This window comes from Stenotrophomonas geniculata ATCC 19374 = JCM 13324 (assembly GCF_001431625.1).
Classification (GTDB): domain Bacteria; phylum Pseudomonadota; class Gammaproteobacteria; order Xanthomonadales; family Xanthomonadaceae; genus Stenotrophomonas; species Stenotrophomonas geniculata.
Genome location: NZ_LLXT01000149.1, coordinates 57,672 through 114,506 on the forward strand (window position 1 = coordinate 57,672; position 56,835 = coordinate 114,506).

Consider the following 56,835-nt stretch of genomic DNA (forward strand, 5'->3'; position numbering starts at 1 on the left):
TGCTGGACAGCCGCGCCGTGCGCCCCGGCAATGCCTTCGTCGCCATCGCCGGTTTCGGCGCGCATGGCCTGGGCTTTGTCGAGCAGGCCCGCGCGGCGGGCGCCGGCGCCATCCTGTTCGAACCGCCGGCCCCTGCCGAGTTGCCGGCCCCGGCCGATGCGATCGCGGTGCCGGGCCTGCGTGCGCGCATGGGGGCGATGGCCGACCAGTTCCATGGCGCACCGTCGCGGGCGATGGCGATGGTGGGCGTGACCGGCACCAACGGCAAGACCTCCACCGTGCAGCTGCTGGCCCAGGCCTGGCACCTGCTCGGCACGCCCAGTGGCAGTATCGGCACGCTGGGCGCCGGACTTTATGGTGCGGTTGAACCGACCGGTTTCACTACGCCGCTGGTGCTGCAGATGCACGCGCTGCTGGCGCAGCTGCGCGACGCCGGTGCGCGCGCGGTGGCGATGGAAGTCAGCTCGCACGCGCTGGACCAGGGCCGCGTCGATGCCGTGCATTACGACGTGGCGGTGTTCACCAACCTCACCCGCGATCATCTGGATTACCACGGCGACATGGCCAGCTACGGCGCGGCCAAGGCGCGGCTGTTCCATCGTCCGGGCCTGAAGGCTGCGGTGATCAATCTTGACGACGCCTTCGGCCGCCAGCTGTTTGCCGGCCTGCCGGCGGGCGTGCAGCCGATCGGACTGAGCTCGCGTGGTGCCAGCGATGCCAGCGTGCGCGCTGAAGCGCTGCAGCTGGATGGCCGAGGCATTGCGTTCGAACTGGTCATCGACGGCCAACGTGCCGCGGTGCAGTCGCCGCTGCTGGGCCGGTTCAACGTGGACAACCTGCTGGCCGTGGCCGGAACCCTGCATGCACAGGGCCAGCCGCTGCCACGCATCGCTGAAGTGCTGTCGGCGCTGCAGCCGATCCGCGGCCGCATGAACCGCCTCGGCGGCGAAGACGGCCTGCCGACCGTGGTGGTCGATTACGCACATACCCCGGACGCGCTGGAACAGGCATTGGACAGCCTGCACGGCCACCTGCACGGCGCGCTGTTCTGCGTTTTTGGCTGCGGTGGCGAGCGCGATACCGGCAAGCGTCCTCAGATGGCCGCGATCGCCGAGCGCCTGGCCAACCAGGTCATCGTCACCGACGACAACCCGCGTGGCGAGGATGGCGACGTGATCGTGGCCGATATCCTGGCGGGCTTCCAGAATGCCGATGCCGTGACCGTGCAGCGCAGCCGCGCGCGTGCGATCGGCCTGGCGGTGAAGCGCGCCGGTGCCGGCGACATCATCCTGATTGCCGGCAAGGGCCACGAGCCATACCAGGAAGTAAATGGCGTACGCCATGACTTCGACGACACCGAAGTGGCCGCCGCTGCGTTGGCTGCCAAGGCCGGTGTTCTGAGCTCGCAGGCCGGGGAGGGCATCGCATGAAGCGCACCCTGCTTTCGCTGATCGCACACTGGGCCGGCGGCGAGATCCACGGCGACGACGTGGCCATCGATGCGGTCAGCCATGACACCCGCAGCCTCGGTCCGGGCAGCCTGTATGTGGCGCTGCGCGGCGAGCGTTTTGACGGCCATGATTTCGCCGCCGACGCACAGGCGCGCGGTGCCAGTGCGCTGCTGGTCGAGCGCCTGCTGCCGATCGAGCTGCCGCAGGTGCTGGTGGCCGACAGTGAACTGGCGCTGGCGAAGATCGCCACCGGCATGCAGCGTGACCGCGGCACCGAGGTGTTCGCGATCACCGGCAGCAACGGCAAGACCAGCGTGAAGAGCCTGCTGCTGTCGATCCTGCAGCAGGTGGCACAGCATGCGCACAAGGTGGTCTACGCCAACCCGGGCAACCGCAACAACGAGATCGGCCTGCCGCTGGCGGTGATCGATGCGCCGGAAGATGCCGACTACGCCGTCTACGAGATGGGCGCTGGCAAGCCGGGTGACATCGCCTACCTGACCGATATCGCCCGCCCGCGCTATGCGCTGGTCAACAACATCGCCCCGGCCCATCTGGAACGCATGGGCAGCCTGCTCGGCGTGGCAGTGACCAAGGGCGCGATCTATGCCGCATTGCCGGCCGATGGTGTGGCGGTGATCAACGCCGACGATGCCTACGGCCGCTGGTTCGAACAGCATTTCGTCGGCACTCCGCCGCGCTGCCGCGTGCTGCGCTATGGCCTGGAACATACCGCCGACGTGACCGCGCGCGACATCCGCGCCGGTGCGCAGGGCAGCCAGTTCACCCTGGTTTCGCCGGCCGGTGAAGCCCGCGTGGTGCTCGGCCTGCCGGGGCGCCACAACGTCAGCAATGCACTGGCCGCGGCCAGCCTGGCGCTGGCCGCCGGTGTCGATCTCGCGCTGATTGCCGCCGGCCTGGCCGAGGCACAGCCGGTGCCGGGTCGGCAGATCGCCCATCAGCTGCGCAACGGCGCGGTGCTGGTGGATGACAGCTACAACGCCAATCCCGGCTCGCTGGCTGCGGCCATCGATGCCCTGGCCGCAGCCCCGGAAGAGGGCTGGCTGGTGCTGGGCGACATGCGCGAGCTGGGGCCGGACGCTGAAGCACTGCACGCGCAGGCGGGGCTCCGCGCGCGCGCTGCTGGCCTCAAGCGCCTGTATGCGCTGGGCCCGCTCAGCGCCGCTGCCGCCACCGCCTTCGGCGAAGGCGGCCGTCATTTCGCCACCCATGACGCGCTGTCGCAGGCGCTGAAGGACGAGCTGCACGCCGGCGTGCGCTGCCTGGTCAAGGGTTCCCGTGGCAGCGCCATGGACACGATTGTCAAAGCGCTGCTGGCGCAAGGAGAGGAATCCCCGCATGTTGTATGAACTGGCTCGATGGTTGCAGCAGTTGGAGAGCCTGTTCGGGCTGTTCAACTACCAGACGTTCCGCGCCATCCTTGCCGCGCTGACGGCCCTGTTCCTGTCGCTGTGGCTCGGCCCGGCGATGATCCGCAAGCTTGCCCAGTTCAAGGGCGGCCAGCCGATCCGCAAGGACGGTCCGCAGACCCATTTCTCCAAGGCCGGCACACCGACCATGGGCGGTTCGCTGATCCTGCTCACCATCACACTGTCGGTGCTGATGTGGGCTGACCTGCGCAACCGCTACGTGTGGCTGGTGCTGGCGGTGATGCTGTGCTTCGGCGCCATCGGCTGGTATGACGACTGGATCAAGATCGTCCGCCGCGACCCGAACGGCCTGAAGTCGCGCTGGAAGTACCTGCTGCAGTCGATCTTCGGCCTGGCCGCGGGCCTGTTCCTGTTCTACACGGCCGACGTGCCGGCGGCGCTGACCTTCTACATCCCGATGTTCAAGTCGATCGCGCTGCCGCTGGCCGGCATCGGCTTCGTGGCCATCGCCTACTTCTGGATCGTCGGTTTCTCCAACGCGGTGAACCTGACCGACGGCCTGGACGGCCTGGCGATCATGCCGACCGTGCTGGTGGCCTGCGCGCTGGGTGTGTTCGCCTACGCCTCGGGCAACGTGGTGTTCGCCAACTACCTGCAGATCCCGCAGATCCCGGGCGCCGGCGAGCTGGTCATCATCTGCGCGGCCATCGCCGGTGCGGGCCTCGGCTTCCTGTGGTTCAACACCTATCCGGCCATGGTGTTCATGGGCGACATCGGTGCACTGGCGCTGGGTGCGGTGCTGGGCACGATCGCGGTGATCACCCGCCAGGAACTGGTGCTGGTGATCATGGGCGGCGTGTTCGTCATCGAAACGCTGTCGGTGATGATCCAGGTCGCCTCGTTCAAGCTGACCGGCAAGCGCGTGTTCCGCATGGCGCCGATCCATCACCACTTCGAACTGAAGGGCTGGCCGGAGCCGCGCGTGATCGTGCGCTTCTGGATCATCTCCGTCGTGCTCGTGCTGATCGGCCTGGCCACGTTGAAGGTGCGCTGAGATGAACGACCTGTCCCGCCAGGCAACACGCCTTGAAGCCATCGAAGGCAGCTACGACAAGTGGCTGCTGGGCGCGATCATCGCGCTCACCGGCATTGGCGTGGTGATGGTGGCGTCCAGTTCGATCGCGCTGATGAGCAGCCCGTTCTACTACCTCAACCGCCACCTGATCTTCCTGGCGGTGGGCATCGTGCTGGCGGTCGTGGCCGCCCGCACTGAACTGAAGTCCATCGAGCAGTACAACCAGATGCTGCTGCTGGGCTGCTTCGTGCTGCTGCTGGCGGTGTTCGCACCGGGCCTGGGCAGCACGGTCAACGGCGCACGCCGCTGGATCAACCTGGGCATCTCCAAGTTCCAGACGGTGGAAGCGGTGAAGGTGCTCTACATCGTCTGGCTGTCCAGCTACCTGGTGCGCTTCCGCGACGAGGTCAACGCGACCTGGCCGGCGATGCTCAAGCCGTTGGGCGTGGCCGGTGCGCTGGTGCTGTTGCTGCTGCTGCAGCCGGACTTCGGTTCGTCCACCCTGCTGCTGGCGATCACCGCCGGCATGCTGGTGCTGGGCGGGGTGAACATGCCGCGCATGTCGATGCCGGTGATCATCGGCCTGGTCGGCATGAGCGCGCTGGCGATCATCGAGCCGTACCGCATGCGCCGCATCACCTCCTTCCTGGACCCGTGGGCCGACCAGCAGGGCGACGGCTACCAGCTGTCCAACGCGCTGATGGCGGTGGGCCGTGGCGAGTGGACCGGCGTCGGCCTGGGCAACTCGGTGCAGAAGCTGTACTACCTGCCTGAAGCGCACACCGACTTCATCTTCTCGGTCACCGCCGAGGAATTCGGCTTCCTGGGCACCTGCGTGATCGTGGCCCTGTACGCGCTGCTGGTCGGCCGTACCTTCTGGCTGGGCATGCGCTGCGTGGAAATGAAGCGCCACTTCTCCGGCTATATCGCCTTCGGCATCGGCCTGTGGATCAGCATGCAGACCTTCGTCTCGATCGGCGTGAACCTGGGCATCCTGCCGACCAAGGGCCTGACCCTGCCGCTGATCTCCTCCGGCGGTTCGTCGGTGCTGATGACCTGCGTGGCGATGGGCCTGCTGCTGCGCGTGTCCTATGAGCTCAAGCGCGCCGAGCGCCGCCAGGCGGTGCGCATCGGCGGCGCCGAAGACGCCGCTGCCGAGCCGATGGACGGGCCCGCCGCGCCGGTGGCCGCCAGCGTGCCGATGAGCGCCGAGCCGGTGGCTGCCGCTGCGCCGAACGCTGCGCGTGGCACCAGCCGCCTGCAGTCGCGCATCGAACCGACCTTCGGGAGGCTGTCATGAGCAGTGCTTCCAACGCCCGCCCGGTGATGATCCTGGCCGGTGGCACCGGCGGTCACATCTTCCCCGGCCTGGCCGTGGCCCGCGTGCTGCGCCAGCGCGGCGTGCCGGTCACCTGGATGGGTGCCGACGGTGCGATGGAAACGCGCCTGGTGCCACAGCACGACATTCCAATCGACACGCTGGCCATCACCGGCCTGCGCGGCAAGGGCAAGCTGGCCCTGCTGGGCGCGCCGTGGCGGCTGATGCGCGCGCTGCGCGCGGCCGGCATGATCATCCGCAAGCGCCAGCCGCGTGCGGTGGTCGCCTTCGGTGGCTTTGCCTCTGGCCCCGGTGGCATGGCCACCCGCCTGCACGGCCTGCCGCTGCTGGTGCACGAACAGAATCGCGCGCCCGGCATGACCAACCGCATCCTGTCGCACTATGCGCGCCGGTTGCTGACCGGCTTCCCCGGCACCTTCGCCGCGCGCGAGGAGTTCGTCGGCAACCCGGTGCGTGCGGAAATCGCCGCCATCGCGCCGCCGGAACAGCGCTTCGCCGACCGCCACGGCCCGCTGCGCGTGCTGGTGGTGGGAGGCAGCCAGGGGGCGCGTGCGCTCAACACCGGCGTGCCGCAGGCGATTGCCGCGCTGGGCACGGGTGTGCCGGTGCAGGTGCGCCACCAGAGTGGCGAGAAGCTGCATGCCGAAGCGGTCGAGGCGTATGCCAAGGCCGGCGTGCAGGCTGAAATCACCCCGTTCATCGCGGACATGGCCGAAGCCTTCGCCTGGGCCGACCTGGTCGTGTGCCGTGCCGGCGCGTCCACGCTGGCCGAGCTGTGCGCGGTCGGTGTCGGCAGCGTGCTGGTGCCATTCCCCGCTGCCGTCGACGATCACCAGACCCGCAATGCGGAGTTCCTGGTCGAGCGCGGCGCGGCGGTTTTGCTGAAGCAGGACGGAACGCTGGCCGACGGCATTGCCGCACTGCTGCGCGATCTGTCCGAAAATCCCGCCCGCCGCATGCAGATGGCGCAAGCCGCGCGTGCCCTGGCCAAGGTCGATGCCGCCGAGCGCATCGCCGATATCATTCTTGAGGAAGCTGTATGAAGAAGGCATGCCACCGCGCCTGCCCTGCGCGAGGCCGCGCATGATCCGTCGCCTGCACGACACCAACGACCTGGTGCGCGCATTCCCGCGCGTGCATTTCGTCGGCATCGGCGGCACCGGCATGAGCGGTATCGCCGAAGTGATGCTGACGCTGGGCTATGAAGTGTCCGGTTCGGACAACGCCGACAACGTGGCGACCCGCCGCCTGGCCAGCCTGGGTGCGCGCATCATGCGCGGCCACTCCGCGGCCAACGTGCTGGGCACCGACTGCGTGGTGGTCTCCAGCGCCATCCGCGAAGACAACCCGGAACTGATGGAAGCACGCAGCCAGCGCATTCCGATCATGCCGCGCGCAGCGATGCTGGCCGAGCTGATGCGCTTCCGCCGCGGCATCGCCGTGGCCGGCACCCATGGCAAGACCACCACCACCAGCCTCACCGCTGCGGTGCTGAGCGAAGGTGGCCTGGACCCGACGTTCGTGATCGGTGGCCAGCTGCTGGCCGCCGGTGCCAACGCCAAGCTGGGCAGTGGGCAGTGGCTGGTGGCCGAGGCCGACGAAAGCGATGGCAGCTTCCTGCGCCTGAACCCTCTGATGTCGATCATCACCAACATCGATGCGGATCATCTGGAGAACTACGGCAACGATTTTGCCCGAGTGCAGGCGGCGTTCGCCGAGTTCCTGCAGCGCCTGCCGTTCTACGGCCTGGCGGTGCTGTGCATCGATGACCCGGAAGTGGCTGCACTGGCCGCCAAGACCCCGCGCCACGTGATGAGCTACGGCATGAGCCCGCAGGCCGACGTGCGCGCCGAGAACGTGGTGCAGGAAGGTTCGCGCATGCGCTTCACCCTGCGCCTGCCGCAGGGCACCAGCCAGGAAGTGGTGCTGGCGCTGCCGGGCAAGCACAACGTGCTGAACGCGCTGGCCGCGGCTGCAGTGGGCTGGCAGCTGGGCGTGGCGCCGGATGCGATCGCACGTGCACTGGAAAGCTTCGCCGGCGTTGGTCGTCGCTTCAACGACCTGGGCGAGGTGACCACCGCCAGCGGTGCCAAGGTCCGCATCATTGACGACTACGGTCATCACCCGAGCGAACTGGAAGCCGTGTTCGCCGCCGCCCGCGGTGGCTGGGCCGACAAGCGCCTGGTGGTGGCCTTCCAGCCGCACCGCTACAGCCGTACCCGCGACCAGTTCGACAAGTTTGCGGCCGTGCTGTCCAGCGTCGATGCGCTGGTGCTGAGCGAGGTCTACCCGGCCGGTGAGGAACCGATTGCCGGTGCCGATTCGCACGCGCTGGCCCGCGCCATCCGCGCGCGCGGCCGCAGCGAGCCGGTGGTGGTGGGCAAGGCTGGCGAACTGGCCAGCGTGCTGCCGGACGTGCTGCAGGACGGTGACCTGCTGCTGATGATGGGGGCCGGCGACATCGGCGCCGTGGCCACCCTCATCGCGGTGGAAGGCTTCAAGGGGGAGGGCGAGGCGTGAGCACGCTGACCTTCCCGCCGCTGCGCGTGACCGACCCGGCCCGCTTCGGCCGCGTCGCCGTGCTGCTCGGTGGCACCTCCAGCGAACGCGAGGTATCGCTGGATTCCGGCCGCAACGTGCTCGAAGCCCTGCAGTCACGCGGCGTCGATGCGTTTGCCGTGGACGGCATCCCGGCGCTGGCCAAGGCGCTGGCCGCGGGTGGCATCGATCGCGTGTTCAACATCCTGCATGGCCACAACGGTGGTGGTGAGGACGGCATCGTGCAGGGCTTGATGGACGCCTTCGGCGTGCCGTACACCGGCTCGGACGTGTTGGGTTCGGCGCTGAGCATGGACAAGATCCGCACCAAGCAGGTGTGGCTGTCGCTGGGCCTGCCGACGCCGCAGTACAGGAAGGTCGACGCGTCGAACGTACATGCGCTGGCGGCCGAACTGGGCCTGCCGGTGGTGGTGAAGCCGGCCAACGAAGGTTCCAGCGTGGGCATCAGCCGGGTGACCGATGATGCGGGCCTGGATGAGGCCGTGGCGCTGGCCGCGCGCTACGACGGCCAGCTGCTGATGGAGCAGATGGTGGTGGGCGACGAACTGACCGTGGCCATCCTGGGGGATGTCGCGCTGCCGTCGATCCGCATCGTGCCCAAGGGCCAGTGGTACGACTACAACGCCAAGTACATCGCCGAAGACACCCAGTATCTGTGCCCGGGCCTGGACGGTGACGACGAAGAAGAAATCCGGCGCATCGCGCTGGCCGCATTCCGTGCCGCCGGTTGCCGTGGCTGGGGCCGCGTGGATGTCATGCGTGATCGCAGCAGCGGCCGCTTCTTCCTGCTGGAAGTGAACACCGCGCCGGGCATGACCAGCCATTCGCTGGTGCCCAAGGCCGCGGGCCAGGCCGGCATCAGCTTCGAAGAGCTGGTGTGGCGCGTGCTGGAACAGACCCTGGAGGCCTCGCACGCATGAACGCGGTGCTGCGCATCTTCGTCTGGCTGTTGGCGCTGTCGGTGGTTGCACTGCCGGTGGTGGCCGTGGTCAATGGCTGGGTCGGCGCCGAGCGCTGGCCGCTGGCGAAGCTGCGCGTGCATGGTGAGTTCAAGCGGGTGCCGGCCGAACAGCTGCAGCAGGTGCTGCTGCCATACGCGCGCGCCGGCTTCTTCGCGGTCAAGCTGCAGGACGCGCAGGACGCGCTGGAACAGCTGCCGTGGGTGGAAAGCGCGCAGGTGCGCAAGCAGTGGCCGGACGTGCTGGAAGTGACCCTGGTCGAGCACAAGCCGTTCGCGCGCTGGGGCAGCGACCGCCTGGTTTCCGAGCAGGGCAAGTTGTTCCCCACGCCGAAGAAGCTGGCCGACCTGGCGCTGCCCGAACTGGATGGCCCGGACAGCCAGACAGAAGAAGTGATGAAGCTGTACAGCGACTCGCGTGCATTGTTCGCACCGGCCGGCGTCGACGTGCGCCGGGTGACGATGGATGCACGCGGCAGCTGGTCGCTGGTGCTGAGCAACGGCACCGAAGTGGTGGTGGGCCGTGACGACGCGCGCTCGCGCATGCAGCGCTTCGTCAAGGTGCTGCCGCAGCTGAACCGTCAGGACGCGCCGATCGAGCGCGCCGACCTCCGTTACACCAATGGTTTCACGCTGAGCTGGGGTACCCCGGCCACGCCGGCGAAAACGCCGGCGACCCCAGCCAGCAGGACGCAGGAAAGGACATGAATCGCAAGGGTGACAAATCGCTGATCGTTGGCCTGGACATCGGCACCTCCAAGGTGGTGGCGCTGGTGGGCGAGTATTCGCCGGGCAACCCGATCGAAGTGATCGGCATCGGCTCGCACGAGTCGCGCGGTTTGAAGCGCGGCGTGGTGGTGGACATCGAATCGACCGTGCAGTCGATCCAGCGCGCGGTGGAAGAAGCCGAGCTGATGGCCGGCTGCGAGATCCGCTCGGTGTACGCCTCGATCTCCGGCAACCACGTGCAGTGCAAGAATTCGCCGGGCATCGTGCCGATCCGTGACGGGGAAGTGACCTGGGGCGACCTGGATCGCGTGCTCGACGCGGCCAAGGCGGTGGCGATTCCGGCCGACCAGAAGATCCTGCACGCGATCCCGCGCGAGTACGTGCTGGACGACTCGCAGGAAGGCATCCGCAACCCGGTCGGCATGACCGGCGTGCGCCTGGAGGTGCACGCGCACCTGGTGGTGTGCGCGCAGTCGGCCGCGGCCAACATCAGCAAGTGCGTGCAGCGCTGCGGCCTGCAGGTGGATGACCTGGTGCTGTCCTCGCTGGCCTCCAGCGTGGCGGTGCTGACTGCTGACGAGCGCGAGCTGGGCGTGGTGCTGGTCGACATGGGCGCCGGCACCACCGACATCGCGGTGTTCGTGCAGGGCGCGATCTGCCACACCGCCTCGCTGCCGATCGCCGGCGACCACGTCACCAACGACATCGCGCACATGCTGCGCACGCCGACCCCGGAAGCCGAGCAGATCAAGGTGCGTTACGCCTGCGCCCTGGCCCAGCTGGCCACCGCCGAGGAGAGCATCCAGGTGCCGTCGGTGGGTGACCGCCCGCCGCGTCGCATGCCGCGCCACTCGCTGGCGCAGGCGGTGCAGGGTCGCTACGAGGAAATCTTCGAGATGGTGCAGGCCGAACTGCGCCGCTCCGGCTTCGAGGAACTGGTACGCGCCGGCATGGTGCTGACCGGTGGTGCGTCGAAGATGGAAGGCGTGGTCGAGCTGGCCGAGGAAATGCTGCAGATGCCGGTGCGCGTGGGCATCCCGCAGCACGTCACCGGGCTGGGCGAAGTGGTGGGCAACCCGGTGCACGCCACCGGCGTGGGCCTGCTGCTGATGGGCAGCCAGATCGAGCATCCGCGCCGGCCTTCGCTGCCGACCGGGCGCGCTGGAAGCATGTTCAAGAAACTCAAGACCTGGTTCCGCGGCGAGTTCTGACGCGGAATCCGCAAACCTGGGCATCGCCCAGGCGCAACACCCGCAGTACCCGCATCACAAGGCAACACCGGCAACACACAACCCACACAGCCGCAACGTCGGCATGCAGCAGGACGGCAGGACGCCCGAATGCCCATGCCAGCCAAAGCGGATACAACGAGGACACGGACATGGCGCATTTTGAACTGATCGAAAAGATGGCACCCAATGCGGTGATCAAGGTGGTTGGCGTGGGCGGCGGCGGCGGCAATGCCGTGGCGCACATGGTCAACTCGGCGGTGGATGGCGTGGAATTCATCACCGCCAACACCGACTCGCAGGCCATCAAGAATTGTGGTGCCAAGCTGCAGCTGCAGCTGGGTACCAACGTGACCAAGGGCCTGGGCGCAGGCGCGAATCCGGAAGTCGGCCGCCAGGCCGCGCTGGAAGACCGTGAGCGCATCATGGACGCGCTGCAGGGTGCGGACATGGTCTTCATCACCGCCGGCATGGGCGGTGGCACCGGCACCGGCGCGGCTCCGGTAGTGGCGCAGCTGGCCAAGGAAATGGGCATCCTGACCGTGGCCGTGGTCACCAAGCCGTTCCCGTTCGAAGGCCGTCGCCGCATGCAGGTGGCGCTGAAGGGCATCGAGGAACTGAGCCAGCACTGCGACTCGCTGATCACCATCCCGAACGAGAAGCTGATCACCGTGCTGGGCCGCAACGCGACCATGATCCAGGCCTTCCGTGCCGCCAACGACGTGCTGCAGGGCGCCGTGCAGGGCATCGCCGACCTGATCGTGCGTCCGGGCCTGATCAACGTCGACTTCGCCGACGTGCGCACCGTCATGTCCGAAATGGGCCTGGCGATGATGGGTACCGGCACCGCGCGTGGTGATGACCGCGCCCAGGCCGCCGCCGAAGCCGCGATCCAGAACCCGCTGCTGGACGATGTGAACCTGGCCGGTGCCAACGGCATCCTGGTCAACATCACCGCCGGTGCGGACTTCACCATGGCCGAGTTCGACGAGATCGGCCGCACCATCGATGGCTTCGCTTCCGAAGACGCCACCGTGGTGGTCGGTACCGTGCTGGATCCGGACATGCAGGACGAAGTGCGCGTGACCGTGGTCGCTACCGGCCTGAACCGCGTGTCGGCCAGCAAGACCCAGCGTCCGGGCGAGCGTGCGCCGATCAAGCTGGTCCGCAATGCCACCACCGGCCAGCCGGAATTCGGTGACTTCGACAACGGCGGCGACGCTGTGTCCAAGGCCGTCGGTGGCATGGGCCTGGGCCTGCGTCGTGCCAGCAGCGATACCGCAGCGGCTTCGGCCCCGTCGGCCCCGGCGGCTTCGGCACCGGCTGCGGCGGAACTGCCGAACGACTACCTGGACATCCCGGCGTTCCTGCGCCGCCAGGCGGACTAAGCGGGGCGGCCCGGGGTTGTCCTCCCCGGGTTGCGCCACCATGTCCTGAAAATGCGGGCGCCGGGCCAGGATGGGCCCGGCCGCCCTGCTTCATGTGCGTCCCATTGGCGCGCCGGTGCGTCCTGCCTGCTTTCAGCCGGGGTAGGGGACCTTGCGTGTTAATCTAATGTGTCACTTCCGGTCCATCCCCCATGATCCAGCAACGCACCCTCAAGAACACGATCCGCGCCACCGGCGTTGGCCTGCACAGCGGTGACAAGGTCTACATGACCCTGCGCCCGGCACCGGTCAACCATGGCATCGTGTTCCGCCGCGTGGACCTGGACCCGGTGGTGGAAGTGCCGGCCAAGGCCGAGCTGGTCACCGAAGTGACCCTGTGCACCGGCCTGACCTGCAACGACGCCAAGATCCAGACCGTCGAACACCTGATGTCGGCGCTGGCCGGCCTGGGTGTGGACAACATCATCGTCGAACTGTCCTCGGCCGAGCTGCCGATCATGGACGGTTCGGCCGGCCCCTTCGTGTTCCTGCTGCAGTCGGCGGGCATCGTGGAACAGGATGCGCCCAAGCGCTTCATCCGCGTGCTGAAGACCGTGGAAGTGACCGAGGGCGACAAGGTGGCCCGCTTCAGCCCGTACGAGGGCTACAAGCTGGGCTTCACCATCCAGTTCGACCACCCGATGATCCCGGCCAAGCAGTCGCGCCAGGAAATCGAGTTCTCGACGCTGGCCTACACCAAGGAAATCTCCCGCGCGCGCACCTTCGGCTTCATGCGCGACCTGGAATACATGCGCGAGCGCAACCTGGGCCTGGGCGGTTCGATGGACAACGCCATCGTGCTGGACGAGTTCCGCGTGCTCAACGAAGACGGCCTGCGCTACGCCGACGAATTCGTGCGCCACAAGATCCTCGACGCGATCGGCGACCTTTATCTGGCCGGTGGCCAGGTGCTGGGTGCCTACGAGGGCTTCAAGTCGGGTCACGCGCTCAACAACAAGCTGGTGCGCGCGCTGATGGCCGATGCCACCGCCTGGGAATGGGTCAGCTTCGACTCGCCGGCCACGCCGGATCCGGTCGAATATGCCACTCCGGCCTACGCCTGATTTCTGCAGGTTGTTGAATTGAAAGACAAAAACGCCGCCTTCCAGGGCGGCGTTGTCGTTTCAGCTATCTTCGTCGCATTCAGCATGCTTGACGCGCATCAAGGCCGGTTCGAGGTCACGGTTTTGTGAACCTGTTGGATCGGAAGCCTGAATTTAACGTAGTTTTAACAACAATCTAACGACAGGCCCCCGGATGGCAGCTAGGATGCGACCCGGCCCCCGAAATGTTTCACGCCGTGGTGACACGTGCGACGGGGAGCGGAGCCGGATGCTCCGTTGTCGTCAGGACCGCTTCTTCGGCTTCGAAGGAACGTCCTGCAGGCAAGCCAAGGCGTCGCGTAGCCCTTTGTGCGTGGCGGCTGAAACTGCGTGGGGTCCATTCCGGTTGTCGAGCGCTGGGGAGCGCGTGGGAGTGGGAGACGCAGTCTTGATGGTCACCTTGGTGGCCTTCAGCCCGATGGAACGGGCCGCGTCGAGCAACTGGGCTTCGGCAAGCCGCAACTTGGCATGCCAGACCGGGGACTCGACGAGAAAAACGAGGTGTTCCCCGTCCACATTGGCCAGCCGGCAACGGCTGCGCAGAGGTGGCGGCAACTGGGGGCGCAACTGACGGTCCAGCGCGTCGAGCCACAAGGCACGCCGCAGCGGGTTCCCGCTTTTGTCCGCCATCACCGCATCCAGCGCCGGCTTCGGCACTGACGCGGGGCGAACGCTGGATTTCGGCTCAGACATGAAAACTCACTGATGGCATTCAAAAAGATCGTAATCAAAACGCGTGAAGGACAGGCCAAATCGTCGCCCATCGCGCGTTTGCGGTTCTATTTCGAGGACCGCCCCCGCGCCCTGCTGGGCAGCGTGCTCGGGGTAGGCTGCATTATCGGCCTTGCCGGTGGCATTGGCGCCAGCGCGCTGAATGACTCCCGCCTGCAGGCCAAGGTCGAGCGCCAGGATGCGGAGCTGGCCAAGGTCAAGCGCGATGCGCAGACCCAGGTCAACGCGCTGGCGGCCCGCCTCGGCGAGCTGCAGGCCCAGGCCACCCGCCTCAACGCCCTCGGCGAACGGCTGACCCAGATGGGCAAGCTGGAAGACGGCGAGTTCGACTTCAACGAGACCCCCGGCCTCGGTGACGGTGACGCCGGCGGCCCGACCAGCGATATCCCGGTCAAGGACGTCAACGCCGACTTACAGGTGCTGGAGCAGCGCTTCGCTGCTTCAGGCCGGCAGTTGTCGGTGATGGAATCGCTGATGTTCGACCACCAGCTGCAGCAGAACGCCGTGCCCTCGCGCATGCCGATCCGCAACAGCTATGTGACCTCCGGTTTCGGCACCCGTGCCGACCCGTTCGGCCGCGGTGCCGCTACCCACAAGGGCATGGACTTCCACGCCAAGGTCGGTGACCCGGTGATGGCCGTGGCCGAAGGCGTGGTCAGCTTCGCCGGCGTCAAGGGCGGCTACGGCAACGTGGTCGACGTCGACCACGGTAACGGCTACGTCACCCGCTACGCGCACAATTCGCGCCTGGTGGTGAAGGTTGGCGACCTGGTCCGTGCCGGGCAGGAAGTGGCCAAGGCCGGTTCCACCGGTCGTTCGACCGGCGCCCACGTGCACTTCGAGGTGTGGGAGAACGGCAACGTGGTCAACCCGCGCAAGTTCCTTGGCGACGGCGGCAATACGCCGGTCGGCCGCATCAGCCGCGGTTGAACCCAACGCCGGGCATGGCCCGGCGCTACCGGCACGCCGTCGGATCCCGGCGGTAGCGCGGGGCCATGCCCCGCGAGCGCGAAGCGCGGCCGCCAGGACCCCGGTCCCGGCCGCCTGGACGACCGCAAAGGGTTGAAACCCCTCACGGCCGTCCCAAGCTACAATGGGTGTTGCCATCGACAGGGCGCCAGGCGCCCTGTTTCGTTTGCGGCGGACGGATCCCAAGGGGGAGGCCGGGCGTCGTGTCCATCCAACCCGGTTCCTTCAATGATCAACAGCCTGCTTACCCGCGTATTTGGCAGTCGTAACGAACGACAGCTGCGCCAGCTCAACCGCATCGTCGCCAAGATCAATGCGCTGGAACCGGAGATCGAGAAGCTTTCCGACGAGCAGCTTCAGGCCAAGACGCCGGAGTTCAAGCAGCGCATTGCCAATGGTGAAGCCCTGGACAAGGTGCTGCCGGAAGCGTTCGCGGTCTGCCGCGAGGCCGGTCGCCGCGTGCTGGGCATGCGCCACTACGACGTGCAGCTGATCGGCGGCATGGTGCTTCACCTGGGCAAGATCGCAGAAATGCGCACCGGTGAAGGCAAGACCCTGGTGGCGACCCTGCCGGTGTACCTCAACGCGCTGGAAGGCAAGGGCGTGCACGTGGTCACCGTGAACGACTACCTGGCGCGCCGTGACGCCGCGCAGATGGGCAAGCTGTACAACTGGCTGGGCCTGAGCGTGGGCGTGGTCTACCCGGGCATGCCGCACAGCGACAAGCGCGAAGCCTACGCCTCGGACATCACCTACGGCACCAACAACGAATTCGGTTTCGACTACCTGCGCGACAACATGGCGCTGTCCAAGGCCGACCGCTACCAGCGCGGCCTGCACTACGCCATCGTCGACGAAGTCGACTCCATCCTGATCGACGAAGCGCGTACCCCGCTGATCATCTCCGGCCCGGCCGATGATTCCCCGGAGCTGTACATCCGCGTCAACCGCGTCGTGCCGAACCTGGTCAAGCAGGAAGTGGAAGACGGCGAAGGCGACTTCTGGGTCGACGAGAAGGGCAAGCAGGTGCACCTGTCCGAAGCGGGCATGGAGCACGCCGAGCAGCTGCTGGTCGAGGCCGGCATCCTCGACGGCGAGACCGAAGGCCTGTACGCGCCGCAGAACCTGACCGTGGTCCACCACCTCAACGCCGCACTGCGCGCGCACGCGATCTACCAGCGTGACGTGGACTACATCGTGCGCGATGGCGAAGTGGTCATCGTCGATGAGTTCACCGGCCGCACCCTGTCCGGCCGTCGCTGGTCCGATGGCCTGCACCAGGCGGTGGAAGCGAAGGAAGGCGTGCCGGTCCAGCGCGAGAACCAGACGCTGGCGAGCATCACCTTCCAGAACCTGTTCCGCATGTACAAGAAGCTGTCCGGCATGACCGGTACGGCCGATACCGAAGCCTTCGAGTTCCAGAGCATCTACGGCCTGGAAGTGGTGGTGATTCCGACCAACCGCCCGACCATCCGCAAGGACAGCCCGGACCAGGTGTTCCTCAACCGCAAGGGCAAGTTCAATGCGGTGCTGGCCGACATCGAAGAGTGCGCCAAGCGCGGCCAGCCGGTGCTGGTGGGTACCACCTCGATCGAAACCTCGGAAATGCTGTCCGAGCACCTGCGCAAGGCGGGCGTGAAGCACGAAGTGCTAAACGCCAAGCAGCATGACCGCGAAGCGACCATCGTCGCCAATGCCGGCCGTCCGGCGGCCGTGACCATTGCCACCAACATGGCCGGCCGTGGTACCGACATCGTGCTGGGCGGTTCGCTGGAAGCGGAAATCCACGAGCTGGGCGAAGGTGCCACCGAGGAGCAGAAGGCCGCGGTCAAGGCCGAATGGCAGAAGCGCCACGAGGCCGTCAAGGCTGCCGGCGGCCTGCACATCGTCGGTACCGAACGCCATGAATCGCGCCGTATCGACAACCAGCTGCGTGGCCGTTCGGGCCGCCAGGGTGACCCGGGTTCGTCCCGCTTCTACCTGTCGCTGGAAGACAACCTGATGCGCATCTTCGCCTCCGACTGGGTGCAGAAGGCCATGCGCATGATGGGCATGAAGGAAGATGACGTCATCGAGGACCGACTGGTCAGCCGCCAGATCGAGAAGGCGCAGCGCAAGGTCGAGGCCCACAACTTCGACATCCGCAAGAACCTGCTGGACTTCGACGACGTCAACAACGACCAGCGCAAGGTGATCTACGCCCAGCGCGACGAGCTGCTGGACGCCGAGTCGGTGAAGGACAACGTCGACGGCATCCGCGACGACGTGATCTTCGACGTGGTGGCCCGCTTCGTGCCGCCGAACTCGATCGACGAGCAGTGGGACCTGCGTGGCCTGGAAGCGACCCTGGAGTCGGACTTCGGCCTGCAGATGTCGCTGACCGACCTGGTCAAGTCGCACGAAGAGCTGGACGCCGAAGCCATCGCTGCCAAGGTGCAGGAACGCGTCAACCAGCACTTCGCCGAGAAGGAAGCCGGCGTGGGCGAAGAGACCATGCGCGCGCTGGAGAAGCACGTGATGCTGACCGTGCTGGACCAGAGCTGGAAGGAGCACCTGGCCCGCATGGATTACCTGCGCCAGGGCATCTACCTGCGTGGTTACGCGCAGAAGCAGCCGAAGCAGGAGTACAAGAAGGAAGCCTTCGAACTGTTCTCGGACATGCTGGAGAACGTCAAGCGCGAAGTGGTGACCCTGCTGTCGCGCGTGCGCATCCGCAGCGACGAGGAAGTGCAGGCGCTGGAAGCGGCCGAACGCCAGCAGGCCGAAGCCCGCCTGAGCCAGTCGCAGTTCCAGCACCAGGACGTGGGCGGCTACAGCGCCGACGAGGAAGCTGCGCAGGTGCAGGCTGCCCAGCAGGGCAACGCACAGGTGCAGCGCGACGAGCCGAAGATCGGCCGCAACGATCCATGCCCGTGCGGCAGTGGCAAGAAGTACAAGCACTGCCACGGCCAGCTGAGCTGACCCCGAAGAGCCCCGCAAAAGCGGGGTTCTTCTTTTAGGGCGGCTGTTTCGCAGGGCTGATCCGGCCGGATCCGAGATTGCACGGGCCGCCCTGTTCTGGGCATGCTTCCTCCATGCCTTCCCCCACCCGATCGATCCACGTTGTGGCCGCCGTCATCACCGACGCCCGTGGCCGCGTGCTGCTCAACCGCCGTACCGAGAACCGCGACATGGCTGGCCTGTGGGAATTCCCCGGCGGCAAGCGCGAATCCGGCGAGACCTCCGAGCAGGCCCTGGTGCGCGAGCTGCGCGAGGAACTGGGCATCGAGGCCGATGTCGGCGAGTGGCTGATGGACGTGCCGCAGCGCTATCCGGACAAGCACCTGACCCTGGAAGTGCGCCACGTGCGCAGCTGGAAGGGAACCCCCCGCGGCCGTGAAGGGCAGGCGATCACCTGGGTGGCGCCGGACAAGCTGGGCCGCTATTCAATGCCGCCGGCAGACCTGCCGGTGGTGGCCGCCCTGCGCCAGCCCGACAGCTACCTGATCACCCCGGCGCCGGCCGATGATGAGGGCGGCATGCAGCATTGGCACGAACAGCTGCAGCGCGCGGTGGCCGCGGGCCAGCAGCGCATCCAGCTGCGCTTGCCGACGGCGCATCCGCAGCGCCAGGCGATGGTCGAGCAGGCCCTGCGCGCGCATCGTCGCAGCGGCGTGCAGTGGCTGCTCAACCGCGATATCGAGCTGGCACGCGCACTGGGCGTGGGCGTGCATCTGGGCAGCGAACAGCTGCTGGGGCTGTCGCAGCGTCCGCTGCCCGAAGGCCAGCTGGTGGCCGCGTCCTGCCATGACCTGCAGCAGCTGCAGGCCGCACAGCAGTTGGGCTGCGACTTCGCCGTGCTGGGTCCGGTGCAGGCCACGGCCAGCCATCCCGATGCCGTGCCGCTGGGCTGGGATGCCTTCGCCGAGCTGCGTGCGCAGGTGTCACTGCCGATCTACGCGCTGGGTGGCATGGGCAGTGGCCACATCAGTGAGGCGCGTCGCCATGGTGGGCAGGGCATCGCCGCCATTCGCGCGCTGTGGCCGGCGTGATGTCAGGGTCGGATCATCGCAACGCGCGGCTCTGACCCTCCCGATCACAACGTGATCCAGAAACACCCGTACTGCCGCCGCAACCCCAGCACCGTCGAAGCGCGCGACACGCTGCCGGGCAAGGTCTGTTCCAGGCGCAGGCCGATCGGATGCCGCGCCACGGAGGCCACAGAGTCGGATCCCTGCGCAGCCGGGTTCTGGACCTCATCCTGCGATTGCGGCAGCGCCTGCGAGGGATACACCGGCACCACGTCCACCAATGGCCGCCGCGCCAACGATTCCAGCTGGCCGAGGATGCGCTGCGCACCCGCATCAGAGACCGCGCCCCACAGGTACAGCGAGGACAGCCGGTTCACATCGTTGCTGAGGATGCCAGTACGCAGCGCATCCACCAGTTCGCTCAGTCGCCGCGGGCAGCGTGCCCCCAGGGTGTCGCGCTGCAGGGTGTTGCCGGCGGGCGCAGGCGGCGGCAGCCGCGACTGCGCACCCAGGCTGTCGCAGGGACGGTCGGTATACACGCTCTGGCCCTGGGCATCGGTACAGCGGTTCAGGCGCGTGGACTGCGCCTGGGCGACGCTCGACAGCACGCACAGCGGCAGCAGCAACAGCAGGAAGGAAAGCCGGATCATTCCTGCAGGGTAGCGCCGATCACGCTTGCGCGTCGTGCTCTCAGCCCTGCAGCAGCTTCAGCACCGAGGTGGTCGGCTTGGCCAGGTTCAGGGTGTAGAAGTGCAGGCCGGGTGCGCCGCCCTCGATCAGGCGCTGGCACAGCCGGGCCACCACTTCAGTGCCGAATGCACGCACTGACTCCGCGTCATCGCCATAGGCCTGCATCTTGCGGCTGATCCAACGCGGAATCTCCGCACCACATTGTTCGGAGAAGCGACGCAGCTGGCTGAAGTTGGCAATCGGCATGATGCCGGGGGTGATCGGTACCTGCACGCCCAGCCGCCGTACTTCGTCGACGAAATGGAAGTACGCGTCCGGGTTGAAGAAGTACTGGGTGATCGCCGCATCGGCACCGGCATCGATCTTGGCCTTGAAGTGCTTCAGGTCGGCCAGTGCGTCGGAGGCCTGCGGATGCGTTTCTGGGTACGCGCCTACTTCGATATGGAACGCATCGCCGTGCTCGGCGCGGATGAAGTCGATCAGTTCGGCGGCATAGCGCATGTCGCCGGGAAAGCCCATGCCCGACGGCAGGTCGCCGCGCAGCGCGACCAGGCGGCGACAGCCGATGGCGCGGTACAGCTTGAGCAGCTCGCGGATTTCCTGGCGGGTGCCACCCACGCACGACAGGTGCGGCGCGGCATCGAAACCGTGGTGCTGGTTGAGATGGCGCACGGTTTCGGAGGTGTAGCTCAGGGTCGAGCCACCAGCGCCGAAGGTACACGACACGTACTCGGGACCGTAGTCCTTCAGCTTGGCCGCGGCGCGGTCCAGCTGGCTGCGCTGTTCGTCGGTCTTGGGCGGATAGAACTCGAAGCTGATGGCAGTCATGGCACGGGCGGTGGCGGCGGGTGCGGGCCAGTATATCGCTTCATCAAGATGGATGTTTGACAGCTGCGTGAGGGCAGGCCATCCGTGGCACGCGACCGTTCGCCCAGGTGTCCGGCCGTTGCTCCGAAATCGTAACCGGGGGCACTGGCCCGGCGGCACGCTGTTCCCATCCCGGCACCACCCACCCGACGAAGGAGCAGACGATGAAGATCTTCCTGGCACTGTGGTACGCAATGAAGGCCTTGGCCCGGCTGGCGATGATCGGCATGGCGATGGCCGTGCTTGGCTCCGGTCCGGCCCATGCGGTGGCCGCCACAGGCACCGGCAAGGTGCAGGTCGAGGTGGTCGGCAAGGGCCGTCCGCTGCTGATGATCCCCGGTCTCAACAGCAGCGCCGAGGTCTGGCGCGAGACCTGCCTGGCGCTGAAGGACGTGCAGTGCCATCTGGTGCAGCTGCCCGGCTTTGCCGGCGCCGCAGCCGCCGATCCGCGCCCGGCCGACTTCCTGCCGGCCATGCGCGGGCAGCTGCTGGCCTACCTGCATGACCGGCACCTGGGCCCGGTGGTGGTGATCGGACACAGCCTGGGTGGCCTGCTGGGCCTGCAGATGGCGCAGGCCCAGCCGGCGGCGGTCAGCGCCCTGGTGGTGGTCGATGCACTGCCGTTCCTGCCAGCCGCGCGTGACCCTAAGGCCACCGCAGACAGCGTGCGGCCGATGGCCGACCAGCTGCGCAAGGGCATGCTCGCTGCCGACGCCGCGCAATGGCAGGCGCAGTTGAAGGCGGGCCTGCCGGGCATGACCCGTGATCCGCAGCGCCAGGCCGAGCTGGGTCGCTGGGGCGAAGGCAGTGACCGCCAGACCACCGCCGATGCCATGCATGCGGTGATGACCATCGACCTGCGCGACAGCATTGCCTCGATCAGCGCACCGACGTTGGTGCTGGGCAGCTGGGCCGGCTACCAGCCGATGGGCGGCACCGAGGACAGCACGCGCGCGGTGTTCCAGGCGCAGTACGCGAAGCTTCAGGGCGTGCAGATTGCGATGAGCGCACAGGGGTTCCACTTCCTGATGTGGGATGATCCGCGCTGGCTGCAGGAGCAGGTGCAGCGTTTCCTCGCCGCGCACCCCTGACCCTTGTCCTCGTCGAGAGCCCGCATGGACGCCACCACCTCATCCCGCCGCTTCTGGACGCTCAATGCACTGGCATGGGCGGGTTATGCGATGTACGGGCTGTGGGCGGGGATGCGGATCGGCGGCGGCGTGGTGTTCAGCGGCATCGTGTTGATCACCGTCAGCGTGGCCGCCTGCCTGTGGCTGTGCAGCGGCATGCTGCGCGCGGTGGCGCTGCGCCAGCGCTGGTGGGAGGGGAGCCTGGGCGGCCTGGTGTTGAAACTGGCCGCCGGTGTGGTGGCCGGTGCCAGCGTCGCACAGGCGATGACGGCGGCGCTGCTGCTGCCGGCGCTGGCACTGGGCTGGGTGCAGCTGCCCGGTGGCCACGCGGATTACCGATGGTCTTCGCTGCTGGTGTACTGGATGAACACCGCGCTGTTCCTGCTGATGTGGACCGGCCTGTGGGCCGGCCTGCACGGTCTGCGCCGGGCGCGCCACAGTGAACTGGCCCGGCTGCGAGCCGAAGCCGAACGCAGCGCACTGGAGCGCGATGCACTGCGCGCACGGCTCAACCCGCACTTCATGTTCAATGCGCTGAACAACCTGCGCGCGCTGATCCTGGAAGACCCCGAGCGCGCCCGCGACATGGTCACGCGCCTGTCGCGCACGCTGCGCCGGGCGCTGGCGCACAACCGCAGTGAGCAGGTCACGCTGGCCGAAGAACTGGCGGTGGTGGACGACTATCTGGCGATCGAGGCCATCCACTTCGAGCAGCGCCTGCAGGTAGCTCGGCGCATCGATGCTGACGCCCTGCAGGCGCAGTTGCCGGCGATGGCGCTGCAGCTGCTGGTGGAGAATGCGATCAAGCACGGCATTGCCAGCCGCCCCGGTGGTGGCGAGGTACAGATCCAGGCCACGCTGGACGGCGATGTATTGCGACTGCAGGTGGACAACCCGCCGGGCAGCGCCGGCGAGCCTGCCCATGGGCATGGCGTCGGCCTTGCCTACCTGCATGCGCAGCTCGGTACGCAGGGGCGTTTCACGCTGCAACCGGTCGGCGACCGCATGCAGGCCCTGCTGGAGATTCCACAATGAGTGCTACGCTGCGTGTGTTGATCGTTGATGATGCGCGGCTGGCGCGGCAGGAGCTGCGTACGCTGTTGTCGGCGCTGCCATGGGTGCAGTGCGTGGGTGAGGCCGACGATGTGCCTGCCGCGCGCGAGGCGATCGCCACGCTGGCGCCGGACCTGGTGCTGCTGGACGTGCAGATGCCTTCCGGCAGTGGTTTCGATGTGCTGGACGGCCTGGAGACGGTGCCTGCAGTGGTGTTCGTCACCGCCTACGACACCTACGCCGTGCGCGCGTTCCAGGCCAATGCGCTGGATTATCTGGTGAAGCCTGTCGAGGCGCCACGCTTGCTGGAGGCGCTGGAGCGGGCGCGCCAGCGCGAGGTGGTGGCGGGCGAAACGCGGGAGCCGCGCAGCACACTGGGCGCGCAGGACCAGGTGTTCGTGTGCGAGGGAGAACGCTGCTGGTTCGTGGCGGTCTCCGAGGTCCGCCGGCTGGTGGTGGATGGCAATTACACGCGGCTGTGGTTCCGCGACCAGAACGCCTTGCTGACCCGCAGCCTGAGCGCGTTGGAAGCACGCCTGCCGCAGGATCTGTTCTTCCGTGCCAACCGCAATACCCTGGTCAACCTGCGCCGCATCCGTGGCGTAACGCCCAGCATTGCCGATGGTTACGAGCTGACGCTGGATGATGGCAGTGAGGTGGACGTGTCGCGGCGGCAGGCACGTGAACTGCGCGAGCGGATGGCGTTGTAGCTGCCGCTACAGCTCGGCACTGACCGGGCTGGTGATGAAGCCCCACAGCAGGCGTGCCATTACGGCGGGTGAGCGTGCCTGCCTACGCGCATAGGCCAGCAGTGAATCCAACCGCGGGCGGTCATAGAGGTGGCCGGCCAGCAGCACCGCATGCACGCGACGGGTGTTTGCGGTGTCCTGCAGCGGGTCGCCGTTGAGCAGCACCAGATCGGCCGCCTTGCCGACCTCGACGCTGCCATGTGACGCCTGCAGTTCCAGGTGACGCGCGGCCTGCAGGGTAGCGGCACGCAGTACATCGGCTTGGCTCAGCCCGGCGTGCCGCAACCACTGCAGTTCATCGTGGTAGCGGAAGCCGCCCAGCCCGGTATCGGTGCCGACCAGCACGGTGACGCCCTCACGATGCGCGGCACCGGTGAGCGCCAGGCCATGGGCGAAATAGGCCTTCAACGCGTCTTCGCCACGCAGGCCGGGGTAGCGCGCCACCGTTGCCTTCAGGTCATCGCGCCACGCCCAGCGCGAGAGCGGATCCAGATAGGCCAGGCGCGGATCGTTGACGAAGGCGGGGTCGCGTGCACGTGCATCTTCTTCGCGGGTGACATGCGTTGGCACGAATGCTGCAGCACTGGCCTGCATCAAACCGAACGCCTTGCTGCAGAGCGCGGGCTGATAGCTGGCCACCATGCGTTCGGCCAGTCCAGTCGGGTCTTCGCCGTCAAGCGCGCCACCGCGCCATGCCGCCGCGTTGTCGAAGCAGTGGCGCACGAACAGATGGGCGTGTTCGAAGCTTCGCTGGCCTGCCTGCACCGCGTCTTCCAGAGGCACAGCCCTGGGCAGGTGGCCGACCAGTGGACGGTGCAGCTGCCGTGCCTCGGTGGCCAGCCGCTGGTAGGTATCCGCACGCAGCTTGTTGTAGACCTTCAACGCGTCGACGCCACGGGCGCTGTACGCGTGCGCCCGCAATGCGGCAGCCTCTGGCGAGAGTGATGGATCCTCGAAATAGAAGCTGGCGATCTGCACGAAGCGGGGTGCGACCTGTTGCCCTGCGATGGCCTGTGCAGTCCAGCGGCGCTTGTCAGCCACGCAGGCGATCAGCGGGTCGGTAGCCTGCGGGCAGTCCATCATGTCGCGGGTGCCGGTAATGCCATTGGCCAGCATCAGTGCGAACTGCAGTTGCGGTGACAGCTGCAGTGCATGGGTATGCATGTCCCAGAAGCCGGGCACCAGCCAGCGGCCACCGGCATCGAGCACCGGCAATGTAGTGTCCCGTGGAGCTTTGCCAATGGCAGTGATCGTGCCGTCGCGCACTGTCACTGTGGTGGGGGCGCTGACCTGGCCACGCGCGACGTCCACCACCCGCGCGTTGACGATCACGCGGCTGTTGCCCGGCTCGGGCAACGGCGGTGCCGACAGCGGCCAGAGCAGAGCGGCGGCGAACAGCAATGGCGGCGCCAGCAGGAGGATGGCCAGAACGATCGGCCATCGCCGACGGTGGGCGGAACGGGGCAACGCACGTGCTGCATCCATGAGCCGGCAATCCTTGCATTGGGTCGTCCGCAGGGTGCTGCAAGCCGGACACGGGCGCCAGTGACCATCGGCATCTGGCCCGGCCTGGCTCCGGGGCGGTTACCCTGTGCGGTGGAACTCCTGATCACGCCCTGCCATGTCCATCGTCCTCACCGATTTCGCCCGTCCCCGCCTGTTCCCGCGCGTGCCGCGCGGCAACACCATCCAGGACTGCACTGCCGAGCAGTTCGAGGCACACCTCAATGCGCACGCACCGCTGAAGGTGCTCGACGGCTACGCGCCGTTCTGCAAGTTGTTCGTCTACGAGAACTGGACCAGCACGCGCTGCCTGACGGTGCCGGTCACCGAGGACAACCGCCATCTGCTGCGCAGCGGCTACGAAGCGCGCAACCGTGAGGAACTGCCGGTACTGGTGCGCTGGTTCGAGGGTGTGGAGTCCCCGCGCGCGAACTACCTGGTGGTGATCCTGTACAGCGCCGGGCAGCTGGCGAGGGAAGGTTCACCGATCGAGGCCGACTGGGGCATCGTCGGCTGCATCTACACCGCCGAACCGGAAGAGGTGCCGATGGCGCCGATCACGATGATGCGCAATGCGCTGGGCGTGGAGGAGGGCGGTTCCGGTGTACCGCTGGACCGGGAGGCCTACCGGCGCTCGGTGGAGTTCTGGGAGAACAACGCCAACTGGCGGCCCTGAGCCCACGCTGTGGCCGGACAGCCGGCATGTGAACAGGGTGACGGCAGTGGAGCGCTACCATGGCGGTGAATCAACGCAGGGGGCACAGGGATGGATGTTCGACGTTGGATGCCGTTTGCATGGGTCGCCGCAGGCCTGTTGGCCGCAAGTGAAAGCTCGGCAGCAAAGTACGATGCCGGCGCTGCCTGTGGGGCCCTGTCCGACGTGACGCAGATCCGCGACGCGGGCGTGGGTTCACTGCAGGCGCAGGCAACCTCGGGGCGTTGCACGTTCCATGTGGAAGCGGATGACGCAGCAGCGCTTTCGCGTCAGCAGTCATTGCTCCAGAGCGTGTCGGCGATTGCCTGTGGTGGGCCAGCCACCACCCGGCCTTCGCAAGGGGCTGCGGGCTTCGACCTGCAGATGCCTGCCCGTTGCCCGCTCTCTTCCAGCACGCCGTTGATTGCCCGGGAAGGAGGCTGGCACCAGCGGCGGCTCTCGTCGGTCCCGGCGTATCCCGCGGCCGCCATGCGCGAAGCCCAGCAGGGCGGTGTCGAGCTGATGCTGCTGCTGGATGCACAAGGCAAGACCCAGGCGATCATCCTGTCCCGGTCCAGTGGGTACCCACTGCTCGATGCGGCGGCGCTCAAGCACGCGCGCGACTGGCGTTATGAGCGTGAAGCGGCGGGCAAGGCGCCAGACATGAGCCTGATACGCGGAACGGTCACGTTCAAGCTCAACTAAGGCATCTGCAGGGCGGGCTCGGCCTTCCACTCCCACCAGCGGTAGTGGTACTCGCGCTCGGTCGCGCTCCATTGCCGCGCGCAGCAGGTGCACGTCAGCCGGTAGCATTCGCCCCAGCCATCCTCCGCTTCGCCCCGTGCACGCAGCTGCACGTGACCTTGTTCCAGCAGCGGCTCGGGGCTGAAGAACACATAGGAAGGGTAGAGCGCACACAGGCAGCCTTCGCGCGCCTGCCAGTAGCGCAGTCGTTGCAGGGCCGCCTTGAGGTGAGCCTGGTTGCTGATCAGCATGCCGCCAAGGGCGACGCCCTGGCAGCTGCGTTCAATCGTATCCACATGCGCGCTCAACGCCTCCAGGGATGCGGGAGTGAACAATCGGGCGACGGTGCGTGCGGCATCGGTGATGCGCGTTGCGTCGCGCGACAACAGGTCCTGCAGCAGCACGTCGGCCTGCGCATCGTCGAGCCGGGGAATCGGCGCTGCAGACCACGGCCAGCGCATCAGCGTGACTTGCCGATGGCAGCGTAGTGGCCGGCGGTGAGGCGCAGCAGGTCAGCCGGCGCCAGTTCCACTTCCAGGCCGCGGCGACCGGCGCTGACATGCAGCGCGGGCAATGCCTGCGCGCTGGCGTCCAGGAAGGTGCGCAGGCGCTTCTTCTGCCCGAGCGGGCTGATGCCACCGACCAGGTAACCCGTCGCGCGCTGTGCGGCGTCGGCGGCGGCCATCTCGCACTTCTTGCAGCCGGCCGCTTCGGCCAATGCCTTCAAGTCCAGCTGGCCGGCCACCGGCACGATCGCCACCAGCAGTTCGTGTGCCTCGGTGCTGGCCAGCAGGGTCTTGAACACCTGGGCCGGATCGAGACCGAGCTTGTCGACGGCTTCGCCGCCATAGGATTCGGCGTGGGCGTCGTGCACGTAGCTGCGCACGGTGTGGGCGATCTTCTCGCGCTTGAGCAGGTTGATGGCCGGGGTCATGGGGACATCGTAGCGTGGGGCGGGGGTGTTGCCTTGACCGAGGCTATTGCCTGGCGCTGGCGGATGCGGTGCCGGACAAGCCCGGCATCCACCAGAAGCCAGGATCGGTGGACCAACGCAGAACGGGCGCCCGAAGGCGCCCGTTCCGTGTGCATCCGTTGCTGGAGTCAGAGCCCTTTCCTGCGGAAAGGGATCCGACCCCGGCACGATCAGTAGCGGTAGTGGTCCGGCTTGAACGGGCCTTCCACCGGCACGCCGATGTAGTCAGCCTGTTCCTGGCTCAGGGTGGTCAGCTTCACGCCGATCTTTTCCAGGTGCAGGCGGGCCACTTCTTCGTCCAGCTTCTTCGGCAGCAGGTAGACCTTCTTCTCGTAGCTGTCCTTGTTCGCCCACAGGTCGATCTGTGCCAGGGTCTGGTTGGCGAAGCTGTTGGACATCACGAAGCTCGGGTGGCCGGTGGCGCAGCCCAGGTTCACCAGGCGGCCTTCGGCCAGCAGGAAGATCGCGTTGCCGTTCGGGAAGATGTACTTGTCCACCTGCGGCTTGATGTTGACGTGCTTGATGCCGGCGAACGACACCAGCGCATCGACCTGGATCTCGTTGTCGAAGTGGCCGATGTTGCAGACGATGGCCTGGTCCTTCATCGCGCTCAGGTGCTCGATGCGGATGATGTCCTTGTTGCCGGTGGTGGTGACGTACAGGTCGGCACGGCCCAGGGTCGATTCGATGGTGTTGACCTCATAGCCTTCCATCGCCGCCTGCAGGGCGCAGATCGGGTCGATCTCGGTGACGATCACGCGCGCGCCGTAGGCACGCAGCGAGGCGGCGCAGCCCTTGCCCACGTCACCGTAGCCGCAGACCACGGCCACCTTGCCGGCCAGCATCACGTCCATCGCGCGCTTCAGGCCATCGGCCAGCGACTCGCGGCAGCCGTACAGGTTGTCGAACTTGCTCTTGGTGACCGAGTCGTTGACGTTGATCGCCGGAATCAGCAGGGTGCCGGCCTGGGCCAGCTGGTACAGGCGGTGCACGCCGGTGGTGGTCTCCTCGGAGACGCCCTTCCAGTCCTTGACCACGCGGCCCCAGTAACCCGGGCGCTCCTTGGCGACGCGCTTGAGCAGGTTCTTGATGACCTGTTCTTCGTGCGAGGACGAGGCGGTGTTGACCCAGTCGCTGCCGTTTTCCAGCTCGTAGCCCTTGTGGATCAGCAGGGTCACATCACCGCCGTCGTCCACCACCAGCTCCGGGCCGGTCAGGGTGCCGTCGGCCAGGGTGAAGGTCAGCGCGTCCAGGGTGCAGTCCCAGTACTCTTCCAGGGTCTCGCCCTTCCACGCGAACACCGGGGTGCCGGTGGCGGCGATGGCGGCGGCCGCGTGGTCCTGGGTCGAGAAGATGTTGCACGAGGCCCAGCGCACGTCGGCGCCGATGTCCTTCAGGGTCTCGATCAGCACCGCAGTCTGGATGGTCATGTGCAGCGAACCGGTCACGCGCACGCCCTTCAGCGGCAGGCTGGCGGCATGCTTGCGACGGATCGACATCAGGCCCGGCATTTCGTGCTCGGCGATGTCCAGTTCCTTGCGGCCCCAGTCGGCCAGCGTGATATCGCGGATCTTGTAATCACCTTCGGTGGAGAAGGTCTTGGCAACAGCGTTCATTCGTGTGCTCCGGTTGTGGACGAGCGGGTGCTCGCATCTAGCCGGGCGCCGTTGTTACAAAGCCACCTTACCGAGCCTGGCCGGGCCTCGTGGGATCCGGTCGCAGCGCCCCTCGGCAGGGGAGAACCCCCATTATATCGCGGCCCCGCCATGACATCGGAACGACCCAACCATCGGCAGATGGGATCGCGTGCACAGACTGTTAAGGTCGGTGTTTTCACGCATCACACAGGTGGAACGATGAGCATGCACGCGCGCCGCACACGGCGCTGGACCGGCCTGGTCCTGTCGATGGGACTGCTGGCGGTGGCCCCGCTGGCCTGGGCGGCAGCGCCGCAGCCTGCGGCCGCACAGGCCCAGGGCGTCAACGGCTATGAACTGCCGTCGGCCGCGCTGCAGGCGGTGGTGGACGCGCCCCGTGCGCCCTCGTTGTACCTGTCGCCACGCCGCGACGTGGCCGCGATGATGCAGATGCCGTCGCTGCCTTCGATCCAGGTGGTGGCGCAGCCGGAACTGAAGCTGGCCGGCCTGCGCATCAACCCGCGTACGTTCTCCGACAGCCGCTTCAGCTTCGGCGAGAAGCTGTGGCTGATGAACGTGGCCGACGGCAAGGAACGGCAGATCAGCGGCCTGCCGGCCAAGCTGTCGATCGCCAGTGTGATGTGGTCGCCGGACCAGAAGTGGCTGGCCTTCAACCAGGTCGATGCCGCCAGTGGCGCCAATGAACTGTGGCTGGTGGACGTGGCCGGTGGCAGTGCCCGCCGTCTGGTTGCCGGCCTGAACACGGTGATCGGCAGCGGCTACCAGTGGCTGCCGGACAGCCGCGGCCTGGTGGTGTTCACCCGCCCTGCCAGCCTCGGTGCGGCCCCGGCCGCCGACGGCATTCCGACCGGCCCGGCCGTGCAGCAGACCCGCCAGGGCGGCGGCGTGGTGTCGATCCGTACCTACCAGGACCTGCTGAAGAACGAGGCCGACGCCCGCCAGTTCGATTACTACGCCACCACCCAGCCGATGGAAGTCAGCCTGGATGGCAGCACCCGCGCGATCGGCGCGGCCGGCATCTTCATGGGCTTTGCAGTGTCGCCGGATGGCCGCTTCGTGCTGCGCCAGCCGGTGCAGCGGCCGTACTCCTACGTGGTGCCGGTGAGCAGTTTCCCGCGCCGCATCGAAGTGATCGACCGTGCCAGCGGCAAGCTGGTGCACACCGTGGCCGTGCGTCCGCTGGTGGAAGGCCTGCCGACCGGCAACGACGCCGAAGTGACCGGCGTGCGCGACATCAGCTGGCGGGGTGATGCCGATGCCACCCTGGTCTGGGCCGAGGCACAGGACGGTGGTGATCCGAACCGGGAGGCCAAGGTGCGCGATGCGGTGCTGATGCAGGCCGCGCCGTTCGACAAGCCGCCGGTGACCCTGGCCCAGCTCGGCAGCCGTCTGGTGGGTATCAACTGGGGCCGTGGCGACCTGGCCCTGCTGACCGAGTCGTGGTGGAAGACGCGCAAGACCAGGACCTGGCTGATTGCCCCGGACAATGCCGGTGCCGAGCCGCGCCTGCTGTGGGATCGTGACGCGCAGGACCGCTATTCCGATCCGGGCCGTCCGCTGTTGTCCAGCGACGACCGCGGGCGCTCGCTGCTGCAGACCACCGCCGATGGCAGCAGCCTGTACCTGGCCGGTGCCGGTGCATCGCCGGAGGGCGACCGCCCGTTCGTGGACCGCTTCGACATCTCCACGGGCAAGGCCACCCGCCTGTTCCACTCGCAGGCGCCCAGCTACGCCGCGCCAGTGGCGCTGCTGGACGACCAGGGCAGCTCGCTGCTGCTGAGCCGTGAAAGCCCGGATGAGCCGGCCAACTTCTATGTGCAGTCGCTGGCCGATGCCGGTGCCGCACCGCGCGCGCTGACCCATTTCGCCCATCCGCTCCCGCAGCTCAAGGGCGTGCAGAAGGAGCAGATCCGCTACAAGCGCAAGGATGGCGTCGACCTGACCGCGACCCTGCTGCTGCCGCCGGGTTACGACCCGAAGCGCGATGGTCCGCGTCCGCTGCTGATGTGGGCCTACCCGGGTGAGTTCAAGAGCGCGGCGGCGGCCAGCCAGGTGACCGATTCGCCGTACCGCTTCAATGCGGTCAGCTACTGGGGCCCGCAGGCGTTCCTGGCCAAGGGCTATGTGGTGCTGGCCAGCCCGTCGATGCCGATCATCGGTGAGGGCGACAAGGAGCCGAACGACACCTACATCGAACAGCTGGTGGCCAACGCGCAGGCAGCGGTGGATGAGGTGGTGCGTCGTGGCGTGACCGATCGCGAGCACATCGCCATCGGCGGCCATTCCTACGGCGCGTTCATGACCGCCAACCTGCTGGCGCACACCCGCCTGTTCAAGGCCGGCATCGCGCGCAGCGGTGCCTACAACCGCACGCTCACCCCGTTCGGTTTCCAGGCCGAGGAACGCAACTACTGGCAGGCGCAGGACGTCTACCAGAAGATGGCGCCGTTCAACTACGCCGACAAGATCAAGGATCCGATCCTGTTCATCCACGGCGTGGACGACAACAACTCCGGCACGTTCCCGATCCAGAGCGAGCGCATGTTCGCCGCGGTGAAGGGCCTGGGTGGCACCGCGCGGCTGGTGATGCTGCCGAACGAATCGCATGCCTACCGCGCACGCGAATCGATCATGACCATGCTGGCCGAGAGCGAGCGCTGGCTGGAGCAGACCATCGGCCCGGCCGAGCAGGGCAAGGCGAAGAAGAAGCGCTGATACCTGCATGAGTGCGGCCCCTGCAACGGGGCCGCCTGTGCGGCTGCGCCGCCGCCCGAGCATGGGCTCGGGCGCTACACGGTGTCACGCGCCACGACGCTTGTAGAGCCGAGCCCATGCGCGGCTGCGTCCGCCATGGATGCGTGCAGATGAAACCATTCTTGCATCGCAGCACGACGCCCGTTCTGGTTTAGGCTTGGGGCCTGGATCCGTTGACCGAGGCCTGTGCGTCGCCGATGAACGAGTACCGCAGCAGCATCGAGTTTGCTTCTCCCGATCTTCCGCTTCGCGATGACGTGCGCCGGCTCGGCGCGCTGGTCGGTGACCTGCTGGTTGAACAGGTGTCCGCCGCGTTTCTCGACGACGTCGAAGACGTGCGCACCCGCGCCATCGCCCGCCGCGAGAATCAAGCTCCATTGTCGGAGCTGGCCGATGGCCTGGCCGGGCGCACGCCGCAGCAGGCCGAAACCATGGTGCGTGCGTTCAGCACGTACTTCCAGGTGGTCAACATCGCCGAGCGCGTGCATCGCATCCGCCGTCGCCGTGACTATCAGCGCGCCGGTACCGCAGGTGCACAGCCTGATGGCCTGCAGGACGCGCTGCAGCACTTGAAGGCGCAGGGCGTGGGCCTGGACGAACTCGCGCAGTGGCTCCCGCGCATCGACATCGAACCGGTGTTCACCGCGCACCCGACCGAGGCGGTGCGCCGCGCGCTGCTGGAAAAAGAGCAGCTGATGGTGGCCAGCCTGGTCGACAACCTCGACGGCCAGCGCACGCCAGGTGAGGCCGCGGCCGACGCCGCGCGCTTCCGCATGGCGCTGACGGCCTCGTGGCAGACCACCGACTCCTCGCCGGTGCGGCCCACCGTGGATGACGAGCGCGAACATGTCGGCTTCTATCTGGTGCAGGTGTTGTACCGGGTGATCCCGGTGCTGTACGAATCGCTGCAGCAGGCGCTGCGCGATACCTACGGTGAAGAACTGCCATTGCCGCGCCTGCTGCGTTTCGGCACGTGGGTAGGCGGCGACATGGATGGCAATCCGAATGTGGATGCCACCACCATCCGCAACACGCTGGATGCGCAGCGGCAGGCAGTGCTGGGGCGCTACCAGAAGGAACTGCTGCAGCTGGCCAGCCTGCTCAGCCAGTCTACCGAGCGGGTGGGTGTGAGTGATTCGCTGCAGGCACGCGTGGCGCAGTACCAGCAGCTGCTGCCGCAGGTGCAGTCGCGCCCGCGTCATGCCGACATGCCGTACCGCCTGCTCAATGACCGCATGCGCGCACGCCTGCAGGCGACGCTGGATGATGGCAGGGGCGCCTACGCCGGCCCCGCCGAACTGATCGACGACCTGCAGCTGATCCTCGACAGCCTGCGCGCCAATCGCGGCGAACATGCAGGCGGCTTCGCCGTGCAGCGCCTGCTGTGGCGGGTGAAGACCTTCGGCTTCCATCTGGCGCGGTTGGATGTGCGCCAGGAATCGAGCGTGCATGCGCGCGCACTGGCTGCGGTGCTGGGCGGCGAAGAAAGCTGGCAGGCGCTGGATGCGCTGGGCCGTGCGCGCCTGCTGGGCCCGCATGCCAGCGGGGAAGACACGCTGCCCAATGGCGATGACGAGGGCAACCAGCGGCTGGATGCGGTGTTCGCTGCGCTGGCCGATGCGCGCGCGCGGCATGGCAGCGATGCAGTGGGCAGCTACATCATCTCGATGGCACACGACCGCAGCGATGTGCTGGCGGTGCTGGCGCTGGCGCGCCGTGGCGGCCTGGTGGAAGAAGGCGGTTCGGTGCCGCTCGACATCGCGCCGCTGTTCGAAACCGTGGATGACCTCAAGCGTGGCACGGCCACCCTGCGTGACCTGCTGGCCGACCCGGTCTACCGCGCCCATCTGCGTGCGCGCGACGACGTGCAGATGGTGATGCTGGGCTATTCGGACAGCAGCAAGGACGGTGGCATCGCTGCTTCGCGCTGGGGCCTGCAGCGTGCGCAGGTGGAACTGCTGGAGGTGGCGGCCGAGGCCGGCATCCGCCTGACCTTCTTCCATGGCCGTGGCGGTTCGATCAGCCGTGGCGGTGGCAAGACCACGCACGCGGTCGATGCGTCGCCGCGCGGCAGCATCGATGGCCGCCTGCGGGTGACCGAGCAGGGCGAGGTGATCCATCGCAAATACGGCATCCGGGCGCTGGCCCTGCGCTCGCTGGAACAGGCCACCGGTGCAGTGCTGCGCGCCAGCCTGCGCCCGCGTGCCGCCGAGCCGCGCGAGGATGACTGGCGGCCGGTGATGGACGCGGTGGCCTCGGCCAGCAGCGAGGTGTATCGCGCGTTCGTTGGCCAGGCCGGCTTCATGGACTACTTCCGTACCGCCACACCCATCGACGTGATCGAGCGGATGACGCTGGGGTCGCGTCCTTCGCGTCGGCTCGGCCAGGACGCGGCACTGGGCAACCTGCGCGCGATTCCCTGGGTGTTCGCCTGGAGCCAGGCACGCGCGGTCATCCCCGGCTGGTACGGCGTGGGCAGTGGCCTGCAGGCGGCGGTCGATGCCGGCCACGAACAGACCCTGCGCGATATGGCGCGTGACTGGCCGTTCTTCCGCACCTTCCTGGACGACATCGCGATGGTGCTGTCCAAGGGCGATATCACCATCGCCGAGCAGTTCTCGCTGTTGTCGGGCGACCTGCATGGGCGTTTCTTCCCGCAGGTGCAGCGTGAACTGGAACTCACCCGGCACTGGCTGCTGGCGTTGATGGACCAGCAGACGCTGCTGGACCACGATGCGCGGCTGGCGCTGTCGATCCGCCTGCGCAATCCCTACGTCGATCCGATCAGCGTGCTGCAGGTGGATCTGCTGCAGCGTTGGCGGGCCAGCGGACGCGAGGATGACGAACTGCTGCGCGCGCTCGTGGCGTGCGTGAACGGTGTTTCGCAGGGCGTGCAGAACACCGGGTGATGCGTATCCGCCGGGCATGGCCCGGCGCTACCTGCCTCGGTGGGTGCGGGGCGTGCCCCGCACGCCCTCACTCCTCCGGCGACGGCGGATTCGACGCCAGCAGTTCCAGGTGCCGCTGTTCCATTTCCTGGCGCAGCTGGCGGCGGATCTGTGCGGCGGCCTGGCGGCGCTTCTCGTCGGAGGTGGCCGGTTGCAGTGGCGGTACCGGCGTCGGCCGGCCTTCCTCGTCCACCGCCACCATCGTGAAGAAGCAGCTGTTGGCGTGGCGCACGCTGCGCTTGAGGATGTCCTCGGCCACCACCTTGATGCCGATTTCCATCGACGAGGTACCGGTATGGTTCACCGAGGCCAGGAAGGTGACCAGCTCGCCCACCGCGATCGGCTGGCGGAACATCACCTGGTCGACCGACAGGGTGACCACGTAGCTGCCGGCGTAGCGGCTGGCACAGGCATAGGCGACCTGGTCGAGCAGCCGCAGGATCGCGCCACCGTGGACCTTGCCGGAGAAATTGGCCATCTCCGGCGACATCAGCACGGTCATGGACAGCTGGTGGGTTTTCAGTTCGGTCGACATGGGGCGATTGTATCGGCGTGGCGTAGCTCTTGTAGAGCCGAGCCCATGCTCGGCTGCTCTTGTCGCAGGAAAAAGAAAGCCGAGCATGGGCTCGGCTCTACAGAAAGCAGAAGGGCCGCGTGAGCGGCCCTTCGTGTTTCTTACTTCAGCTTCGCATCGGCGCGCAGGGCGGCGGCGCGATCGGTCTTCTCCCAGGAGAAGGCCGTGGCGTTGACGGTCTCGCCTTCGCCGTTGAGGTAGCTGAACTCCTTCGGCTTGCGGCCGAAGTGACCATAGGCCGCGGTCTGCTGGTACATCGGGTGCACCAGGTCCAGCATCTTGATGATGCCGTACGGGCGCAGGTCGAAGTGCTTGCGGATCAGCTTCTCGATCTTGTCGTCGCTGATCTTGCCGGTGCCGAAGGTGGTGACCGAGATCGAGGTCGGCTCAGCCACGCCGATGGCGTAGGAGACCTGCACTTCGCAACGGTCGGCCAGGCCGGCGGCAACCACGTTCTTGGCGACGTAGCGGGCCGCGTAGGCTGCCGAACGGTCGACCTTGGACGGGTCCTTGCCGGAGAAGGCGCCACCACCGTGACGGGCCCAGCCGCCGTAGGTGTCGACGATGATCTTGCGGCCGGTCAGGCCGCAGTCGCCCACCGGGCCACCGATCTCGAACTTGCCGGTCGGGTTGATGTGGAACTTGGTGCCCTTGTGCAGCCACTTCGCCGGCAGCACCGGCTTGATGATTTCTTCGCGGACGGCCTCGATGAGGTCCTTCTGCTTGATGCCCGGGGCATGCTGGGTCGACAGGACCACGGCGTCGATGGCCGAGACCACGCCGTTTTCATAGCGCAGGGTGACCTGGCTCTTGGCGTCCGGGCGCAGCCACGACAGCGGCGAGTTCTTCTTCTTGCGGATCTTGGCCTGCTGCTCGACCAGGCGGTGCGACAGGTGGATCGCGGCCGGCATGTAGCTGTCGGTCTCGTTGGTGGCATAGCCGAACATCAGGCCCTGGTCGCCAGCGCCCATTTCTTCCGGCTTCTTGCGATCCACGCCCTGGGCGATGTGCGGCGACTGCTTGCCGATCAGGTTCAGCACGCCGCAGGTGGCGCCGTCGAAGCCGACGTCGGAGCTGTCGTAGCCGATGTCCGTGATGACCTTGCGGGTCAGTGCTTCCAGGTCGATCCAGGCGCTGGTGGTGATTTCACCGGCCACGATGGCAACACCGGTCTTGACCATGGTCTCGCAGGCCACGCGGGCGCGCTGGTCCTGGGTCAGGATCGCGTCCAGCACCGCATCGGAGATCTGGTCGGCAACCTTGTCCGGATGGCCTTCGGAGACCGACTCGGAGGTGAAGAGATAGCTGGACATCAGGCGTAATATCCCTTGATTCGGATGGAAAGATGGGCGCGAATGATACACGGGGTGCGCCGCCTGTGCATTGTGAACCGGTACCGGTTGCCGGTGGTTAAGCCCGCGTAGGCCTGGCAAGGGCCGTCGTGACGGGATTGGGCCCGGCCTCGAGGCCCAGTGTTCCACCAGCGTGACGACGGATGGGGCTGTCCAACCCCGGACCGCGCAGGCCGCGACCCTGCCAGGCCGGCCGTCATCGTTCTGCCCCGAAACCGCCATCTGGCTGCCGCCTGCCGGGCGCAGGCTGTCGGCCAATCCGGCCGCCGGGCATGAGTGGATCCGCCATGCAGGAACTCGAACAGCGTCTCCAGCAACGCTTCCCCGATTGGTTCCACGGCCGCCGGGGCCAACTGGCACGGCCGTTGCTGCGCAGTGTCGGCCGCTGGTCGCGCCTGGACCAGATCGAAGCGTTCCTGCAGCGCAGTGCAGGATTGCGCGGATTCGGCTTCGTCGCCGCCGGCCTGGAATTCATCGATGGCCAGTACCAGGTGGATCCGGCCGCGCTGGCGAAGATTCCCGCCACCGGCCGCCTGCTGATCGTCGCCAACCACCCCTCGGGGGCGCTGGACGCCCTCGCACTGCTGGACGCGGTCGGCCGCATCCGTCGTGACGTGCGGATCGTGGCCAACGATCTGTTGGGGGCCATCGCGCCACTGCAGGACCTGTTGTTGCCGGTGCGCATCCTTGGCGGCAAGGCCCAGCGCGGCAGTCTGCACGCGGTGGAGGAGGCGCTGGCCGCCGAGCAGTGCGTGATTGTGTTCCCGGCGGGTGAGGTCTCGCGCCTGTCGCTGCGCGGCATCCGCGATGGCCGCTGGCAGCGCGGGTTCGTCCGCTTTGCCCGTGCCGCCGGTGCGCCGGTGCTGCCGGTGCGCGTGGAAGCACGCAATTCGGCACTGTTCTACGGCGCCTCGACCCTGTTCAAGCCGGCTGGCACGGCGCTGCTGGCGCGCGAGATGTTTACCCGCCGTGGCCGCCCGCTGCGCCTGAGCATCGGCGAGCCAATGCAGCTGGGCAAAGGCGGCGACCCGGGCGCACAGCTGCTGGCGGTACGCCGCGCGCTCTATGCGCTGGGCCGCAATGGCACAGCCGGTATTGCCGCTGCCTGCGCAGGTCCGGAGCCGCTGGCTGCCCCGGTGCCGCCCTCGCAGGTCGCCGCAGGGATTGCCGCAGCGACCCAGCTGGGCCAGACCGCCGATGGCAAGCAGATCCTGCTGGCCACCTGTACCGCTGATTCACCTCTGCTGCTGGAGCTGGGCCGCCTGCGCGAACTGACGTTCCGCCAGGTGGGCGAGGGCACCGGGCGCAGCCGCGACCTGGACGACTACGACCTGCGGTACGAGCACATCGTGATCTGGGACGCGGCCGCGCAGCGCATCGCCGGCGCTTACCGGATCATGCGCGGCGCCCATGCGCTGGCCCGGCACGGCCTGTCCGGGCTCTACAGTGCGTCGCTGTTCCGCTATTCCGACGATGCCATCACCCACATCGCCGAGGGCCTGGAACTGGGCCGCAGCTTCGTGGTGCCCGATTACTGGGGCAGCCGCAGCCTGGATTACCTGTGGCAGGGCATCGGCGCCTACCTGCAGTGCCGGCCGGGCATCCGCTACCTGTTCGGCGCCGTGTCGATCAGCGCGGCGCTGCCACGCGATGCGCGCGAGCAGCTGGTGGCGTACTACCAGCGCTATTACAGCGGTACTGCTGGCCTGGTCGAATCGAACCGCCCGTTCCAGTACTTCGCCGCGCCGCCCAGTTTCGGCGAGCTGGATGCAGGCGCCGCGTTCGATGTGCTCAAGGCCAACCTGGCCGCACTCGGCACCGGCGTGCCCACGCTGTACCGCCAGTACACCGATCTGTGTGAACCCGGTGGCGCGCGCTTCCTCGCCTTCGGCGTGGACCCGGACTTCAGCGATTCGATCGACGGCCTGATCGAAGTGGACCTGTGTGCGATCCGGCCGAACAAGCGCAAACGCTACCTGCGCGACGCGGGGACGCCGGCATGAGCGCGCTGGCGAACCTGTCGCCGCACCGGCGCGCAGTGTTCGTCTCCGATGTACATCTGGGTTCACGTCACTGCCATGCCACCGAGCTGGCACGGTTCCTCTCGCAGCTGCGCTGCGAACGGTTGTATCTGGTCGGCGACATCATCGACCTGTGGTGGATGGCGCACCGCCGGGCCAACTGGCGGCAGTCACACAGCGAAGTCATCCAGGCCCTGCACGCGTTGCGCCGTGCCGGGACCGAGATCGTCTACATCCCCGGCAACCACGATGCTTCGCTGCGCCAGGTCTGCGGGTTGATGCTGCCGGCGATGCAGGTGCGCCGCCGCGCCATCCACGTGACCGCCGATGGCCGCCGGCTGCTGGTCGCGCATGGGGACGAGTACGACGGCGTGACCCACTTCGGCGGCCTGCAGGAGAAATTCGGCGATTGGCTGTACTACCGCATCCTGACCGGCAACCAGGCGTTGAACGCGGTGCGGCGCCTGCTGGGGATGCGCTACTGGTCATTGTCTGAATTCCTGAAGAAGCGCAGCGGCGCCGCCGAACGCTACATCGAACGCTTCGTGCAGGCCGGGCTGGACGATGTCCGCCGTCGCGGACTGGATGGCATCATCTGTGGCCACATCCACCGCGCTGCATTGATTGAACGCGATGGCCTGGTCTACGCGAACGACGGCGACTGGGTGGAAAGCCTGACCGCGCTGGCCGAAGACCACGATGGCGCGCTGCGCCTGCTGGACCACAACGGCCAGACGCTGGTGGAGCTGCCGGGCGCGCGCCTGTCGCAGGCGGCGTAACCCGCGTCTGTCCCCTTGTAGAGCCGAGCCCATGCTCGGCTGCTCTTCATTGCGTGTAACGGCAGCCGAGCATGGGCTCGGCTCTACATGCACCGCCCGCAAGCCGCTAGCATCGGTCCATGGATTCCCTGACCCAGATCGTGCTCGGCGGCGCCGTCGCCGCTGCCATCGCTCCGCCCGGCCAGCGCCGCGCGGCCCTGTTGGCCGGTGCCGCGCTCGGCACCTTGCCGGACCTCGATGCCCTGTGGCTTGGCTTCACCGCCGCCGACCCCGTGGCGAACATGATCGAGCACCGCAGCTTCAGCCATTCGCTGCTGGTGCTGCCCTGGGTGGCAGCGCTGATCTGGTGGCTGTTCAAGCGCTTCGGCAACGGCCGCGTTGCGCAGTCACCGGTGCGCTGGTTCTGGGCGATCCAGCTGGCGCTGGTCACCCATCCGCTGTTGGATGCATTCACCGTTTACGGCACCCAGTTGTGGTGGCCGTTGCGGCCACACCCGACCATGGGCTCCAGCGTCTTCATCATCGATCCCGGCTACACGGTGTGGCTGCTGCTGGGCTGCGTGCTGGCCTGGTTTGGCCGCGCCCGCCCCTGGGCTGGCAAGGTGCTGGGTGTGGCGTTGCTGGCCAGCAGTGCCTACCTGGGCTGGGGCCTGATCGCCAAGGCCCAGGTCGACCGTGCTGCCCAGCAGAGCCTGGCGGCGATGGGCCTGGGCGATGCCCCGCGCTTCTCGGTGCCGATGCCGTTCAACACCCTGCTGTGGCGGGTGGTGGCGATGACGCCGAACGGCTACGTGGTGGGCGACCGCTCGCTGGTGGCCGACCATGGGCCGATGCAGTTCGAAGGCCACGCGTCCAACGTGCAGGTACTGCGCGAAGCAGGGGGCATCCCGGCGGTGCAGCAGCTGACCTGGTTCAACCGTGGCTTCATGCGTGCGCAGGTGATGGACGGCCGGCTGGTGCTGAGCGACCTGCGCATGGGCCTGGAGCCGGACTACACCTTCAACTTCGCCGTGGCCGAGCAGGTCGACGGGCAGTGGCGGCCAATCACGCCCGAGCAGCTGCGGGCGGATTACAGCAGTCCCGCCGCGCGCGCTGATGCCGGGCGCCGGCTGGCGGCGATGTGGCAGCGGATCTGGCATGCGCCCGTAGTCGGCGCTGTCGAGTAGTTCCACGCCATGCGTGGATGCGGGAGCATTGGTGCCGCGTCGGCTCAATACACCGTGGCGCGGCCCTGCACGAACGAATAGAAGAACACCGCATTCGGGTCGTTCTGCACCAGGCGGAACTCGCGACGCATGCCTTCCACGGTTTCCTCGTCCACCGAGCCGGCCTGCAGCAGTTGGTCGGCGGCCGACAGCAGCAGCTGCTCCCAGAACGCGATCATCGTCTTGCGCCGCGCCGGTTCGCGGTTGTCCAGGTGGATGGTCTTGATCTCGGTGTGCACGTCGCGGAAGCCGCCGGCCAGCAGCAGGTTGCCCAGCTTGGCGCCAACGAACGGGTCGCCCCCGTGGTCGTACTGGAAATCGTTGAACGCCATCCAGTAACGCCAGATGTGCGGCGAATACGGGTCGAGCAGGAACGAGGCATTCATCACCTCGGTGATGTAGACCGGCGAACCCGGTGCCAGCACCCGGCGCACCTCGCTCAGCACGCGCGCCGGTGACGGCACATGCTCCAGTACCCAGCACAGGAACGCCGAGTCGAAGCTGCGTGCCTCGAACGGGAGCTCGCCGGCGTCAGCCTGCTGCAGGGTGTAGCGATCGCTGCACCACGGCGTGCGCGCCAGGTTCTCGCGCGCGGTGGCCAGCTGGGTCTCGCTCAGGTCCACACCGGTCACGTGCAGCTCGGGGAAGCGGCGCAGCAGGATCTCGGTCTGCGCACCCACGCCGCTGCCGACTTCCAGCAGGCGCCGCGCGCCGCTGTAGTCGATCTGGCCGAAGATGCTCGATTCCAGCAGGCGCGCCTGGGTCATCAGGCGCTGCTGCTCGGTGCCGGAGAACCCGTGCAGGTAGGTCGGGGAGGAGATCGGCGGGGTCATGGGGCGGGCTCTTGTAGCGTCGAGCAGGCTCGACTGTCCGGAAACGCAGGATTGGCGGCTCAGGCCGCCGAAGACAACGCCGGTTCCCCGGCGATCAGGCGGTCGAAGTACTCGGTCGTCAGCGCGACCTGGCTCTGCGGGTCTTCGGCGCGGTTGACCACGGCGCGGAAGGCCGCATTCTCCGGCCGGTCCTTGGCATACCAGCCCAGGTGCTTGCGCGCGATGCGCACGCCCTGCGGCTCGCCATAGAACGCATGCAGTGCGTGCAGGTGGCCGAGCAGGATGTCGCGCACTTCCGCCAACGACGGTGGTGGCAGTTCCTCGCCGGTGGCCAGAAAGTGCGCCACTTCGCGGAAGATCCACGGCCGGCCCTGTGCCGAGCGGCCGATCATCACCGCGTCCACGCCGGTCTGCTGCAGCACGTATGCCGCCTTCTGCGGCGAATCGATATCGCCGTTGGCGATCACCGGAATGCGCAGCGCGGCCTTGATCTCGCCGATCGTGGCGTACTCGGCCTGGCCGGTGTAATGCTGGTCGCGGGTGCGGCCATGCACCGCCAGCGCGGCGATGCCGCTGTCCTCGGCGATGCGTGCGATCAACGGGCCGTTGCGGTGGTCGCAGTCCCAACCGGTGCGGATCTTCAGCGTGACCGGCACGTCCACCGCGTTGACCACGGCCTCGAGGATGCGCGCCACCAGCTGCTCGTCGCGCATCAGTGCCGAACCGGCCCAGGCGTTGCACACCTTCTTGGCCGGGCAGCCCATGTTGATGTCGATGATCTGCGCGCCGTGGTCGACGTTGTAGCGTGCGGCCTCGGCCAGCTGCTGCGGCTCGGTGCCGGCGATCTGCACGCTGATCGGGGCCGGCTCGCCGTCATGGTCCATGCGGTGGATCGACTTGCGCGTGTTCCAGAAACGCGGGTCACTGATGGTCATTTCCGAGGCGGCCAGCCCCGCGCCCAGCCGTTTGCACAGCAGGCGGAAGGGCTTGTCGGTGACGCCGGCCATGGGCGCCAGCACGACGTTGGGGGCAATGGTGTACGGGCCGATCTGCATGCGCCCATTGTAGGGCGCGGGCGGCGGTACGGCCGTGTCGGACGCGGTCCGGTTCAGGCCGATCGGCACCGACCTCATGCCGTACCGGCATCAGCAGATGCTTGACGGTTGCTTCCGCCGCCCCCAAGGGCGGGCGATGGTAGGCGGCTACCCCAGGCTCTGCCAGGCCTGGCGGGTACCCAGCGCGAAGGCCAGCCCCAGGCTGAGGCACACCAGTGAACTGACCACCCAGAAGCGCCGGCCGTTGTCGCCGGGCCGGAGCAGGGCCAGCCCGAAGCCCATCGCCGCGCGCAGCAGCAACAGCAGGGCGATGCCCGACAGGACCAGACGGCTGGCCGGCAGCGGCGAATGCCAGCCCGCTGCGGCCAGTGCGTACAGGGTCCAGGCCACCAGCACGGCCGTAATGCCGGCGGTCATCAGCGGCGGCCACCAATGCCCGGCCTGTGCCAGCCGGACCATGCGCTGGCCAGCACCGAAGTACCTGTACCACGCGGCGCCGAAGGCAATACAGCCGATATGCAGCAGGGCCGCAATGGCACTACCGGCGGCGGCAACCAGCAACCAAGGGAATCCGTCCATGTCCTGCCCACGCTGAAACGCTGCGCGGATGGTGGGTGAGGGGCGGGATGCGGGCAATGCGACCGGCGGTCGCAGGGGCTGGGCAATGGGCGAAAGAAAGGCCCAGGTGCCTGTGCACCCGGGCCTTGTCATCCACGCATGGCGTGGAATTACTTTGCTTCGGCGTCGGCCGGGGTGAAACGCGGCATTGCCGCAGCGGCACCTTCCTTCTCGGTCGAACGACCGGCGAACTGGTTGGCAAAGCGCACGTGACGGGCGAACGGGGCGTCGGCCACCTGTGCCAGCGATGCGGCCAGCGCACCGTTGAAGGCGTCGCCGGCGCCGGTGGTGTCGATCGCCTGCACCTGTTCGGCACCCACGCGGTAGTACGGCTGGGTATCGCCGCGCAGGTTCTCGTCGGCATGCGACACGAACACGCCCACCGAACCCAGGGTCACCACCACCGTGCCGTTGCCGACCAGCTTGCGGCACAGCGCGTGCAGGCTGGCGCCATCCAGCGCGGCGACGTCGTTGGCGTCCACGCGCTCACCGACATGACGGCCGAGCAGGGCGGCGAACTCGGTCTCGTTCGGGGTGATCACATCGGCCAGCTTGAGCAGGCCGATGGTGGAGGGGGCATCGGCCGGTGCGGTGTTGAGCACCGTGGTGACGCCGGCCTCGCGGGCCGTGGCCAGTGCCGCTTCGATGGTCTGCACCGGCGATTCCAGCTGCACCAGCACCACCTTGGCGCCGGTCAGCAGCGCCTGCTGCTGTTGCAGGAAGTCGGTGCTCAGCGCGGCGTTGGCACCCGGGCCGATCACGATGGTGTTGCGGCCGCGCGCGTCCACATAGATGCCGGCGGTGCCGGTCGGTTCGCTGCTGGCTTCGGCGATCAGACCGAAGCCGTCCTGCGCGGCCAGCTCACGGGCGGTGGCGCCACCGGCGTCGTCGCCCAGCGCGCACACGAAGTGGGTGTCGGCACCGGCGCGGCAGGCCGCCACAGCCTGGTTGAAGCCCTTGCCACCGGGGCCGGTGCTGTAACGGCCGGCAATGGTCGCACCCGGTGCCGGCAGCGACTCGCACCGCCACACGTGATCGACATTGAAGGAACCGACGACAACGACACTGCTGCTCATAGGGAATCTTTTCTCAACCAAGGGTTCAACTGAAGTGCGTCAGCACGCCGGCGATGGTCGCCGTCATGAAGGTGGCAATGGTACCGCCCAGCACGGCGCGCAGGCCGAACTTGGCCAGGTCGTGGCGACGTTCCGGGGCCAGCCCGCCGATGCCGCCGATCTGGATCGCGATCGAGCTGAAGTTGGCGAAGCCGCACAGCGCGTAGGTAGCGATCAGGCGACCTTCCTCGGACAGGCTCACGCCGGCGATCTGGCCGTTCACGATCTGCGACAGCTCGGTGTAGGCCACGAACTCGTTGATCACGACCTTCTGGCCGATCAGCGAACCGACGGTGGTGGCATCGGCCCACGGGGTGCCGATCACCCAGGCGATCGGGGCCAGTACGTAACCGAAGATGGTCGACAGGTTGGTCGGCTTGCCGATGGCAGCGGCCAGGCCGGTCACATCGCCAATCCAGGTAAGCGGTGCGTTCAACAGCGCGATCAGAGCGATGAAGGCCAGCAGCATCGCACCGATGTTCAGCGCCAGCTTCAGGCCGTCACCGGCGCCGGCAGCGGCCGCGTCGATGATGTTGCTGGAGGTCTTTTCGACTTCCATCTTCACCGTGCCGCGGGTCAGCGGGGTGCCGGTTTCCGGGATCAGCAGCTTGGCCACGACCAGGGTGGCCGGGGCCGCCATGATGCTGGCCGCCAGCAGGTGCTTGGCATAGAAGGCCTGCTGCGCCGGATCACCGCCGCCGAGCATGCCCACGTAGGCCGCCAGCACGCCACCGGCGATGTGTGCCATGCCGCCGATCATCATGGTCAGCAGCTCGGACTGGGTCATCCTGGCGATGTACGGGCGCACGGTCAGCGGCGCCTCGGTCTGGCCGATGAAGACGCTGGCGCAGACGCTGGTGGTTTCCGCGCCGGACACGCGCATCACCTTGGTGATCGACCACGCCATCACGCGCACAATCGCCTGCATGACGTTGAGGTGGTACATCACCCCCATCAGTGCAGAGAAGAAGATGATGGTCGGCAACACCTGGAAGGCAAAGATGAAGCCGTAATTCTTGGTGTCCATCAACGAGCCGAAGATGAAGCCCGAGCCCTCGTTGACGTAGCTGAGGATCTTGACGAAGCCCTTGCCCAGCGCGTCGAACACGTCGCGCCCGCCCGGCACCAGGATCACCAGCGCCGCAAAGGCGATCTGCAGGGTGATACCGGTGGCAACCAGCTTCCAGTCAACCGCGCGCTTGTTATTGGAAAACAACCAGGTGATGCCGATCAGCACCGCCAACCCGAACAGGCCGAAGCCGATCCTGCCCAAACCTTCGACCATGTGAGTGACTCCCCTGGGGCGTCGCGAAAAACGGGAAGCCTAGTGCAGGGCAGGGGCCGGGGCAAGAAAAAGCAGCGTGTGCGCGGCCATCGGTGCCGATCAGGCCAGCAACGGCAAGGGCTTGCGGCTGGCGGCGGCAGGTAGAATGGGGTTTGATCCCGGCCCGGATGCGGGCCCGCAGCAGGAGATTCGCATGCAATACCGTCGCCTGGGCTCCACCGGCCTGCCGATTTCCGCCTTGTCCTTCGGCGCCTGGGTGACCTTCGGCGATCAGGTTCCGCGCGATGAGGCCCGCAACCTGGTGGCCGCCGCCTGGGATCATGGCGTCAATTTCTTCGACAACGCCGAGGGCTATGCCAACGGCCGTGCCGAACAGGTCATGGGGGACGTGATCACCGACCTGCGCCTGCCGCGCGACGGCTTCTGCGTGTCCAGCAAGGTGTTCTTCGGCAGCGCCAAGGACCCGCGACCGACCCAGCGCGGACTGTCGCGCAAGCACGTGACCGACGCCTGCCACGCTGCACTCAAGCGCCTGCGGGTGGACTACCTGGACCTTTATTACTGCCACCGCCCGGATCCGGACGCGCCGATCGCCGAGACCGTGCACGCCATGGATACCCTGGTACGGCAGGGCAAGATCCTTTACTGGGGCACCTCGGAGTGGTCGGCGGCGCAGATCCAGCAGGCGCTGGACATCGCCGAGGCGCGCAACCTGCAGGGCCCGTCGATGGAGCAGCCGCAGTACAACCTGCTGCACCGCGAGCGGGTCGAGGTCGAGTACGCGCCGCTGTATGCCGGTGCCGGCCTGGGCACCACCATCTTCTCGCCGCTGGCCTCGGGCCTGCTCACCGGCAAGTACGACCAGGGCATCCCGGCCGATGCAAGGCTGGGGCGCGAAGGCATGGAGTGGTTGCAGGACCTGGTGCTGGGGGCCGACGCCGGGGCCCGCCTGGGTCAGGTGCGCCGTTTCAGCGAAGTCGCGCGCGCGCTGGGCCAGGCCCCGGCCACGCTGGCGATTGCCTGGTGCCTGCGCAACCCGAATGTCTCCAGCGTGATCCTCGGCGCCAGCCGGGTCAGCCAGCTGCTGCAGAACCTGCAGGCACTGGACGTGCTGGAGCAGGTCGACGCCGCCGGCTGGGCCCAGGTCGAAGCCGTCTTCGCCTGACAGCCCTTTGCGGAGTCGAGCCATGCTCGACTCCGCGCGCAGCGCGGGCGTTTCCTGGCGACGGCGCCAAGAGCAGTCGAGCGTGGCTCGACTCTACAAAGGTGTCGCACTCAATCTTTTGATTGATGGTGTTTATCGAATTTCCGAATTCGATCATTAATCTCATCAATGAAATTGAGAATGGTTGTTGATTGTCAACTGAGAATCATTATCATTTAACTCGTCCCTCGCACGAGTCCAGATGCTCATGAATGCTCAACCTGTACTGCTGCGCCCCGAAACGCTGACGCTCCGCGATCGACCGGTCCGCGTCGTTCCGCCGGAAGAGGTCATCGACAGCGAAGCCCTGCTCAAGGGCCGTCGTGAAATCCTGATCCAGCACGGCGACCGCTTCTATCGCCTGCGGCACACCAGCAACGACAAGCTGATCCTGACCAAGTAATCGCGGCCTGGTCGCCCGCCTCCCTCCCTCCTGCCGGCAGCGCCGACAGGGTGGGCGACCCGTCCGCTCCTGCTCTCTCCCCCTCGGTCTACCGCGTGCACCTTCCGGGTGTGCCGGTAACCGGGGGTTCCCCTGCCTGACCAAACGAACCCGATGACCCGCCATACCGCCCTTTGCCTTGCTGTCTGGATGGCGCTGCCGCTGTCCGCCCACGCTGCTGCCACTGCCGCACCCGATGCGCGCGAATTCGATCGGGTGCAGGTCACCGCCACCCGCACCGAGCGGGCCGTGAGCGACGTGGCGGCCACCGTGGACGTCATCGACCGTGAGCAGATGGACCGGCACCTGGTGCAGGACATCAAGGATCTGGTGCGCTACGAACCGGGCCTGTCGGTCACCCGCAGCGCGACCCGCTTCGGCCTGGATGGTCTCCGCATCCGTGGCCTGGACGGCAACCGCGTGCGCATCCAGACCGACGGCATCGTCATGCCGACCCGGTTCGACATCGGTTCGTTCGCCAGTTCCAACCGCAACTTCACCGACCTTGATACGCTCAAGCGCGTCGAGATCGTGCGTGGCCCGGCCAGCTCGCTGTACGGCTCCGATGCACTCGGCGGCGTGGTCGCGTTCGTGACCAAGGACCCGGCCGACTACCTCAAGGACGGCAAGAACAGCTACTTCGGCCTGAAGTTCGGCTACGACGGTGAGTGGACGGGCCTGCTTGGCGGTGCCACGGCGGCCTTTGGTGGTGACCATTGGAGCGGCCTGGTCAACGTCAACCACCACCAGGGTCAGGAAAACGACAACAAGGGCACGGTGCGCAGCGACAACGATACCCGCACGGCGTCCAATCCGCAGGATCGCGATGGCCGCAGCCTGCTCAGCAAGCTGGTCTACGCACCGAGCGAGGACCAGCGCTTCCGCCTGACCGTGGAAGGCAACGAAGACACCACCGATACCAATGTCCTGTCGGCGATTGCCAGTGTTGCGCCGCGTCCCGGCGCGATGGCTGCCGCAACTGGCATGAAGTCCCACGACACCCAGAAGCGCAACCGCGTGTCCTTCGCCCACGAAATGGATGCGCTGGACCAGCCGTTCGCCGACAGCCTGCACTGGCAGGTGTACGCGCAGAACAGCGAAACCCGGCAGCAGACCGACGAAACGCGCACCGACGGCACCCGCCGCCACCGCGTGTTCTCCTTCGACCAGCATGCCTATGGCCTGCAGGCGCAGTTCAACAAGGCGTTCACCACCGGCAGCGTCGAGCACGCAGTGACCTACGGTTTCGAAGGCACCCGTACCGAGATCCGCCAGAAGCGCGACGGCTACCAGGTCAGCAAGGCGGGCGTGGTCAGCAACACGGTGTTGCCGGACACCTTCCCGGTGCGTGACTTCCCGATCAGCAAGACCACCGAGCTGGGCCTGTATGCACAGGATGAGATGCGCTTTGCCGATGGCAGGCTGTCGCTGGTGCCGGGCGTGCGCGTGGACCGCTACGAGCTGAAGCCGGAAGTGGACAGCATCTTCGCCGAAGACAACCCGACCACGGCCGTGGCGCAGCTGAAGAAGACCAGCGTGTCGCCGAAGCTGGGCATGGTCTGGCGCTTTACCGACCAGTGGTCGTTGTTCGCCGGTTATGCGCGTGGCTTCCGATCGCCGCCGTACAACGACGTCAACATCGGCCTGACCAATGTCGCCTTCCGCTATACCGCCATCGCCAATCCGGACCTGAAGCCCGAAACCAGCGACGGCTACGAACTGGGCCTGCGCTTCATCGCGCCGGCGGCGTACGTCAGCGTCAGCGGCTACTACAACGACTACAAGGATTTCATCCAGTCCAACGTCGATACCGGCCGCAACGCACAGGGTTTGACCGTGTTCCAGTCGCAGAACATCGCCGAAGCACGCATCTATGGCGCGGAAATGAAGGCCGGCATCGAGTTCGGCGAGCTCAGCCCGGCGCTGAAGGGCTGGGCGCTGCGCAGTGCGTTGGCATGGTCGCGTGGTGACAACCGGACCGATGACGAGCCGCTGGCCTCGGTCGATCCGCTTCGCGGCACGCTGGGCCTGATGTACGACACCGATACCTGGGGCGTCGAACTGGCCGGCACCTTCGTACAGCGCAAGAAGCGCCTGCCGCCGCCTGCCGCGCAGACCAATCCGAACGCACCGGCACCCTTCGTCTACCAGCCGGCCGGCTACGGCGTGCTGGACCTGATGGCGCACTGGAACTTCGCACCGGGTGCCACCTTCAATGTCGGCGTGTTCAACCTGGCCGACAAGCGCTACATCGAATGGTCGTCGATCACCCCGAGCCTGATCACCAATCGCGCACTGAGCGATCGTTTCAGCAGCCCGGGCCGCACCTTCTCCGCCAGCCTTGCCGTTTCCTGGTGACCTCATGAGCCGAGCACTGTCCGCACGCAGGAATGACTCCAGCGCCGCGCCGCACAGCGGGGCCTGGCCGACCCCGGCACAGCTGGCCACGCTCGGCACCGTGTTGTGCCTGTACCACGCTGACGGCAACGAGCTGGGTGGCTGGCGCCAGGCCGTACGCGTGCACGCCTGCCAGGGCGTGGACAGCGAGGGCCTGCGCGAAAGCCTGTGCTTCCTCGATGGCCGCGGCCGCTGCGTGTGGCGTTTGTACCTGCTGCCGGACAGCGATTTCCTGGCCTGGGACCGCTTGGTCGCGGCGCTGCCGCCCGGACCGGAACACGACAGCGAGGCGAGCGTTGGCGAACGCCTGTGGCGGCGCCTGGCCGGCCATCTCGGCGGCCAGCGCTGGCGCCTGTGCGCGCTGCGCCTGCACGCCGCCGACGATGGCCGCACCCTGGCGGCCAGCCTGTCGACCCTGTCCTCGCTGGGCGCGGCCACCGCGCGCCGCATCGCACGCCTGGAAGGTGCCGAAGGCGAGCTGGCGATCGACGACTGCTGCTGTGCCGACGCCGCCCGGCGCCCGGCGCCGCGGATCCCCGGCGACCTGCCGCTGATCCGCCTGTGACCCTCTCCTGATGGAACGCCCGTTGGCCACGGATGGCCGCTCAATGAATCTGCAACCCCGAAGGAAGACCCCGATGAAGCTCCAGACAGCCAGCGCCATGCTGCTGCTCGCCGCCAGCGGCGTGGCCAGCGCGCAGCCCTCCGATATCGCCCGCGACCACGACAGCATCCTTGCCATGCAGGGTGAGTACACCGTGGACTTCGCGTTCGACGAGACCGTGCTGCTGAAGCCGGGCTACGAGCGTGCACCGGCGATGCGCAGCGGTGGCAGCGAAGTGGTCATCGTGGTCGAGGACACGCCGAAGCGCATCGTGCTGCAGCACCTGCTGCTGGATGAGAAGAGCGGCCACATCACCAAGCACTGGCGCCAGGACTGGGTGTATGAGGCACCGAACCGTTTCGAGTTCAGTGCCGACCAGACCTGGAAGGTGCGCAGCATTCCGGCGGCGGTGAACCAGGGCGCGTGGACCCAGTGCGTGTACGAAGTGAGCGACGCACCGCGCTACTGCGGCACCGGCACCTGGACCTACACCAACAACGTGCCGAGCTGGACCAGCGACCTGAGCTGGCGCCCGCTGCCGCGCCGTGAGTACACCAAGCGCAGCGACTACAACGCGCTGGCCGTGATCAACCGCCACACGCTGACCCCGAACGGCTGGACCCACGAACAGTTCAACACCAAGGTGCAGCGCAACGCCGACGGCAGCCAGGTGGAGATCGCACGCGAGTTCGGCTTCAACGACTACGTGAAGACCACCGAGATCGACTTCACCCCGGCGCGTGACTACTGGAAGGCGACTGCCGGTTACTGGGCCAAGGTGCGCCAGCGCTGGGACGGTTTCCTGGCCCAGGCCCCGGGCGTGCACCTGAAGACCAGGATCGACGGCATGGCGATGATCATTCCGCTGTTCACCCAGGCCGAAGAAATCCAGTCCGGCAAGAAGGTGAAGGACACGCAGATCGACGACGTGTTCGCCAAGTACGTGGAAAAAGCCCAGTAGATCCACGCCATGCGTGGATGTGCTTGTTCCTTGAACACTGGCAACGCCGTCATGTGTTCTTGGTAAGTGCCGAGCTTGCTCGGCACGCGCCCCGGTCCGGCGCCGCCTCAGGCCTCGCGCAGGGCCAGTGCCGGTGGCGTATGCAGGATCGCCCGCGTACCCCACCAGCCGGCCAGCAGGCTCAACCCGATACCGGCCACGCCGCCGATCAGCAGGCCCGGCCACGGCGGCAGCAACTGCAGCTCGAACACCTTCTGCGAGACCGCCACACCGATGGCGGCCGCCGCCCCCACTGCCAGCAACGCGGCCAGGGTGCCCAGCGCGCCGAATTCCACCAGCACCGCGCCGCGCAGCTGCCGCCGGGTCGCGCCCAGCGTGCGCAGCACCGCGCTGTCGTAGCGACGCTCGCCCGCCGTGGCCTGCAGCGCGGCCAGCAGCACCAGTACGCCGGCCAGCAGGCTGAACACCATCACCAGCTGCACCGCCTGTGCCACCCGTTCCATCACATCGCGCACCTGCGAGATCACCGCATCCACGTCCAGCAGCGACAGGTTGGGCTGCGCGCGTACCAGCTCGCCCAGTCCGGCTGCCTTGCCGGGCGGCAGATGGAACGCCGACAGCAGGTTGTGCGGGGTGTCGCCCACCGCATTCGGGTTCAGCAGCACGAAGAAGTTCGGCCGGAAGGTGTTCCAGTCCGCCTTGCGCACGCTGGTGACGGTGAACTCGCGCTCCTGTTCGCCCACGGCAATGGCGATGCGGTCGCCCGGATGCACGCCGTAGCGCTTGGCCCAGCCGATTTCCACCGATGCTTGCGGCGCCGTGCTGTCGGCCTTCCAGAACGTGCCGTTCAGCAGCGTGTTGGCCGGCGGGAAGCTGCTGCGCCAGCTGAAGTTCAACGGCCGGTTTTCATCATCGTCGTCCCGCTGTGCTTCGCCTGACGCTGGCTGCCCGCTCTGTTCCGGCGAGCGGTCCACGCGCAGCGGCGGCTTGCCGTTGATCGCGATCAGACGGCCGGTGGCCATCGGTTCGATGCTGGCGTCGTTGGCGCCCAGCCCGCGCAGCGCTGCCAGCACGCTGTCGCGTTGCTCGGGCTGGATGTTGATCAGGAAGTAGTTCGGTGTATCCGCAGGCAACCGCTCGCGCCACTGCTGCAGCAGGCCGGGACCGGTCACTGCCAGCAACAGCAGCGCGCACAGCGACAGTGACAAGCCCACCAGCTGCATCACCGCCAGCATCCGGCGCCGGGTCAGCGCCGCCAGGCCCAACCGCCAGTGGCCGTGCAGGCGATGCTGCAGGCCGCGCATCAACTGCAGCAGCACGAAACCGACCACGCCGGCCGCCACCGCCAGCCCGCCCAGACCCCCCAGCACCCACAAGGCCAGCTTGAGGTCGCCGGTGACCTGCACCGCCAGCACCAGGCTGGCCCCCAGCGCGGCCACATAGGCCAGCAGCGAGGCCGGTGGCAGCGTGGCGAAGGAACGGTTGAGTACGCGCATTGGCGGCACCCCGCGCAGGCGCAGCAGCGGTGGCAGGCCGAAGCCGAACAGCAGCAACAGGCCGATGCCGGCACCGGTCAGCGCCGGCATTGCCTCCGGCAGTGGCAGGCGCTGCGGCACCAGGCTGCCCAGCACCTGTACCAGCCCTTCCTGGGCGGCTATGCCCAGGCCGATGCCGAGCGCACAGGCTGGCACCGCCAGCATCAGCAGCTGCAGTGCCAGGCCGAGCAGGATGTCGCGCTGGCGCGCACCGAGGCAGCGCAGGATCGCCACCTGGTCGATGCGGCGCAGGGCGAAGCGGTTGGCCGCCAATGCGGTGGCCACGCCCGCCAGCAGCACCGCCAGCAGCGCGCTCAGGCCGAGGAAGCGGCCGGCCAGGTCGAAGGCCTGGCGCACGCCGCGCTGGGTGTCATCCACGCTCAGCAGGCGCAGGCCCTTCACCTGTGGCAGCAGCCACTCGCGCAGGGACGCGATCTGCCCCGCCGGTCCCGCAAACATCAGCCGGTAGTTGATGCGGCTGCCGGGGCCGAGCAGGCCGGTGCCTTCCACATCAGCACGGTTGACCAGCAGGGTGGGGGATAGGGTCAACAGGTCGCCACCGGCATCCGGCTCGGCCTCGATGATGCCGGCAATACGCAGCGTGCCGGCGCCGAATTCGAGGTCATCGCCGGTCTTCAGCCCCAGCCCCTGCAGCAGGCGCGGGTCGGCATAGGCCTGGCCCTTGGGGGGCATGCCGGCCTCGGCGATCAGCGCGCCACCGGGCGTGCTGCGCACCCGCAGCGTGCCGCGCAGTGGATAGCCCGCCTGCACCGCCTTGATGCTGGCCATCTGGCTGGCATCACCGTTGAACAGCACGCTGCCGAAGCTGGCGATGCGGGTGAAGGCCAGTCCACGCCGCTGCGCCTCGTCGGCGAACGCCTGCGGCGGGTCATCGCGCCCGGCAATGCCGAGGTCACCGCCGAGCATTTCCGCTGCGCTGCCGGTCAGTGCTAGGTTGACCCGGTTCACCAGCGTGCCGACTGCGGTCATCACTGCCACGCCCAGCACCAGTGCGGCGAACACGGTCAGCAGGTCGCCGGCCAGCGCCTCGCGGCGCAGCGCGCGCCACGCGTGCCGCAGCAGGTTCATGCCTGCGCCCCACGCTCGACCGGCAGCAGGCGGCCGTTGTCGATGCGGTGGATGTACTGGCAACGCTGGGCCAGGCGCAGGTCGTGGGTGACCAGCACCAGCGTGGTGCCGCTGCTCGCGTTGAGTTCGAACAGCAGGTCGCTGATGTGCTGGCCGGTGGCGTGGTCCAGCGAGCCGGTCGGTTCGTCGGCGAACAGGATGCGTGGGCGGGTGACGAAGGCGCGCGCCAGTGCCACGCGCTGCTGCTCGCCGCCGGACAGCTGGCGCGGGTAGTGGCGAGCGCGATGGGCCAGGCCGACCTGGGCCAGCACTTCATCGACCCGTACGCGGTCCTCGCGCCCGGCCAGCTCCAGTGGCAGCGCCACGTTCTCGGCGGCGGTCAGCGCCGGCAGCAGGTGGAAGCTCTGGAAGACGAAACCGACCTCGCGTGCGCGCAGCTGGGCACGTGCTTCCTCATCCAGTGCCGCCAGATCCTGCCCGGCGAGGCCTATGCGGCCGCGGCTGGGCAGGTCCAGCCCGGCCAGCAGGCCGAGCAGGGTGGTCTTGCCGGAACCGGAGGCGCCGACGATGGCCGCGCTGGTGCCTTCATGGACGGTCAGGGTGATGTTGTCCAGTATGTGGACTTCACCCTCCGGGCCCTGCACGGATTTGCCGACCTGGTCGACGGCGATGGCAACGGACGCGCTGCGGGGGGACAGGCTGTCGATGAGGAGACTCCAATGCGCAAGACGGGATGGAGCCGGCGAGCCGGCGTGATGATGGTGCTGCTGCTAGGGTTCCTGCTGCTGCCCGGGCTGGCCTGTGCCAAAGGTCCGGCCGGCACCGTGCTGGTCCTGGGCGACAGCCTCAGTGCAGCCCACAATATCCCCGTCGACGCCGGCTGGGTCAGCCTGCTGCAGCAGCGGGTCAGGCAGCAGTCGAAAACCCCGGCACGCATCGTCAACGCCAGCATGAGCGGGGAAACCACCGCCGGCGCGCTGACCCGCCTGCCGGGCCTGCTGGCGAAGGAAAAACCGACCGTGGTGGTGATTGCCCTCGGCGGCAATGACGCGCTGCGCGGACTGACCCCGGCGCAGGTGCAGGGCAACTTGGAAAAGATGGTGCAGGCCAGCCAGAAGGGCGGTGCCAAGGTGCTGCTGCTGGGCATCGACGTGCCGCCCAACTACGGCCCGGCCTACCGCCAGCGCCTGGCGGCCGCCTACAAGGCGCTGGCCACGCAGTACAAGGTGCCGCTGCTGCCGTTCCTGCTGGAGGGCGTGGCCCTGCAGCCGGGCATGATGCAGGCCGATGGCCTGCACCCGACCGCACAGGCGCAGCCGAAGGTGCTGGACAACGTCTGGCCGCTGCTGCGCCCTCTGCTCTGAACGATTTACTTCCCTCTTGACGGAACTTCACATCGCGTCCACCGTCGATCCGGCATGTTTCACAAAGCTGAAGTTAGAGGGAATCACATGCGTCAGACGAAGGAGACCTCCGGCTTGGTGCTGGTGGTCGAAGACAACCGCAACATCTCCGAGATGATCGGGGAATACCTGGAAGGTCGCGGCTTTGAAGTCGACTATGCACAGGACGGCCTGGATGGCTACCGCCTTGCGGCGGAAAACAGCTATGACGTCGTGGTGCTCGACTTGATGTTGCCGCGCCTGGATGGCATCGAAGTGTGCCGTCGCCTGCGCAACGATGCGCGCAAGTCCACCCCGGTGCTGATGCTCACGGCACGCGACACGCTGGACGACAAGCTCACCGGCCTCGGTTTCGGCGCCGATGACTACCTGACCAAGCCGTTCGCGATCCAGGAGCTGGAAGCCCGCCTGCGCGCGCTGATCCGCCGCGAACGTCGCCAGGTGGGGTCGGAAGTGCTCAAGGTCGCCGACCTGGTGCTCGATCCGGTCAGCATGCGTGCCACCCGTGCCGGTACCGAGCTGCAGCTGTCGCCGATCGGCCTGCGCCTGCTGACCATCCTGATGCGCGAATCGCCGCGCGTGGTCACCCGCCAGGAGATCGAACGCGAGATCTGGGGCAACGGCCTGCCGGATTCGGACACCCTGCGCAGCCATCTGTACAACCTGCGCAAGATCATCGACAAGCCGTTCGACCGTCCGCTGCTGCATACCGTGCAGAGTGCCGGCTACCGCATTGCCGACATCGCCCAGCCGATGGCCTGAGCAGGCCCGCGCCGGTGCAGCCGCAGGCCGGGCCGGGCTGCGGCCCGGCACAAGGGCAGGGGATGATCGTCCGGCAGTGCCGCCGGTCATCGCCCGTGCATCCCAACGGCGCGGTGCGCTGCCTATAATCGCAGCGCTCTGACCGGGACTCCGCAATGCCGCACGGCCTGCCGCGCAAGATCCGTATCGCTTTCATCCTGCAGGCAGTGCTGGCCAGCCTGGGCATCCTGCTCGGTGCGTGGCTGGTTTCGCTGGTGATCAAGCACAGCCTGGTCGGCGCCGCCCTGCGCGAAGAGGCGGCGTACTTCTGGACGCTGCACGAGGCCTCGCCGGTGCAGCCCCCGCCCAACACCCAGAACATCCGTGGCTACCTGCTGGAAAGCGGGCAGTCGGCCCTGTCGCTGCCGGCCAACCTGCGCAATCTGGAACCCGGCTTCCACGAACTGCCCAAGGACGACCAGCTGGTGCTGGTCGATGTGCGCCCGGCCGGCCGCCTGTACCTGGTGTTCCTGCGTTCGCGCGCGGAGATGCTGGCGTTCTGGTTCGGCATCGTGCCGGTGCTGCTGACCCTGCTGGCGGTGTATGGCGCCAGCTGGGTGACCTATCGGGCCTCCAAGCGCCTGGTGTCGCCGGTGAACTGGCTGGCGCGGCGCGTCTCACGCTGGGACCCGGGCCACCCGGAGGCAGCCGACCTGGAACCGAACAAGCTGCCGGCGGACATGCAGGGCGAGACCCGGCAGCTGGCGGCCGCACTGCATTCGCTGGCCAACCGGGTCAGCGCGCATGTGGCGCGCGAGCGCAATTTCACCCGCGACGCCAGCCATGAACTGCGCACACCGTTGACCGTCATCCGCGTCGCCAGCGAC

The 56,835-nt window shown here is 67.4% G+C and carries 48 protein-coding genes, 1 pseudogene and 1 riboswitch (2 of these 50 running past the window's edge); of the genes and pseudogenes, 33 read left to right on the forward strand and 16 right to left on the reverse strand.

From position 1 onward, the window contains the following. The 11 genes and pseudogenes from ARC63_RS20150 to lpxC all read left to right on the forward strand — a co-directional run. Positions 1–1,430, forward strand: partial view of a UDP-N-acetylmuramoyl-L-alanyl-D-glutamate--2,6-diaminopimelate ligase gene (locus ARC63_RS20150; protein ID WP_029379787.1) — the 3' portion only. 79 nt of this gene lie to the left of the window's left edge; the window shows 1,430 of its 1,509 coding nt (coding positions 80–1,509); its start codon lies off the left edge, out of view; the stop codon is at positions 1,428–1,430. After that, positions 1,427–2,821: a UDP-N-acetylmuramoyl-tripeptide--D-alanyl-D-alanine ligase gene (locus ARC63_RS20155; protein WP_049411259.1), complete on the forward strand. Its 1,395-nt coding sequence runs from the start codon at positions 1,427–1,429 to the stop codon at positions 2,819–2,821. Before ARC63_RS20150 ends, ARC63_RS20155 begins: the two co-directional genes overlap by 4 nt. Further along, the gene (gene mraY / locus ARC63_RS20160; protein WP_010481929.1) at positions 2,811–3,896 is read left to right on the forward strand and encodes a phospho-N-acetylmuramoyl-pentapeptide-transferase; all 1,086 of its coding nucleotides are present in this window, start codon (positions 2,811–2,813) and stop codon (positions 3,894–3,896) included. The genes ARC63_RS20155 and mraY overlap by 11 nt, the downstream gene beginning before the upstream one ends. A gap of 1 nt (position 3,897) precedes the next feature. Then, positions 3,898–5,217, forward strand: a complete 1,320-nt coding sequence (ftsW, locus tag ARC63_RS20165) for a putative lipid II flippase FtsW (protein ID WP_049411261.1) — start codon at positions 3,898–3,900, stop codon at positions 5,215–5,217. Then, entirely contained in the window at positions 5,214–6,299 is a 1,086-nt protein-coding gene (gene murG / locus ARC63_RS20170) for an undecaprenyldiphospho-muramoylpentapeptide beta-N-acetylglucosaminyltransferase (RefSeq protein ID WP_057504231.1), read from the forward strand. The genes ftsW and murG overlap by 4 nt, the downstream gene beginning before the upstream one ends. Positions 6,300–6,339: 40 nt before the next feature. Then, positions 6,340–7,776, forward strand: a complete 1,437-nt coding sequence (gene murC / locus ARC63_RS20175; RefSeq protein WP_057504232.1) for a UDP-N-acetylmuramate--L-alanine ligase — start codon at positions 6,340–6,342, stop codon at positions 7,774–7,776. Then, the gene (locus ARC63_RS20180) at positions 7,773–8,735 is read left to right on the forward strand and encodes a D-alanine--D-alanine ligase (protein ID WP_057504233.1); all 963 of its coding nucleotides are present in this window, start codon (positions 7,773–7,775) and stop codon (positions 8,733–8,735) included. Before murC ends, ARC63_RS20180 begins: the two co-directional genes overlap by 4 nt. Next, a pseudogene (locus tag ARC63_RS20185) lies at positions 8,732–9,409 on the forward strand (cell division protein FtsQ/DivIB); the annotation flags it as partial. The gene ARC63_RS20180 and the pseudogene ARC63_RS20185, both read left to right, overlap by 4 nt. A gap of 68 nt (positions 9,410–9,477) precedes the next feature. Then, positions 9,478–10,713 carry a cell division protein FtsA gene (gene ftsA, locus ARC63_RS20190; protein ID WP_005408083.1) on the forward strand — a complete coding sequence of 412 codons (1,236 nt, stop codon included), beginning with the start codon at positions 9,478–9,480 and terminating at the stop codon, positions 10,711–10,713. 170 nt (positions 10,714–10,883) lie between these two features. Continuing rightward, positions 10,884–12,119, forward strand: coding sequence for a cell division protein FtsZ (ftsZ, locus tag ARC63_RS20195; RefSeq protein ID WP_043397963.1), 1,236 nt, complete (start codon positions 10,884–10,886; stop codon positions 12,117–12,119). Positions 12,120–12,310: 191 nt separating this feature from the next. After that, complete coding sequence (gene lpxC, locus ARC63_RS20200) at positions 12,311–13,222, forward strand: UDP-3-O-acyl-N-acetylglucosamine deacetylase (RefSeq protein WP_005408085.1); 912 nt, start codon at positions 12,311–12,313, stop codon at positions 13,220–13,222. A gap of 282 nt (positions 13,223–13,504) precedes the next feature. On the opposite strand, the gene ARC63_RS20205 is transcribed toward lpxC, so the two are convergent. Further along, positions 13,505–13,954: a DciA family protein gene (locus ARC63_RS20205; protein ID WP_029379786.1), complete on the reverse strand. Its 450-nt coding sequence runs from the start codon at positions 13,952–13,954 to the stop codon at positions 13,505–13,507. Between the two features lie 12 nt (positions 13,955–13,966). Here ARC63_RS20205 and ARC63_RS20210 point away from each other — a divergent pair, with 12 nt between their 5' ends. The 3 genes from ARC63_RS20210 (at position 13,967) to ARC63_RS20220 (ending at position 18,993) form a co-directional block, all read left to right on the forward strand. Next, a complete protein-coding gene (locus ARC63_RS20210; RefSeq protein WP_010481918.1) occupies positions 13,967–14,923 on the forward strand; it encodes a M23 family metallopeptidase in 957 nt (318 codons plus the stop codon). A gap of 267 nt (positions 14,924–15,190) precedes the next feature. Beyond that, the gene (gene secA, locus ARC63_RS20215; RefSeq protein WP_057504234.1) at positions 15,191–17,923 is read left to right on the forward strand and encodes a preprotein translocase subunit SecA; all 2,733 of its coding nucleotides are present in this window, start codon (positions 15,191–15,193) and stop codon (positions 17,921–17,923) included. A gap of 113 nt (positions 17,924–18,036) precedes the next feature. Next, the gene (locus ARC63_RS20220; protein ID WP_057504235.1) at positions 18,037–18,993 is read left to right on the forward strand and encodes a Nudix family hydrolase; all 957 of its coding nucleotides are present in this window, start codon (positions 18,037–18,039) and stop codon (positions 18,991–18,993) included. A gap of 44 nt (positions 18,994–19,037) precedes the next feature. Here the strand turns inward: ARC63_RS20220 and ARC63_RS20225 are convergent, their stop codons facing one another. Together ARC63_RS20225 and metF are read right to left on the reverse strand one after the other, a co-directional pair. Then, positions 19,038–19,622 carry a DUF4124 domain-containing protein gene (locus ARC63_RS20225; RefSeq protein ID WP_057504236.1) on the reverse strand — a complete coding sequence of 195 codons (585 nt, stop codon included), beginning with the start codon at positions 19,620–19,622 and terminating at the stop codon, positions 19,038–19,040. A gap of 40 nt (positions 19,623–19,662) precedes the next feature. After that, positions 19,663–20,490, reverse strand: a complete 828-nt coding sequence (metF, locus tag ARC63_RS20230) for a methylenetetrahydrofolate reductase [NAD(P)H] (protein ID WP_004143823.1) — start codon at positions 20,488–20,490, stop codon at positions 19,663–19,665. 203 nt (positions 20,491–20,693) lie between these two features. On the opposite strand from metF, the gene ARC63_RS20235 reads away from it, so the two are divergent. Genes ARC63_RS20235 through ARC63_RS20245 form a run of 3 tightly spaced genes read left to right on the forward strand, consistent with a single transcriptional unit; the run spans position 20,694 to position 23,422 of the window. Further along, positions 20,694–21,620 (forward strand): alpha/beta fold hydrolase, encoded by a 927-nt coding sequence (locus ARC63_RS20235; protein ID WP_057504237.1) that lies wholly within the window; start codon positions 20,694–20,696, stop codon positions 21,618–21,620. A gap of 24 nt (positions 21,621–21,644) precedes the next feature. After that, on the forward strand, positions 21,645–22,694 hold the full coding sequence (locus ARC63_RS20240) for a sensor histidine kinase (protein ID WP_057504238.1): 1,050 nt from the start codon (positions 21,645–21,647) through the stop codon (positions 22,692–22,694). Then, entirely contained in the window at positions 22,691–23,422 is a 732-nt protein-coding gene (locus ARC63_RS20245) for a LytR/AlgR family response regulator transcription factor (protein ID WP_057504239.1), read from the forward strand. The genes ARC63_RS20240 and ARC63_RS20245 overlap by 4 nt, the downstream gene beginning before the upstream one ends. 6 nt (positions 23,423–23,428) lie before the next feature. Here the strand turns inward: ARC63_RS20245 and ARC63_RS20250 are convergent, their stop codons facing one another. Further along, entirely contained in the window at positions 23,429–24,946 is a 1,518-nt protein-coding gene (locus ARC63_RS20250) for an amidohydrolase family protein (protein WP_057504240.1), read from the reverse strand. 136 nt (positions 24,947–25,082) lie between these two features. On the opposite strand from ARC63_RS20250, the gene ARC63_RS20255 reads away from it, so the two are divergent. After that, on the forward strand, positions 25,083–25,640 hold the full coding sequence (locus ARC63_RS20255) for a DUF3228 family protein (RefSeq protein WP_019338080.1): 558 nt from the start codon (positions 25,083–25,085) through the stop codon (positions 25,638–25,640). A 138-nt stretch (positions 25,641–25,778) separates the two neighbouring features. Continuing rightward, a complete protein-coding gene (locus ARC63_RS20260; protein WP_158003735.1) occupies positions 25,779–26,363 on the forward strand; it encodes an energy transducer TonB in 585 nt (194 codons plus the stop codon). Here ARC63_RS20260 and ARC63_RS20265 read toward each other — a convergent pair. The 3 genes from ARC63_RS20265 to ahcY form a co-directional block, all read right to left on the reverse strand. Next, positions 26,360–26,863: a hypothetical protein gene (locus ARC63_RS20265; protein WP_049448953.1), complete on the reverse strand. Its 504-nt coding sequence runs from the start codon at positions 26,861–26,863 to the stop codon at positions 26,360–26,362. The genes ARC63_RS20260 and ARC63_RS20265 overlap by 4 nt on opposite strands. Further along, complete coding sequence (ybaK, locus tag ARC63_RS20270; protein WP_019338083.1) at positions 26,863–27,336, reverse strand: Cys-tRNA(Pro) deacylase; 474 nt, start codon at positions 27,334–27,336, stop codon at positions 26,863–26,865. The genes ARC63_RS20265 and ybaK overlap by 1 nt, the downstream gene beginning before the upstream one ends. 209 nt (positions 27,337–27,545) lie before the next feature. After that, entirely contained in the window at positions 27,546–28,991 is a 1,446-nt protein-coding gene (gene ahcY / locus ARC63_RS20275) for an adenosylhomocysteinase (protein ID WP_049451423.1), read from the reverse strand. A 36-nt stretch (positions 28,992–29,027) separates the two neighbouring features. Further along, positions 29,028–29,111: riboswitch (S-adenosyl-L-homocysteine riboswitch) on the reverse strand. A 120-nt stretch (positions 29,112–29,231) separates the two neighbouring features. On the opposite strand from ahcY, the gene ARC63_RS20280 reads away from it, so the two are divergent. Continuing rightward, positions 29,232–31,748 carry a S9 family peptidase gene (locus tag ARC63_RS20280; protein WP_043397996.1) on the forward strand — a complete coding sequence of 839 codons (2,517 nt, stop codon included), beginning with the start codon at positions 29,232–29,234 and terminating at the stop codon, positions 31,746–31,748. Between the two features lie 236 nt (positions 31,749–31,984). After that, a complete protein-coding gene (gene ppc, locus ARC63_RS20285; RefSeq protein ID WP_057504241.1) occupies positions 31,985–34,696 on the forward strand; it encodes a phosphoenolpyruvate carboxylase in 2,712 nt (903 codons plus the stop codon). A 67-nt stretch (positions 34,697–34,763) separates the two neighbouring features. On the opposite strand, the gene ARC63_RS20290 is transcribed toward ppc, so the two are convergent. Next, positions 34,764–35,270, reverse strand: a complete 507-nt coding sequence (locus ARC63_RS20290; RefSeq protein ID WP_010481883.1) for an acyl-CoA thioesterase — start codon at positions 35,268–35,270, stop codon at positions 34,764–34,766. Positions 35,271–35,410: 140 nt separating this feature from the next. Continuing rightward, the gene (gene metK / locus ARC63_RS20295) at positions 35,411–36,622 is read right to left on the reverse strand and encodes a methionine adenosyltransferase (protein ID WP_010481882.1); all 1,212 of its coding nucleotides are present in this window, start codon (positions 36,620–36,622) and stop codon (positions 35,411–35,413) included. 326 nt (positions 36,623–36,948) lie between these two features. Between metK and olsF the strand changes: the two genes are divergently transcribed. From olsF to ARC63_RS20310, 3 genes are all read left to right on the forward strand, one after another. Next, positions 36,949–38,664 (forward strand): bifunctional ornithine lipid synthase OlsF, encoded by a 1,716-nt coding sequence (gene olsF, locus ARC63_RS20300; protein WP_057504242.1) that lies wholly within the window; start codon positions 36,949–36,951, stop codon positions 38,662–38,664. Next, entirely contained in the window at positions 38,661–39,461 is an 801-nt protein-coding gene (locus ARC63_RS20305) for a UDP-2,3-diacylglucosamine diphosphatase (protein WP_019338088.1), read from the forward strand. The genes olsF and ARC63_RS20305 overlap by 4 nt, the downstream gene beginning before the upstream one ends. A 119-nt stretch (positions 39,462–39,580) precedes the next feature. After that, positions 39,581–40,627: a metal-dependent hydrolase gene (locus tag ARC63_RS20310; protein WP_057504243.1), complete on the forward strand. Its 1,047-nt coding sequence runs from the start codon at positions 39,581–39,583 to the stop codon at positions 40,625–40,627. Positions 40,628–40,671: 44 nt separating this feature from the next. On the opposite strand, the gene ARC63_RS20315 is transcribed toward ARC63_RS20310, so the two are convergent. The 5 genes from ARC63_RS20315 to ARC63_RS20335 form a co-directional block, all read right to left on the reverse strand. Further along, positions 40,672–41,499: a class I SAM-dependent methyltransferase gene (locus tag ARC63_RS20315; RefSeq protein ID WP_005415318.1), complete on the reverse strand. Its 828-nt coding sequence runs from the start codon at positions 41,497–41,499 to the stop codon at positions 40,672–40,674. A gap of 59 nt (positions 41,500–41,558) precedes the next feature. After that, a complete protein-coding gene (gene dusB / locus ARC63_RS20320; RefSeq protein WP_010481877.1) occupies positions 41,559–42,554 on the reverse strand; it encodes a tRNA dihydrouridine synthase DusB in 996 nt (331 codons plus the stop codon). 147 nt (positions 42,555–42,701) lie between these two features. Then, positions 42,702–43,133: a hypothetical protein gene (locus tag ARC63_RS20325; protein WP_057504244.1), complete on the reverse strand. Its 432-nt coding sequence runs from the start codon at positions 43,131–43,133 to the stop codon at positions 42,702–42,704. A 149-nt stretch (positions 43,134–43,282) separates the two neighbouring features. Next, a complete protein-coding gene (locus tag ARC63_RS20330) occupies positions 43,283–44,248 on the reverse strand; it encodes a ribokinase (protein ID WP_010481872.1) in 966 nt (321 codons plus the stop codon). A gap of 25 nt (positions 44,249–44,273) precedes the next feature. Continuing rightward, a complete protein-coding gene (locus tag ARC63_RS20335; protein ID WP_049453452.1) occupies positions 44,274–45,572 on the reverse strand; it encodes a NupC/NupG family nucleoside CNT transporter in 1,299 nt (432 codons plus the stop codon). Between the two features lie 193 nt (positions 45,573–45,765). Between ARC63_RS20335 and ARC63_RS20340 the strand changes: the two genes are divergently transcribed. The 6 genes from ARC63_RS20340 (at position 45,766) to ARC63_RS20360 (ending at position 51,180) form a co-directional block, all read left to right on the forward strand. Next, positions 45,766–46,737, forward strand: coding sequence for an aldo/keto reductase (locus ARC63_RS20340; protein WP_010481868.1), 972 nt, complete (start codon positions 45,766–45,768; stop codon positions 46,735–46,737). Positions 46,738–46,759: 22 nt separating this feature from the next. Further along, positions 46,760–46,897: a hypothetical protein gene (locus ARC63_RS23455; protein ID WP_158003736.1), complete on the forward strand. Its 138-nt coding sequence runs from the start codon at positions 46,760–46,762 to the stop codon at positions 46,895–46,897. 87 nt (positions 46,898–46,984) lie between these two features. Continuing rightward, positions 46,985–47,179: a hemin uptake protein HemP gene (hemP, locus tag ARC63_RS20345; RefSeq protein ID WP_005412278.1), complete on the forward strand. Its 195-nt coding sequence runs from the start codon at positions 46,985–46,987 to the stop codon at positions 47,177–47,179. A gap of 153 nt (positions 47,180–47,332) precedes the next feature. Beyond that, positions 47,333–49,576 (forward strand): TonB-dependent hemoglobin/transferrin/lactoferrin family receptor, encoded by a 2,244-nt coding sequence (locus ARC63_RS20350; protein ID WP_425513188.1) that lies wholly within the window; start codon positions 47,333–47,335, stop codon positions 49,574–49,576. Between the two features lie 4 nt (positions 49,577–49,580). Continuing rightward, entirely contained in the window at positions 49,581–50,180 is a 600-nt protein-coding gene (locus ARC63_RS20355; RefSeq protein WP_057504246.1) for a ChuX/HutX family heme-like substrate-binding protein, read from the forward strand. A 73-nt stretch (positions 50,181–50,253) separates the two neighbouring features. Further along, entirely contained in the window at positions 50,254–51,180 is a 927-nt protein-coding gene (locus tag ARC63_RS20360) for a DUF6607 family protein (RefSeq protein WP_057504247.1), read from the forward strand. Between the two features lie 107 nt (positions 51,181–51,287). Here ARC63_RS20360 and ARC63_RS20365 read toward each other — a convergent pair whose 3' ends face one another. After that, positions 51,288–53,804, reverse strand: coding sequence for an ABC transporter permease (locus ARC63_RS20365; RefSeq protein ID WP_057504248.1), 2,517 nt, complete (start codon positions 53,802–53,804; stop codon positions 51,288–51,290). Next, positions 53,801–54,448, reverse strand: a complete 648-nt coding sequence (locus ARC63_RS20370; protein ID WP_010481858.1) for an ABC transporter ATP-binding protein — start codon at positions 54,446–54,448, stop codon at positions 53,801–53,803. Before ARC63_RS20370 ends, ARC63_RS20365 begins: the two co-directional genes overlap by 4 nt. 75 nt (positions 54,449–54,523) lie before the next feature. On the opposite strand from ARC63_RS20370, the gene ARC63_RS20375 reads away from it, so the two are divergent. The 3 genes from ARC63_RS20375 to ARC63_RS20385 form a co-directional block, all read left to right on the forward strand. Next, a complete protein-coding gene (locus ARC63_RS20375; protein ID WP_057504249.1) occupies positions 54,524–55,168 on the forward strand; it encodes an arylesterase in 645 nt (214 codons plus the stop codon). Between the two features lie 87 nt (positions 55,169–55,255). Beyond that, a complete protein-coding gene (locus tag ARC63_RS20380; protein ID WP_002811889.1) occupies positions 55,256–55,969 on the forward strand; it encodes a response regulator transcription factor in 714 nt (237 codons plus the stop codon). 155 nt (positions 55,970–56,124) lie between these two features. Beyond that, positions 56,125–56,835, forward strand: partial view of a sensor histidine kinase gene (locus tag ARC63_RS20385; RefSeq protein ID WP_049399778.1) — the 5' portion only. It continues 561 nt past the right edge of the window; 711 of the gene's 1,272 nt are visible here — the first part of the coding sequence; it begins with the start codon at positions 56,125–56,127; the stop codon falls past the right edge of the window.

Excerpts from the sequence above, each read along its gene's own strand:
- ARC63_RS20310 (WP_057504243.1), top strand. The coding sequence starts at position 39,581 with ATGGATTCCCTGACCCAGATCGTGCTCGGCGGCGCCGTCGCCGCTGCC.
- ARC63_RS20250 (WP_057504240.1), bottom strand. The coding sequence starts at position 24,946 with ATGGATGCAGCACGTGCGTTGCCCCGTTCCGCCCACCGTCGGCGATGG.
- murC (WP_057504232.1), top strand. The coding sequence starts at position 6,340 with ATGATCCGTCGCCTGCACGACACCAACGACCTGGTGCGCGCATTCCCG.
- ARC63_RS20380 (WP_002811889.1), top strand. The coding sequence starts at position 55,256 with ATGCGTCAGACGAAGGAGACCTCCGGCTTGGTGCTGGTGGTCGAAGAC.
- ARC63_RS20375 (WP_057504249.1), top strand. The coding sequence starts at position 54,524 with ATGCGCAAGACGGGATGGAGCCGGCGAGCCGGCGTGATGATGGTGCTG.
- ARC63_RS20255 (WP_019338080.1), top strand. The coding sequence starts at position 25,083 with ATGTCCATCGTCCTCACCGATTTCGCCCGTCCCCGCCTGTTCCCGCGC.
- ARC63_RS20325 (WP_057504244.1), bottom strand. The coding sequence starts at position 43,133 with ATGGACGGATTCCCTTGGTTGCTGGTTGCCGCCGCCGGTAGTGCCATT.
- ARC63_RS20330 (WP_010481872.1), bottom strand. The coding sequence starts at position 44,248 with ATGAGCAGCAGTGTCGTTGTCGTCGGTTCCTTCAATGTCGATCACGTG.
- ARC63_RS23455 (WP_158003736.1), top strand. The coding sequence starts at position 46,760 with ATGCTCGACTCCGCGCGCAGCGCGGGCGTTTCCTGGCGACGGCGCCAA.
- ARC63_RS20315 (WP_005415318.1), bottom strand. The coding sequence starts at position 41,499 with ATGACCCCGCCGATCTCCTCCCCGACCTACCTGCACGGGTTCTCCGGC.
- dusB (WP_010481877.1), bottom strand. The coding sequence starts at position 42,554 with ATGCAGATCGGCCCGTACACCATTGCCCCCAACGTCGTGCTGGCGCCC.
- ARC63_RS20225 (WP_057504236.1), bottom strand. The coding sequence starts at position 19,622 with ATGATCCGGCTTTCCTTCCTGCTGTTGCTGCTGCCGCTGTGCGTGCTG.
- ARC63_RS20240 (WP_057504238.1), top strand. The coding sequence starts at position 21,645 with ATGGACGCCACCACCTCATCCCGCCGCTTCTGGACGCTCAATGCACTG.
- ftsZ (WP_043397963.1), top strand. The coding sequence starts at position 10,884 with ATGGCGCATTTTGAACTGATCGAAAAGATGGCACCCAATGCGGTGATC.
- ARC63_RS20305 (WP_019338088.1), top strand. The coding sequence starts at position 38,661 with ATGAGCGCGCTGGCGAACCTGTCGCCGCACCGGCGCGCAGTGTTCGTC.
- murG (WP_057504231.1), top strand. The coding sequence starts at position 5,214 with ATGAGCAGTGCTTCCAACGCCCGCCCGGTGATGATCCTGGCCGGTGGC.
- ARC63_RS20265 (WP_049448953.1), bottom strand. The coding sequence starts at position 26,863 with ATGCGCTGGCCGTGGTCTGCAGCGCCGATTCCCCGGCTCGACGATGCG.
- ARC63_RS20205 (WP_029379786.1), bottom strand. The coding sequence starts at position 13,954 with ATGTCTGAGCCGAAATCCAGCGTTCGCCCCGCGTCAGTGCCGAAGCCG.
- ARC63_RS20280 (WP_043397996.1), top strand. The coding sequence starts at position 29,232 with ATGAGCATGCACGCGCGCCGCACACGGCGCTGGACCGGCCTGGTCCTG.
- ARC63_RS20365 (WP_057504248.1), bottom strand. The coding sequence starts at position 53,804 with ATGAACCTGCTGCGGCACGCGTGGCGCGCGCTGCGCCGCGAGGCGCTG.
- ybaK (WP_019338083.1), bottom strand. The coding sequence starts at position 27,336 with ATGACCCCGGCCATCAACCTGCTCAAGCGCGAGAAGATCGCCCACACC.
- ftsW (WP_049411261.1), top strand. The coding sequence starts at position 3,898 with ATGAACGACCTGTCCCGCCAGGCAACACGCCTTGAAGCCATCGAAGGC.
- ahcY (WP_049451423.1), bottom strand. The coding sequence starts at position 28,991 with ATGAACGCTGTTGCCAAGACCTTCTCCACCGAAGGTGATTACAAGATC.
- ARC63_RS20155 (WP_049411259.1), top strand. The coding sequence starts at position 1,427 with ATGAAGCGCACCCTGCTTTCGCTGATCGCACACTGGGCCGGCGGCGAG.
- ARC63_RS20210 (WP_010481918.1), top strand. The coding sequence starts at position 13,967 with ATGGCATTCAAAAAGATCGTAATCAAAACGCGTGAAGGACAGGCCAAA.
- ARC63_RS20350 (WP_425513188.1), top strand. The coding sequence starts at position 47,333 with ATGACCCGCCATACCGCCCTTTGCCTTGCTGTCTGGATGGCGCTGCCG.
- ARC63_RS20245 (WP_057504239.1), top strand. The coding sequence starts at position 22,691 with ATGAGTGCTACGCTGCGTGTGTTGATCGTTGATGATGCGCGGCTGGCG.
- mraY (WP_010481929.1), top strand. The coding sequence starts at position 2,811 with ATGTTGTATGAACTGGCTCGATGGTTGCAGCAGTTGGAGAGCCTGTTC.
- hemP (WP_005412278.1), top strand. The coding sequence starts at position 46,985 with ATGAATGCTCAACCTGTACTGCTGCGCCCCGAAACGCTGACGCTCCGC.
- ARC63_RS20220 (WP_057504235.1), top strand. The coding sequence starts at position 18,037 with ATGCCTTCCCCCACCCGATCGATCCACGTTGTGGCCGCCGTCATCACC.
- ARC63_RS20355 (WP_057504246.1), top strand. The coding sequence starts at position 49,581 with ATGAGCCGAGCACTGTCCGCACGCAGGAATGACTCCAGCGCCGCGCCG.
- ppc (WP_057504241.1), top strand. The coding sequence starts at position 31,985 with ATGAACGAGTACCGCAGCAGCATCGAGTTTGCTTCTCCCGATCTTCCG.
- ARC63_RS20290 (WP_010481883.1), bottom strand. The coding sequence starts at position 35,270 with ATGTCGACCGAACTGAAAACCCACCAGCTGTCCATGACCGTGCTGATG.
- secA (WP_057504234.1), top strand. The coding sequence starts at position 15,191 with ATGATCAACAGCCTGCTTACCCGCGTATTTGGCAGTCGTAACGAACGA.
- lpxC (WP_005408085.1), top strand. The coding sequence starts at position 12,311 with ATGATCCAGCAACGCACCCTCAAGAACACGATCCGCGCCACCGGCGTT.
- ARC63_RS20235 (WP_057504237.1), top strand. The coding sequence starts at position 20,694 with ATGAAGATCTTCCTGGCACTGTGGTACGCAATGAAGGCCTTGGCCCGG.
- metK (WP_010481882.1), bottom strand. The coding sequence starts at position 36,622 with ATGTCCAGCTATCTCTTCACCTCCGAGTCGGTCTCCGAAGGCCATCCG.
- olsF (WP_057504242.1), top strand. The coding sequence starts at position 36,949 with ATGCAGGAACTCGAACAGCGTCTCCAGCAACGCTTCCCCGATTGGTTC.
- ARC63_RS20340 (WP_010481868.1), top strand. The coding sequence starts at position 45,766 with ATGCAATACCGTCGCCTGGGCTCCACCGGCCTGCCGATTTCCGCCTTG.
- ARC63_RS20360 (WP_057504247.1), top strand. The coding sequence starts at position 50,254 with ATGAAGCTCCAGACAGCCAGCGCCATGCTGCTGCTCGCCGCCAGCGGC.
- ARC63_RS20335 (WP_049453452.1), bottom strand. The coding sequence starts at position 45,572 with ATGGTCGAAGGTTTGGGCAGGATCGGCTTCGGCCTGTTCGGGTTGGCG.
- ftsA (WP_005408083.1), top strand. The coding sequence starts at position 9,478 with ATGAATCGCAAGGGTGACAAATCGCTGATCGTTGGCCTGGACATCGGC.
- metF (WP_004143823.1), bottom strand. The coding sequence starts at position 20,490 with ATGACTGCCATCAGCTTCGAGTTCTATCCGCCCAAGACCGACGAACAG.